The sequence below is a fragment of the Clostridium sp. AM34-11AC genome (genome assembly GCF_003435375.1).
Classification (GTDB): domain Bacteria; phylum Bacillota; class Clostridia; order Lachnospirales; family Lachnospiraceae; genus Pilosibacter; species Pilosibacter fragilis.
Genome location: NZ_QWGL01000016.1, coordinates 1 through 57,671 on the forward strand (window position 1 = coordinate 1; position 57,671 = coordinate 57,671).

53 protein-coding genes and 1 pseudogene (1 of these 54 running past the window's edge) are annotated in these 57,671 nt (G+C 49.6%); 45 read left to right on the plus strand and 9 right to left on the minus strand.

What is annotated here, in order from left to right; translation table 11 throughout:
• Positions 1 to 467: 467 nt before the first annotated feature.
• Positions 468 to 896, plus strand: coding sequence for a DMT family transporter (locus tag DW826_RS10530; protein ID WP_015553770.1), 429 nt, complete (start codon positions 468 to 470; stop codon positions 894 to 896).
• On the opposite strand, the gene DW826_RS10535 is transcribed toward DW826_RS10530, so the two are convergent.
• Positions 847 to 1,962 carry a hypothetical protein gene (locus tag DW826_RS10535; RefSeq protein ID WP_117552696.1) on the minus strand — a complete coding sequence of 372 codons (1,116 nt, stop codon included), beginning with the start codon at positions 1,960 to 1,962 and terminating at the stop codon, positions 847 to 849. The genes DW826_RS10530 and DW826_RS10535 overlap by 50 nt on opposite strands.
• 932 nt (positions 1,963 to 2,894) lie before the next feature.
• Here DW826_RS10535 and DW826_RS10540 point away from each other — a divergent pair.
• From DW826_RS10540 to bioB, 4 genes are all read left to right on the plus strand, one after another.
• On the plus strand, positions 2,895 to 3,920 hold the full coding sequence (locus tag DW826_RS10540; protein WP_021905458.1) for an ATP-binding cassette domain-containing protein: 1,026 nt from the start codon (positions 2,895 to 2,897) through the stop codon (positions 3,918 to 3,920).
• Between the two features lies 1 nt (position 3,921).
• Positions 3,922 to 4,602 (plus strand): methionine ABC transporter permease, encoded by a 681-nt coding sequence (locus tag DW826_RS10545; RefSeq protein ID WP_015553767.1) that lies wholly within the window; start codon positions 3,922 to 3,924, stop codon positions 4,600 to 4,602.
• Positions 4,603 to 4,629: 27 nt separating this feature from the next.
• Positions 4,630 to 5,505, plus strand: a complete 876-nt coding sequence (locus DW826_RS10550; protein WP_015553766.1) for a MetQ/NlpA family ABC transporter substrate-binding protein — start codon at positions 4,630 to 4,632, stop codon at positions 5,503 to 5,505.
• A 323-nt stretch (positions 5,506 to 5,828) separates the two neighbouring features.
• Positions 5,829 to 6,812, plus strand: coding sequence for a biotin synthase BioB (gene bioB, locus DW826_RS10555; RefSeq protein ID WP_117470227.1), 984 nt, complete (start codon positions 5,829 to 5,831; stop codon positions 6,810 to 6,812).
• Positions 6,813 to 7,187: 375 nt separating this feature from the next.
• On the opposite strand, the gene DW826_RS10560 is transcribed toward bioB, so the two are convergent.
• On the minus strand, positions 7,188 to 7,952 hold the full coding sequence (locus DW826_RS10560; protein ID WP_015553764.1) for a TSUP family transporter: 765 nt from the start codon (positions 7,950 to 7,952) through the stop codon (positions 7,188 to 7,190).
• A gap of 348 nt (positions 7,953 to 8,300) precedes the next feature.
• Between DW826_RS10560 and DW826_RS10565 the strand changes: the two genes are divergently transcribed.
• The 15 genes from DW826_RS10565 (at position 8,301) to DW826_RS10635 (ending at position 20,279) form a co-directional block, all read left to right on the plus strand.
• Positions 8,301 to 9,071: a helix-hairpin-helix domain-containing protein gene (locus DW826_RS10565; protein ID WP_015553763.1), complete on the plus strand. Its 771-nt coding sequence runs from the start codon at positions 8,301 to 8,303 to the stop codon at positions 9,069 to 9,071.
• 271 nt (positions 9,072 to 9,342) lie between these two features.
• On the plus strand, positions 9,343 to 10,041 hold the full coding sequence (locus tag DW826_RS10570) for a response regulator transcription factor (RefSeq protein ID WP_015553762.1): 699 nt from the start codon (positions 9,343 to 9,345) through the stop codon (positions 10,039 to 10,041).
• Positions 10,042 to 10,223: 182 nt separating this feature from the next.
• A complete protein-coding gene (locus tag DW826_RS10575) occupies positions 10,224 to 10,727 on the plus strand; it encodes a GNAT family N-acetyltransferase (RefSeq protein WP_015553761.1) in 504 nt (167 codons plus the stop codon).
• Entirely contained in the window at positions 10,724 to 11,203 is a 480-nt protein-coding gene (gene rlmH, locus DW826_RS10580; RefSeq protein ID WP_015553760.1) for a 23S rRNA (pseudouridine(1915)-N(3))-methyltransferase RlmH, read from the plus strand. The genes DW826_RS10575 and rlmH overlap by 4 nt, the downstream gene beginning before the upstream one ends.
• A 31-nt stretch (positions 11,204 to 11,234) precedes the next feature.
• Positions 11,235 to 12,482 (plus strand): DUF4272 domain-containing protein, encoded by a 1,248-nt coding sequence (locus tag DW826_RS10585; protein WP_117484414.1) that lies wholly within the window; start codon positions 11,235 to 11,237, stop codon positions 12,480 to 12,482.
• Positions 12,483 to 12,830: 348 nt separating this feature from the next.
• A complete protein-coding gene (locus DW826_RS10590) occupies positions 12,831 to 14,123 on the plus strand; it encodes a homoserine dehydrogenase (RefSeq protein WP_015553759.1) in 1,293 nt (430 codons plus the stop codon).
• A 176-nt stretch (positions 14,124 to 14,299) separates the two neighbouring features.
• Entirely contained in the window at positions 14,300 to 15,271 is a 972-nt protein-coding gene (spoIIIAA, locus tag DW826_RS10595) for a stage III sporulation protein AA (protein WP_117552697.1), read from the plus strand.
• Positions 15,272 to 15,314: 43 nt separating this feature from the next.
• Positions 15,315 to 15,851 carry a stage III sporulation protein AB gene (locus DW826_RS10600; RefSeq protein WP_117470204.1) on the plus strand — a complete coding sequence of 179 codons (537 nt, stop codon included), beginning with the start codon at positions 15,315 to 15,317 and terminating at the stop codon, positions 15,849 to 15,851.
• 10 nt (positions 15,852 to 15,861) lie between these two features.
• Positions 15,862 to 16,056: a stage III sporulation protein AC gene (spoIIIAC, locus tag DW826_RS10605; RefSeq protein ID WP_015553756.1), complete on the plus strand. Its 195-nt coding sequence runs from the start codon at positions 15,862 to 15,864 to the stop codon at positions 16,054 to 16,056.
• A gap of 14 nt (positions 16,057 to 16,070) precedes the next feature.
• Positions 16,071 to 16,457, plus strand: a complete 387-nt coding sequence (locus DW826_RS10610; RefSeq protein ID WP_015553755.1) for a SpoIIIAC/SpoIIIAD family protein — start codon at positions 16,071 to 16,073, stop codon at positions 16,455 to 16,457.
• On the plus strand, positions 16,454 to 17,719 hold the full coding sequence (locus DW826_RS10615) for a stage III sporulation protein AE (protein WP_117552698.1): 1,266 nt from the start codon (positions 16,454 to 16,456) through the stop codon (positions 17,717 to 17,719). The genes DW826_RS10610 and DW826_RS10615 overlap by 4 nt, the downstream gene beginning before the upstream one ends.
• 73 nt (positions 17,720 to 17,792) lie before the next feature.
• A complete protein-coding gene (locus DW826_RS10620; RefSeq protein ID WP_117470206.1) occupies positions 17,793 to 18,305 on the plus strand; it encodes a stage III sporulation protein AF in 513 nt (170 codons plus the stop codon).
• A complete protein-coding gene (locus DW826_RS10625) occupies positions 18,259 to 18,888 on the plus strand; it encodes a stage III sporulation protein AG (RefSeq protein WP_117552699.1) in 630 nt (209 codons plus the stop codon). The genes DW826_RS10620 and DW826_RS10625 overlap by 47 nt, the downstream gene beginning before the upstream one ends.
• Positions 18,889 to 19,018: 130 nt before the next feature.
• Complete coding sequence (locus DW826_RS10630; protein ID WP_015553751.1) at positions 19,019 to 19,747, plus strand: SpoIIIAH-like family protein; 729 nt, start codon at positions 19,019 to 19,021, stop codon at positions 19,745 to 19,747.
• A 148-nt stretch (positions 19,748 to 19,895) separates the two neighbouring features.
• Positions 19,896 to 20,279 carry an Asp23/Gls24 family envelope stress response protein gene (locus DW826_RS10635; protein WP_117470208.1) on the plus strand — a complete coding sequence of 128 codons (384 nt, stop codon included), beginning with the start codon at positions 19,896 to 19,898 and terminating at the stop codon, positions 20,277 to 20,279.
• Positions 20,280 to 20,344: 65 nt separating this feature from the next.
• Here the strand turns inward: DW826_RS10635 and DW826_RS10640 are convergent, their stop codons facing one another.
• Positions 20,345 to 21,253, minus strand: coding sequence for a hypothetical protein (locus tag DW826_RS10640; RefSeq protein WP_117552700.1), 909 nt, complete (start codon positions 21,251 to 21,253; stop codon positions 20,345 to 20,347).
• A gap of 433 nt (positions 21,254 to 21,686) precedes the next feature.
• Between DW826_RS10640 and nusB the strand changes: the two genes are divergently transcribed.
• The 10 genes from nusB to spoIVB all read left to right on the plus strand — a co-directional run bounded on the left by nusB (position 21,687) and on the right by spoIVB (position 32,361).
• The gene (gene nusB / locus DW826_RS10645) at positions 21,687 to 22,142 is read left to right on the plus strand and encodes a transcription antitermination factor NusB (RefSeq protein WP_021905440.1); all 456 of its coding nucleotides are present in this window, start codon (positions 21,687 to 21,689) and stop codon (positions 22,140 to 22,142) included.
• Positions 22,143 to 22,145: 3 nt separating this feature from the next.
• Complete coding sequence (xseA, locus tag DW826_RS10650; protein WP_117552701.1) at positions 22,146 to 23,414, plus strand: exodeoxyribonuclease VII large subunit; 1,269 nt, start codon at positions 22,146 to 22,148, stop codon at positions 23,412 to 23,414.
• 113 nt (positions 23,415 to 23,527) lie between these two features.
• Positions 23,528 to 23,761, plus strand: a complete 234-nt coding sequence (gene xseB / locus DW826_RS10655) for an exodeoxyribonuclease VII small subunit (RefSeq protein WP_015553747.1) — start codon at positions 23,528 to 23,530, stop codon at positions 23,759 to 23,761.
• Complete coding sequence (locus DW826_RS10660; protein WP_021905438.1) at positions 23,745 to 24,638, plus strand: polyprenyl synthetase family protein; 894 nt, start codon at positions 23,745 to 23,747, stop codon at positions 24,636 to 24,638. Before xseB ends, DW826_RS10660 begins: the two co-directional genes overlap by 17 nt.
• Before the next feature lie 37 nt (positions 24,639 to 24,675).
• Entirely contained in the window at positions 24,676 to 26,547 is a 1,872-nt protein-coding gene (dxs, locus tag DW826_RS10665; protein ID WP_117552702.1) for a 1-deoxy-D-xylulose-5-phosphate synthase, read from the plus strand.
• A 12-nt stretch (positions 26,548 to 26,559) separates the two neighbouring features.
• Positions 26,560 to 27,369, plus strand: coding sequence for a TlyA family RNA methyltransferase (locus tag DW826_RS10670; RefSeq protein WP_117552703.1), 810 nt, complete (start codon positions 26,560 to 26,562; stop codon positions 27,367 to 27,369).
• Between the two features lie 20 nt (positions 27,370 to 27,389).
• Positions 27,390 to 28,238, plus strand: a complete 849-nt coding sequence (locus DW826_RS10675) for an NAD(+)/NADH kinase (protein ID WP_117552704.1) — start codon at positions 27,390 to 27,392, stop codon at positions 28,236 to 28,238.
• Between the two features lie 107 nt (positions 28,239 to 28,345).
• The gene (gene argR / locus DW826_RS10680; RefSeq protein ID WP_021905435.1) at positions 28,346 to 28,798 is read left to right on the plus strand and encodes an arginine repressor; all 453 of its coding nucleotides are present in this window, start codon (positions 28,346 to 28,348) and stop codon (positions 28,796 to 28,798) included.
• A gap of 367 nt (positions 28,799 to 29,165) precedes the next feature.
• A complete protein-coding gene (recN, locus tag DW826_RS10685) occupies positions 29,166 to 30,857 on the plus strand; it encodes a DNA repair protein RecN (RefSeq protein WP_117552705.1) in 1,692 nt (563 codons plus the stop codon).
• Between the two features lie 226 nt (positions 30,858 to 31,083).
• Positions 31,084 to 32,361: a SpoIVB peptidase gene (gene spoIVB / locus DW826_RS10690; RefSeq protein WP_117552706.1), complete on the plus strand. Its 1,278-nt coding sequence runs from the start codon at positions 31,084 to 31,086 to the stop codon at positions 32,359 to 32,361.
• Between the two features lie 121 nt (positions 32,362 to 32,482).
• Here the strand turns inward: spoIVB and aroD are convergent, their stop codons facing one another.
• A complete protein-coding gene (gene aroD, locus DW826_RS10695; RefSeq protein ID WP_117552707.1) occupies positions 32,483 to 33,238 on the minus strand; it encodes a type I 3-dehydroquinate dehydratase in 756 nt (251 codons plus the stop codon).
• A gap of 531 nt (positions 33,239 to 33,769) precedes the next feature.
• Between aroD and DW826_RS10700 the strand changes: the two genes are divergently transcribed.
• The 6 genes from DW826_RS10700 to DW826_RS10725 all read left to right on the plus strand — a co-directional run bounded on the left by DW826_RS10700 (position 33,770) and on the right by DW826_RS10725 (position 41,413).
• Positions 33,770 to 34,852 (plus strand): TAXI family TRAP transporter solute-binding subunit, encoded by a 1,083-nt coding sequence (locus DW826_RS10700; RefSeq protein WP_242994086.1) that lies wholly within the window; start codon positions 33,770 to 33,772, stop codon positions 34,850 to 34,852.
• Positions 34,833 to 35,324: a DUF1850 domain-containing protein gene (locus DW826_RS10705; protein WP_015553738.1), complete on the plus strand. Its 492-nt coding sequence runs from the start codon at positions 34,833 to 34,835 to the stop codon at positions 35,322 to 35,324. The genes DW826_RS10700 and DW826_RS10705 overlap by 20 nt, the downstream gene beginning before the upstream one ends.
• A gap of 63 nt (positions 35,325 to 35,387) precedes the next feature.
• Positions 35,388 to 37,388 (plus strand): TRAP transporter permease, encoded by a 2,001-nt coding sequence (locus DW826_RS10710; protein ID WP_117513078.1) that lies wholly within the window; start codon positions 35,388 to 35,390, stop codon positions 37,386 to 37,388.
• Between the two features lie 198 nt (positions 37,389 to 37,586).
• Positions 37,587 to 39,350 carry a LytS/YhcK type 5TM receptor domain-containing protein gene (locus DW826_RS10715; RefSeq protein ID WP_117552708.1) on the plus strand — a complete coding sequence of 588 codons (1,764 nt, stop codon included), beginning with the start codon at positions 37,587 to 37,589 and terminating at the stop codon, positions 39,348 to 39,350.
• 80 nt (positions 39,351 to 39,430) lie between these two features.
• Entirely contained in the window at positions 39,431 to 40,153 is a 723-nt protein-coding gene (locus tag DW826_RS10720; protein WP_117503217.1) for a LytTR family DNA-binding domain-containing protein, read from the plus strand.
• 183 nt (positions 40,154 to 40,336) lie between these two features.
• Positions 40,337 to 41,413, plus strand: coding sequence for a DnaJ C-terminal domain-containing protein (locus DW826_RS10725; protein WP_117552709.1), 1,077 nt, complete (start codon positions 40,337 to 40,339; stop codon positions 41,411 to 41,413).
• A 77-nt stretch (positions 41,414 to 41,490) separates the two neighbouring features.
• Here DW826_RS10725 and DW826_RS10730 read toward each other — a convergent pair whose 3' ends face one another.
• Together DW826_RS10730 and DW826_RS10735 are read right to left on the minus strand one after the other, a co-directional pair.
• Positions 41,491 to 42,603, minus strand: coding sequence for an Rpn family recombination-promoting nuclease/putative transposase (locus DW826_RS10730; protein WP_242994087.1), 1,113 nt, complete (start codon positions 42,601 to 42,603; stop codon positions 41,491 to 41,493).
• Between the two features lie 34 nt (positions 42,604 to 42,637).
• Positions 42,638 to 43,663 carry a branched-chain amino acid aminotransferase gene (locus tag DW826_RS10735; protein WP_021905425.1) on the minus strand — a complete coding sequence of 342 codons (1,026 nt, stop codon included), beginning with the start codon at positions 43,661 to 43,663 and terminating at the stop codon, positions 42,638 to 42,640.
• 393 nt (positions 43,664 to 44,056) lie between these two features.
• On the opposite strand from DW826_RS10735, the gene DW826_RS10740 reads away from it, so the two are divergent.
• Positions 44,057 to 45,331: an MFS transporter gene (locus tag DW826_RS10740; protein ID WP_181968045.1), complete on the plus strand. Its 1,275-nt coding sequence runs from the start codon at positions 44,057 to 44,059 to the stop codon at positions 45,329 to 45,331.
• Here the strand turns inward: DW826_RS10740 and DW826_RS10745 are convergent.
• Positions 45,267 to 46,184, minus strand: a complete 918-nt coding sequence (locus DW826_RS10745; RefSeq protein ID WP_117552711.1) for a LysR family transcriptional regulator — start codon at positions 46,182 to 46,184, stop codon at positions 45,267 to 45,269. The two genes, DW826_RS10740 and DW826_RS10745, sit on opposite strands and share 65 nt — an antisense overlap.
• A 216-nt stretch (positions 46,185 to 46,400) precedes the next feature.
• Between DW826_RS10745 and DW826_RS10750 the strand changes: the two genes are divergently transcribed.
• The 4 genes from DW826_RS10750 to DW826_RS10765 all read left to right on the plus strand — a co-directional run bounded on the left by DW826_RS10750 (position 46,401) and on the right by DW826_RS10765 (position 51,565).
• Positions 46,401 to 47,678, plus strand: coding sequence for an L-serine ammonia-lyase, iron-sulfur-dependent, subunit alpha (locus tag DW826_RS10750; protein ID WP_117470397.1), 1,278 nt, complete (start codon positions 46,401 to 46,403; stop codon positions 47,676 to 47,678).
• Positions 47,679 to 47,938: 260 nt separating this feature from the next.
• A complete protein-coding gene (locus tag DW826_RS10755) occupies positions 47,939 to 48,883 on the plus strand; it encodes a LysR family transcriptional regulator (RefSeq protein ID WP_117515799.1) in 945 nt (314 codons plus the stop codon).
• Between the two features lie 106 nt (positions 48,884 to 48,989).
• Positions 48,990 to 49,907 carry a glutaminase A gene (gene glsA, locus DW826_RS10760; protein ID WP_015553728.1) on the plus strand — a complete coding sequence of 306 codons (918 nt, stop codon included), beginning with the start codon at positions 48,990 to 48,992 and terminating at the stop codon, positions 49,905 to 49,907.
• A gap of 239 nt (positions 49,908 to 50,146) precedes the next feature.
• Positions 50,147 to 51,565, plus strand: coding sequence for an alanine/glycine:cation symporter family protein (locus tag DW826_RS10765; RefSeq protein WP_117470339.1), 1,419 nt, complete (start codon positions 50,147 to 50,149; stop codon positions 51,563 to 51,565).
• Between the two features lie 346 nt (positions 51,566 to 51,911).
• Here the strand turns inward: DW826_RS10765 and DW826_RS10770 are convergent, their stop codons facing one another.
• The gene (locus DW826_RS10770; RefSeq protein ID WP_117552712.1) at positions 51,912 to 52,343 is read right to left on the minus strand and encodes an Rrf2 family transcriptional regulator; all 432 of its coding nucleotides are present in this window, start codon (positions 52,341 to 52,343) and stop codon (positions 51,912 to 51,914) included.
• Positions 52,344 to 52,576: 233 nt separating this feature from the next.
• Between DW826_RS10770 and cysK the strand changes: the two genes are divergently transcribed.
• The 4 genes from cysK (at position 52,577) to DW826_RS10795 (ending at position 56,644) form a co-directional block, all read left to right on the plus strand.
• Complete coding sequence (cysK, locus tag DW826_RS10775; protein WP_117552713.1) at positions 52,577 to 53,509, plus strand: cysteine synthase A; 933 nt, start codon at positions 52,577 to 52,579, stop codon at positions 53,507 to 53,509.
• A gap of 535 nt (positions 53,510 to 54,044) precedes the next feature.
• Positions 54,045 to 54,581 carry a rubrerythrin gene (rbr, locus tag DW826_RS10780; protein WP_015553723.1) on the plus strand — a complete coding sequence of 179 codons (537 nt, stop codon included), beginning with the start codon at positions 54,045 to 54,047 and terminating at the stop codon, positions 54,579 to 54,581.
• Between the two features lie 618 nt (positions 54,582 to 55,199).
• On the plus strand, positions 55,200 to 55,793 hold the full coding sequence (locus DW826_RS10790) for a hypothetical protein (RefSeq protein WP_015553720.1): 594 nt from the start codon (positions 55,200 to 55,202) through the stop codon (positions 55,791 to 55,793).
• On the plus strand, positions 55,790 to 56,644 hold the full coding sequence (locus tag DW826_RS10795) for a nucleotidyl transferase AbiEii/AbiGii toxin family protein (RefSeq protein ID WP_242990660.1): 855 nt from the start codon (positions 55,790 to 55,792) through the stop codon (positions 56,642 to 56,644). Before DW826_RS10790 ends, DW826_RS10795 begins: the two co-directional genes overlap by 4 nt.
• A gap of 131 nt (positions 56,645 to 56,775) precedes the next feature.
• On the opposite strand, the pseudogene DW826_RS10800 reads toward DW826_RS10795, so the two are convergent.
• Positions 56,776 to 57,671: pseudogene (locus tag DW826_RS10800) on the minus strand (IS1380 family transposase) (it continues 425 nt past the right edge of the window).

Below are 57,671 nucleotides of genomic sequence, written 5' to 3' on the forward strand. Positions count from 1 at the left end.
GTTACCAGTTCAGATACTGCTCCGTGAATAATTCAGGATAAAGGATTTTTCGAACAGGGTCCCCGGCGGGTATAGCCGGGGATTTTTATGTAACAGGAAATTCCGAGGAATTCCCCGTTACATAAAAAGGCACTGACGTGCCAAAGCTGCACACTCGCGCGAAGATGTAGATAGTCGCAAGCGACCGCGCGAGGTGCGAGAATGTGCCAAAGCACATTCTTATTTAGACAGATAAAGAAGGCAGAGTTATCATTTTATTTGATGAAGTCAGCCACCTCTAATTATGCATTAAGCATGATTCTTACAAGGCGTGCGGTGCTGTCAATGATGCCGCAATATTACCTTTGGGAGATAAAAAAGAAATTAAAAATATGTTCGTATTCAGAAGAAAATATGGAATAGTCAGGCCGTATAAAAACCTCCTGACTATGGAATCCTAAGGGAAACATGGTTTCAGGAGGTTTTTTATGTGGGGAATTTTGGTGGCATTGCTTTCTGGGGCGCTTATGAGCCTGCAGGGGATCTTTAATACGGAGGTGACGAAGCAGAGCAGTATCTGGGCGGCGGCAGGATGGGTGCAGCTGACGGCGTTTCTGACATGTGTGGTTCTCTATTTTTTTACCGGGCGTGGGGAGATCTGGGGGATGTTCTCCATCGACCGGAAATATATGCTTCTCGGCGGTGTCATGGGCGCGTTCATCACCTGGACCGTGATAAAAAGCATGGACGGTCTGGGACCGGCTAAGGCGACGCTGCTCATTGTTGTGACCCAGATATTAGTCTCCTATATTGCTGAGGTATTTGGGCTTTTCGGCGTCGAGAAAGCAGCATTTGAGTGGCGGAAGCTTATTGGTGCGGCGCTGGCGATTGCGGGGATCGTTGTGTTTCGGTGGTAGCGCGGCGCAGGGCGTCTTGAAAATGGGCGAAGGTATCTGTGGTGGCAGCCGTTTCTACGAGATCTATGCGCTCGTCAGAGGTGAGGTATCTAATTGTGGGTGAGGCGAGTTCTCCTGCCTTTTTGCCGAAGCGCGAGACAATGATTTTCATGAGCATTTTATAGCTAGTTTCATCATTGCCTTGGGATATACCCTGAGAGAGGCCCTGAGAGAGGCCCTGAGAGAGGCCCTGGGAGAGACCCTTTGCTTCCCTTTCTGCTAACCAAATATCTATCGCTTTGCACATATTTATCTTTCCTCCTCTTGTCTGCATCATACGGGGTTCTAGTAAAGTCGACATACTCGTATGAGTGGCAATCATTTCATATGCATCTTTATCTAACATTTGATATTCTGATGTATTCAACAACTTTTTTAGATACGTCTTATCATCAGAATACCGGATAAAATCAAATACCTGCCTGATATCCGTCTTAAAAACATCGGTATTCTGTAAATGCCGGACATCCACAAGATGAATCCGGTAATTCTGAATCAAAGGATGAAATTCTTCCGGAATCCCGGAAAAATCGATCATTCCGTGAAGGTCGACGGATCCATCCCAGGGAAGCTCGCCATAGTAGAGAACGATGATGATTGAAGGATGGAGATGACTCTCTTTGGAAAAACTGTAAAGATATTCTCCAGGATTCTGTTTGATGTCGGCATTTCGAACTGCGCGGCGTATCATTGCGGCCTGGCGCTCATATTCACCGGCTTCATAGGTCATACAGCGAAGCGGCAGTGAGTAATCGATGGTCTGCTGGTTTTCAATACCGATGACAAGAAAATTTACGCCAAAGGATGCTTTTTTAACCAGATCACGAAGCTTTACACGTCGTCGGTTCTTTGATTTGTGGATTGCCGGATCGTTCCAGATCCCGGTCTGGGTGTCCAGATCCTGCAGGTCTTCTTTTCGGACAACCGGTCTGCCTTGGCAGATGAGTCCATTGATCAGGTCAGCGTAGCGCTCATCGTCGGAAAAGAACTTTTTGTCACTGATGTCCGCACTTGGAATTGTGCTCAAGTTCATACCTCCTTTGCGCAGGAGTCAGAACATGCAAAGTGGACAACATGATCAGCCATTTTCCAATGCATCTCGGATTCTCCTGCTTTTAAATTGATTGAAAATAGGTAAAGGATATAAAAGCAATGAAGTTCCGAAATGTGAAAAGACGGATCGTAGTCCGGATAGAAACTTAGAGAATATGCTTTTATAGGATTATGTGTAACTGTTCAGCAGGTCTGCACACTTGCTGCGCTGACCATAAGAAAACATAGGCTGGAAGGCAAAAATCCCGTCAGCGAAGCTGATCTGGAATAGATTTTGCGCGTAACTATGAAGGTACTGAATAGTTTACGATTTTGTGTGGATATCGTATCACAGGATATGCGGGATAGCAAGGTAGTTTGGTATATAAAATTATAAAAATTTTCGAAACTATGAGGAATTTTGCAGCGCGGGGAAAATATATAGGCATGGGAGAAGCGTGTTGCTTCGGAATAGCAGTGATATGAAAATTTTAAAACGATCATGCAAGAAGTTTAAAAAAATTAAATATATGATTTAAAATAAATAAAATCATATTGACAAACTAGGAAATAGGGGTTATTATAGCGCCATCGGATTCGAACAGGGAGTTCAGACGATGAGGAAACATTGGACTGCAGGATAGCAGGCGGTTGGAAAGGAGATACAGGTATGGGAAATGCGGGAAGAAATAACATGAACAATATGTGTTGTTGCTGTTGTATGTGGATTTCCGGGCGTTTTTTACGGCCAGGTGCTTTGTTGTGCAGCCAGGTACCTGTATACAGAAAGTAGTTTCCTGTTAATGCCAGAAAATGCGCCCGGAAGTGTAAAAGCTTCCGGGCTTTTTATTTACGCGGAGAATCACAGAGACCGCGAAAACTTGAGAAGTCCTAAAATCGCGCTTCTCAGATGGGGAGGAAGAAACATTGATCCAGATCGAACATGTAAGCAAAACCTTTTCAGGAAAATACGGAACCGTCCACGCGTTGGACGACGTGAGTATCCATGTGGAAAAGGGTGATATCTGCGGTATCATAGGGTTTTCCGGAGCCGGAAAGTCCACACTGATCCGCCTGGTAAACGGTCTTGAGACGGCGGACAGCGGAAAAGTCACTGTCTGTGGAAAGGAGCTTTCCACATTGAAGAAGCCGGAACTTCGGGCGCTGAGAAGAAAGATCGGAATGGTATTCCAGCAGTTCAACCTGCTGGAATCCAAGACGGTGTACCACAATATTGCGCTTCCGCTGATCCTTGCAAAGACTCCGAAGGTGGAGATCGACAAGAAGGTTAAGGAAGTATTAAAGATCGTTGAGCTGGAGGACAAGAAAGACACCTACATCAGTCAGCTCTCCGGAGGACAGAAACAGCGTGTGGGAATCGCGAGAGCGCTGACCACCGACCCGGAACTTCTTCTCTGCGACGAGGCTACAAGCGCCCTGGACCCGCAGACAACGGAATCGATTTTAAAGCTTTTAAAGAAGATCAACCGTAAAATGGGTGTCACGATCCTTCTCATCACCCATCAGATGCAGGTCGTCCAGATGATCTGCAACAAGGTAGCGGTCATGGAGAGCGGAAAGATCGTGGAATCCGGCAGCGTTCTGGAGGTCTTTGGATCCCCGAAGATGCCGGTGACAAAGCGGTTCGTCCAGACGGTTATCCGGGACCAGATCCCGGACAGCATCATAAGCCTCGTGAAGGAACAGAAAGAAAACTTCCGTGTGGACCGTCTGAAATTTATCGGTTCCAGCGTGAAGCGCCCGGTAATCTCCGATATCTGCAAGACAAAGGGTGTCGTGGTCAACATCCTCGGCGCGGCGGTACAGGAGCTGGAGGACAGCGTCATGTGCGTCTTCATCTTACAGCTCATCGGCGATGATGAGAGCATCGATAAGGCGGAAGCGGAGATCGACAAGAACGGCGTCTTAAGAGAACGACTGGAGGTGGAGTAAGATGGAAGAACTCATGAAAACAAAGATCTTTAAGGTCACGGTGGAGCGTCTGCTGTTGAACGGCGGACAGACTCTTTACATGGTTGGATGGTCACTTCTCATCGGAACGATCATCGGAATGATCCTGGCACTGATCCTGGTGCTTTGCAGAAAAGGCGGATTGGTGGAGAACCGACCGTTATATATGATCGTCAGCGTCTACATCAACGTGGTGCGCAGTATCCCCTTTGTTATTCTTCTTGTAACGATCATGCCGATCACCCGTGCTATTGTCGGAACGACCATCGGAAGTACGGCAGCGTTGGTGCCGTTAGTAGTTTATATAAGTCCGTACCTTGCGAGGCTGATGGAGAACAGCCTGCTTGAGATCGATCCGGGAATCCTGGAGGCGGCAGAGGCCATGGGCGCGACAACATGGCAGGTCATCCGATATTTCCTGGTTCCAGAGACATTAGGTTCCATGGTGCTTGCACTGACAACGGGAACCATCGGACTTCTTGGAGCGTCTGCAATGGCCGGATATGTCGGTGGCGGCGGAGTCGGAGATCTGGCATTGACATACGGTTATGAAAAGATGAACACACCGCTCATGATCCTCACAGTTGTGATCCTGGTGGTTCTGGTACAGCTTTTACAGATTCTCGGAAATACGATTTCTGGTAAATTAAGACAGCATAAATAAATTTTAAATAAGAGGAGAGAAAAAATTATGAGAAAAGCAATTGCGGGAGTACTTATGGGAGCAGCAGTGTTAAGCCTTGCGGCATGCGGAAAGAGCGACACCGCGCAGACAACAGCGGCGCAGGCTGCAGAGAGTGCAGACAGCACAGCGGCAGCGGTTGATACGGAGGACAAGAAAGAGATCGTTTACGGAAAATCCCAGGGGCCGTACACAGAGCTCTTTGAGGCTGCCATCGTTCCGATTCTTGAAAAAGAGGGATACACCGTAAAGGGCGTGGACTTCTCTGATCTTCAGACAGCTGACATCGGATTAAACGACGGCGATGTTGATGTCAACGTGGAGCAGCACGCCGCATACGCTGAGAACTTCAACGCAAACTACAATGCGGATCTTGTGCCGATCAGCCCGATCCCGACTGTACCGGCTGGCGTATATTCTGCAAAATACACATCTGTTGATGAGATCCCGGACGGTGCGAAGGTTGCAGTTCCGAACGATGCCTCCAACACCGCAAGATGCTATCTGATGCTTCAGAAGATCGGCTGGATCAAGCTTGCCGATGATGTGGATCCGTCCGCAGTTACCCAGGATGACATTGTTGAAAATCCGCATAACATCGAGTTCACAGAGATGAAGAGCTTAACGATCCCGGCAGCGATCCAGGACTTTGACTATGTGGCAATTACCGGCAGCGTTGTATACAACGCAGGCATCGACCCGTCCACAGCCCTCGCAACAGAGGATATCCAGGATCACCTGGTACTTCAGGTCGTTGTGAAGGAAGAGAACAAGGACGCAGAGTGGGCAAAGGCAATTGTGGACGCTTATCATTCTGACGAGTTCAAGCAGTACATGGAAGAGAACAACGACGGATTATGGTGGATCCCGGACGAGTTAAAATAAGATTGGAAGCTTATTGAACGATCAGGAAAATAGTGGATGAAAAAGGTTCTTCGGCACTGGAATATAAATTCCGGTATCGAAGGACCTTTTTTGGTAGTGGTATTAAAATTATAAAACCTTGAAAGTTAACTGATAAACGGAAAACGGTTGACTTTCACGGCGTTTTTTTATATAATTGTGAACTATAACGTAGAGCAAAAGTTTACAATCGTAACATGATAATTCAGAGAAAAAATCCGGAAGACGGACCAGGACCAGAGATCAAAGCCCGGATGACGAAAACGGCGATTGCACATAAAAATCAGAAAAATAAGGAGAATACTATGGACGCACTGACACTGGCACAGGAAATTATCGACGGAAGAAGAATTACAAGAGAGGATGACTTAAATTTCTTTCTGACATGCGATCTGAAGGAACTCTGCGAGGGCGCAGACCGGATCCGCAAGGCATGTGTGGGAGATAAGGTTGATCTCTGTTCCATCATCAACGGACGGAGTGGACGATGTCCAGAGGACTGCAAGTACTGCGCGCAGTCTGCACACCACCACACAAGCTGCGAGATCTATGATTTCCTTCCGGAAGAAGAGATCGTAAAGATGTGTCACGTCCATGAGGAAGAGGGCGTTGACCGTTTCTCCATCGTTACATCAGGAAGAGCATTGACGGGGGAGGAGTTCGATAAAGCGATCCACGCCTACGAGACTATGAAAAAGGAATGCAAGATCGACCTCTGCGCGTCCATGGGCTTTGTGACCGCGGAACAGCTTCACCGTCTCCATGAAGCAGGTGTCACAAGCTACCACCACAACATCGAGACATCCAGAAGAAACTTCCCGAACATCTGCACGACTCATACATACGACATGAAGATCAACACCCTAAAGATGATCAAGGCAGAGGGTATGTGCGCATGTTCCGGCGGCATCATCGGAATGGGTGAGACATGGGAGGACCGTCTCGATATGGCAGTGAGCCTTGCGGAGCTTGGAATCGATTCCATTCCGTTAAACGCCCTGATGCCGATTCCGGGAACTCCTCTGGAACATCTGGAGAGAATCTCTGAGGACGATATTCTCCGCACCATCGCATTCTTCCGCTATATCAATCCGGAGGCAAACATCCGCCTCGGCGCAGGCCGCGCGCTGCTGACAAACGATGGTGAGACCGCATTCTGCTCCGGAGCATCCGCAACAATTACCGGCAATATGCTGACAACGGTTGCATGCGCAACGATCCGCAGTGATAAGAAAATGCTGAAAGGCCTTGGAAGAGATGTGACACCGGAGTATATGAAGGAAAACTAAGAGAAAGAACAAGGGTAACTGTTCAGTAGGTCTGCGCACTTGCTGCGCTGACCGTAAGAAAACATAGGCTGGAAGGCAAAAATCCCATCAGCGAAGCTGATCTGGAATGGATTTTTGCACGTAACTATGAAGGTACTGAATAGTTACGAACAAGGTTATATATAGAAAAGACAGAAATGTGAGGTTTCATTTCTGTCTTTTTTCGTACCATTCTTTAAACCCATCCACTGTGAGCCGGTCGCTGAGGTCCTGGATGGTCCTCGACGCGGACTCCATGATCTGTTCCGGAGTCTTTCTTTTTCGAAGCATTTCGTAAGTGGGGCCCAGCGGATCTCCGTATTTTCGTTCTGCCGGATCAGATTTTGCAGATATGTATCAGGCACCGAGAATCTCGCTCAATGTCTTTATAAAGAAGATCACCAGAACCACCATCATCAAGGGTTTTACAAACTTTGCGCCGCCCTTGTCGAAACAGCGTGTTCCGAGATAATTTCCGGCGATGCTGAAGATACCGGCAATAAGGCCAAGAAGGAAAATTACTTTTCCGTTCATGAGGTAGACCGCCAGGGCTGTCAGGTTCGTTGTCAGGTTGATGGCTTTTGTGATCCCGTTGGCTTCCTTCAGTCCCATGTGGGCAATTCCAGTGAGGAGAAGCAGCAGAAATGTTCCGGTTCCGGGACCGTAAAAGCCGTCGTAGATGCCGATGATGAAGGCGATCAGAGCGCTGAAAAGAATCATCTTGCGGACCGGGAAAGACTCTTTTTCTCCCACGAACGGTTTTCCAAATGTGAGATAGAGGGCGGTACAGGGCAGGATCACGAGAATCAGGCGCTTAAAATAATAATCGTCTAACTGCAGAGCAAGTTTTGCGCCGAGAGAGGAACCGATGAGAGCTGTAACGATACAGAGAAGCGCGTTCTTCCAGGCAATATAACCGTTTTTCGCAAAGCGAGCTGTTGCCAGTGTGGTTCCCATTCCGGAGCTTAATTTGTTTGTTCCGATGGCAAAATGGACTGGAAGACCGGCGATCATGTAAGCCGGGAGTGAGATCAGTCCTCCGCCTCCGGCAACCGCGTCGACGAAACCGGCGAGAAATACCAGCGGGCAGACGATCAGAAAGTGCATCAGATGTAATTCCATAGCAGTAATTCCCCTTAAGTATGATTAAATTGAACGTGCTGTTTTCGCTGCCGGAGCGGATGAAACGGTCTTTGCACGCTTTTTGCCAAATATAGCATAATTTTAAAGAAATTGCAATGAAAGCAGGTGGGCGGAGCGTGAAATATCTGGCGGGAGAAAGCCAGAGAACGGTTGATTTGGCATCGAGTATGCTCGGTGCGAGAAGGAGAATGCGAGGCTTGAGAAAAAATCGGACTGAGGTTATAATGGAGAGCGTACATAACAAAAATGCCCTTGTTTTTACAGGACTGATTCGGTAAAATAGAGACAGGCAGAACGATCCCCCTGAAAATGTTCAGGAGGGAATGTATGAAAGAAGATAAGAAAAAAATTTTGACGGCCGCGGCTTTCTTGATCGCAGCCGGACTTGTGTTTGGGATGACAAGAAGCCGGAGTGGAATCCAGAAGCTGGATGAATCCGGAGCGGTCGTTATGAGCGGATCACTGGATGCGGATGGGAACATCAGCTGGGAGAAAAACGGCTCTGCAAAAAGCGACGGTCTGCCGCAGGGGGATTCTGGAAGCAGTACCGAGAAACAGGAGATTCAGGAACCATTCAGGGATGAAAATGGCAGTGTACAGGGAGAAAGTACCGTGGAGACGCAGGAATATGTGGAAAACTCTGAAAAATCCGGAGTTTATGTGTATATCTGCGGAGAGGTGGCAGCCCCAGGTGTGTATGAGCTTTCGGAGGACAGCCGGATCTACGAGGCAGTGGATGCCGCCGGGGGATTTACGGAGAACGCGGCGAGGGAGAGTGTAAATCTCGCCTCAAAAGTTTCTGATGGCATGCAGATCACGATCTACAATAAGGAAGAGGCCGCGTCGCTTCCGGCGGGCAGCGGGTCTGCAGTAGGAAACACCGGTCAGGGCGGAACCTCCGGTTCCGGGCTTGTGAACCTGAACACGGCGACAAAAGAGGAGCTGATGACCTTAAAGGGCATCGGGGAGGCGAAAGCCGAGGATATTATCCGCTACCGCGAAAAGAGCGGTGGCTTTAAGAAAATCGAGGATATCATGAAGATATCCGGTATCAAAGAGGCCGGGTTTCAGAAGATAAAGGATAATATTACGGTGTGAAAAGATGAAAAAACGGTAACTATTCAGTGCCTTCATAGTTACGTGCAAAAATCCATTCCAGATCAGCTTCGCTGATGGGATTTTTGCCTTCCAGCCTATGTTTTCTTACGGTCAGCGCAGCAAGTGCGCAGACCTACTGAACAGTTAAAAAAAACGTATAATTCATGCTGATTGTGACATTTAAAAACACAGGAGGCGGAAATCAGGTCATAGACATTAGAAAAGCAGCAGGAGAGGACCTGCGCATTACAGCATAACGTGGAGGAGAGAAATGGCAAGAGTTCTGGTAGTTGATGATGAAAAACTGATCGTGAAGGGAATCCGCTTCAGTCTGGAACAGGATGGATATGAGGTGGACTGTGCTTACGACGGTGATGAGGCGATCGAGAGGGCAAAAGAACGGGAGTATGACGTGGTTCTTTTGGATGTCATGCTTCCGGGACACGATGGATTTGAGGTCTGCCAGACGATCCGTGAGTTTTCCGAGATGCCGATCATCATGCTGACGGCAAAAGGCGATGATATGGATAAGATCCTGGGACTGGAGTACGGCGCTGACGATTATATCACGAAACCGTTCAATATCCTGGAAGTAAAAGCGCGGATCAAGGCGATCATCCGCAGAAACAATAAGAAGAGCGGCGCCGCGAAACGCCAGAAATCCAGCGTAGTCACAGAGGGCGACTTAAAGCTTGACAGGGAGAGCCGCAGAGTCTTCATTAAAGATAAGGAGATCAACCTGACCGCGAAGGAATTCGACCTGCTGGAACTTCTTGTCACAAATCCGAATAAGGTCTACAGCCGTGAGTCCCTGCTTGAGTATGTATGGGGAAACAAGGCCATGGTAAGCGGGGATGTCCGCACGGTGGATGTGCATGTGAGAAGACTGCGTGAAAAAATTGAGCCTAGCCCGAGTGATCCGAAGTATGTACACACAAAATGGGGCGTAGGCTACTTCTTCCGCGCATAGCGATGAGCAGTGCAAGATCAACAGACTGACTTTCGGCGTTGTGCTTGCACATAAGCCGAAAGTCGGACAGTTGATCTTATAGGGCGAATGCCCGCGAGCCCTGAGTTGGGGCCTGCACCAATTCAGGGCTCCACTGCGGACTAACCAACAAAATTAATTAAAACTTAAAGGAGAAAAATTTTATGACATACACAATTCGCCCAGTCCGCCCGACGGACCTTGCGGCAGTTACCGAGGTGGAAGCAATCTGCTTCCCGGCGGCGGAAGCCGCAGCAGAGGAATCATTTAAGGCCCGCATCGCGGCATTTCCGGAGTGCTTTTTTGTTGCGGAAGCGGACGGAAAGATCATAGGCTTCATCAATGGCTGCGCCACAGATTCCAAAACGATTTATGACGAGATGTACGAAAATTCCGCCTGCCATAGGCCGGACGGCGCATACCAGTCTATTTTCGGACTGGATGTGATCCCGGACTACCGCTGCCAGGGAATCGCGGCGGCGCTCATGGATCACATGATCGAAGACGCGAAAAATAAGGGAAGAAAGGGCCTGATCCTCACCTGCAAGGACCGTCTGATCCACTATTACGCGAAATTTGGATACAAAAACATGGGCATTTCCAAGTCTGTCCACGGCGGGGCAGTCTGGTACGACATGATCCTGGAATTCGGGGATCAGAAATCATGAAGGTCACATTGATCACAGTCGGAAAGATCAAGGAAAAGTTCTTTCAGGACGCCATCGCGGAATATTCCAAGCGCCTGAGCCGGTACTGTAAGCTGGAGATCGTCCAGGTGGCGGACGAAAAGACGCCGGATGGGGCCAGCGAAGCGGTGGAGACGCAGATCAAGGAGAAAGAGGGCGAGCGGATTCTGTCTAACATCAAGGATGGTAGCTTTGTCGTTGCCCTTGCGATCAACGGAAACATGCTGGATTCTGAGGAACTTGCGGCAAAAATAGAAAAATGGGGTGTGTCGGGGATCAGCCAGATCGTGTTTATCATCGGCGGATCTTTAGGACTTTCCAACCAGGTCCTGGCACGGGCCGACTATAAACTGAGCTTTTCAAAGATGACATTCCCGCACCAGCTCATGCGGGTCATTCTTCTGGAACAGATCTACCGGAGTTACCGGATCATCCAGGGAGAACCATATCATAAGTAAAAAATGGGGACTTGGCAAGGAGGCAAAACGAGTGACAGAGGAACAGAAAGCGGGGAAGATCTTTCTTTTCTGCAAGGAATCTTCACAGGAGCGGATCATGAAGTGCCTGCGGGACGCCTTTGACGTTCCGGGCAGCGCACATGATACAGGATTGGAACTTCACAATGGGAATCTGAATGTGACGCTCAGGATCTACTGCGAGAGCGCGGGTGACGAGGAGCAGGAGCTGGTCCGAAGCTGGTCTGACCGGGCAAGAGGCCACTTTTCCAGGGTCGAGACCGCGGTGGTGGATGTGAAAACGAATCTTCTCTATCAGCTGGAAGGAACCGAGAGTATCGTTTCGGTGGACTATGTGTTCGAGGGGGAAGAGTCCGAATTCCTGACAGAGGCAGAGGAGGCCGCGAAGAGAAATATGGAGCAGACACTGTTTCGTGTTCTTTCCGATCTTCGTGCAGTCATGGCGTTCAGGGGAGAAAAAAGGGGATTTTACTGCCTGGATGCGTCCGGCATGGAGAAGCTGATCCTGGACGGAAACGGAAACAGTGAGATGGAGCGGTTTCTGCCATATCAAGCGGTGGGCTATGTTCCGGGAAATGAGATCGAGACGGAACAGTTGAACCGCAGGGAGAAGAACCGGAGAGAGTTTGAGGCGCGGGGCGTGTATGTTCCGGTATTTTACCCGCTTTTGGAGACGGAGGCGGAGGCAGACTGCCGGACACCATATGAGATCGCGGCGAGAGCGGTGGCGCTCATGCTGGTGGCGGTATTTTCTGAGGCCATGCTGGCGAAAAAGATGAGCCAGAAAGAGGCATTGGAATTTATCCAGAAGCGGATCAACGAGTTCGGGGCGGATGATTTCTTCTCCCTGAAGGAGTGGAATTACCTGCACAACGAGGATCCGAAAGAATCAGAGAAGATATCCTATTCCTGGCAGTACGAGAATCTGTATGTGATGGAGTGGGCGCTGGGACTGATCGACGGGCCGTTAGATTTCCCGGATCACTTCTGCGCAGTGGCGGAGGCGGCGCAGCTTCTGACAGCCTTTCACTCCATGAGGGAGATCCTGGAGGCGGCGAAGCCGAGGAGCGCGAAGGAACTTCTCGATGCCTGCGATATGATCTTCTGTCTGGACTGGGCATGCACCGATACGAGGATGCGGGATCTTCCCGCGCCTGCGGGAATGGACGGAGGTGTGGTCTTTGAGCGCCATAAAGCGTTAAACTGGCTCGTGGGAGCCGGGGAGAAGGCAGACTGGGACCATGTGCCGGTGGATACGTGAGGAGATAAAGCACAGTAACAAAACACATCATGGAGAGATCTATGGTGTGTTTTTTAATTGCATTTATAACTGTTCAGCAGGTCTGCGCACTTGCTGCGCTGACCGTAAGATAACATAAGCGGGAAGGCAAAAATCCCATCGGCGCAGCCGATCCGGAATGGATTTTTGCAAGTAACTATGAAGGTACTGAATAGTTACTTGCATTTTTTAACGTAGTGTAGTATAATTACGTCACTTTGAAAAAAGACAAATGTCCACGACTCACGGTCATGGAAGAATAAAAGAGAAGACTGACGGATGTCTGCAGTTACTAATGCGGCTATTCCGGGGATAGAGGAGATACGAACCATGGGAGAGAGAAATGTGATCAAGGCGGCGCTTCTCGGCGCTGGAACGGTTGGAAGCGGCGTGTATGCCCTCGCCGAGATGTTAAAGGATGAGATGTTCCAGAAGACCGGTGCCAGCCTGGAAATTAAGAAGGTCCTGGTACGGAACACAAAGAAGGACCGCCCGGGGATCCCGAAGGAGATCATGACGGACAACTGGCAGGAGATCCTGGAAGATGAGGAGATCCAGCTTGTGATCGAGCTCATGGGCGGCGTGGAACCGGCGAGAACCTATATCGTGCAGGCCCTGGAAGCCGGAAAACAGGTGGTTACCGCCAACAAGGACGTGCTCGCGGAGCATGGACAGGAGATCCTGTCACTGGCGGAAAACAGCGGCTGCGATATCCAGTTTGAGGCGGCAGTCGCAGGCGCGATCCCGATCATCCGTCCCTTAAAGCAGAGCCTCGCGGGCAGCATGCTGACGGAGATCATGGGAATCGTTAACGGAACCACGAACTACATTCTGACAAAGATGTCGGAAGAGGGGATGGATTACAAGGAAGCGCTGGCAAAGGCCACAGAGCTTGGATATGCGGAGGCGGATCCGACGGCGGACGTGGAAGGCTACGACGCGGGACGAAAGATCGCGATCATGTCCTCCCTGGCGTTCAACTCCAAGGTGACCTTCAGCGATGTCTATATGGAAGGGATCACGAAGATCACCTCCAATGATATCCGCTACGCGAAGGAATTTGGCTATGTGATCAAGCTTCTCGGCGTTACAAAGCTGGTGGACGGAAAGATCGAGGTCAAGGTCCACCCGATGCTGATCCCGGAGCAGCATCCGCTTGCGACGGTCCGCGACTCCTTCAACGCGGTGTTTGTACACGGCGAGGCCTGCGATGACGCGATGTTCATGGGACGCGGTGCGGGAAAGATGCCGACGGCCAGCGCCGTTATGGGTGATATCATCATCGTCATGAGAAATATCGTTCATGACAACTGTGGCTGGAATGGCGGCGTGGCGTACAAGAATTATCCGGTGAAGCCGATCGAGGAGACGAGATCGAGATATTTCCTCCGTCTTCAGGTCGCGGATAAGCCGGGCGCCCTCGCAAATATTGCGGGCGTTCTCGGAAACAACGATGTCAGCATCGCCCAGGTCGTTCAGAAACGCGCGAGGGACGGTGTTGCAGAGCTTGTTGTGATCACGGATTCCGTTCTGGAGCGCCATTTCAACGACGCGCTGATGATCGTGAAGGGCATGTCCGTGCTTCGTGAGGTGTCCGGAATTATCAGGGTTTACGGGGATTAACAGCCGGTATTTGAAATAATGGAATTAGAAAGCATATCTGTCTGGTCAGGTGAAACTGACTGGGTGGATGTGCTTTTTTATTTTCCGAGAAATATCATAAAAATCCGGGGTGTTCATATATTGTATCAATTCCGGGAAAGGCGGACAGGCAGAACACGGGGAGAAAGGAGCGCGGGATGAATACGGAAACTTTTGAAAGACTGCTGAAACAGGCGGTTCCAGACGGGAAAACGATTCGGGAGATCAGAATCCGGACGGAAAAACCGGTGATGATACTGCTGGAAAGCGGGGAAAACCTCCTTTTTTCGGATGGGACCTGTGGAAAGACGGAAAGTTATGGAAAGAAAAAGATGGGGTCGCTGGAGATAAGAGAAGACCGGAGCGTAGTTCTTGCAGACCAAGAGCTGATCCGCGGGATTCTGGAGACCTGTTCCAGGCATTCGCTGTACGCCTACGAGCGGGAGATCAGTCAGGGATTCCTCACGATCCGCGGGGGGCACCGTGTGGGAATCGCAGGGAAAGCGGTGGTGGAGGACGGACATGTGAGGACGGTCCGGGATCTCTCATCTTTAAATATCCGTGTTGCCCATGAGGTAAAGGGCTGCGCAAAAAACGTGCTGCCGTACCTGATGGATGGGGAAACATTTCTGGACACGCTTTTGATCTCCCCGCCGGGAGCAGGAAAGACAACACTTTTGAGGGATCTGATCCGGGAACTTTCATGCGGGGGAACATGGGGAGCGGGGAAGAATGTGTCCGTGGTGGACGAGCGTTCGGAGATCGCAGCGTGTTTTGGAGGAGTTGCCCAGTGTGACCTGGGGCCCAGGACCGACGTGATGGACGGGTGCCCTAAGTCTGAGGGAATGCTCATGATGCTGCGCTCCATGGCACCCCAGGTGCTGGCGGTGGACGAGGCAGGAGGGGAAGGCGAGATCCTGGCGATGAAGTATGGGATGAACTGCGGGTGCAGGATCCTGGCGACGGTCCATGGTGCAGATGTTGGGGATATCATGAAGCGGCCGGCGTGGCGGGAACTGGCGGAAGCGAAGGTGTTTTCCCGGTATGTGGTTCTTTCCGGAGTTCCGGGACCGGGAACGATAGTGGGAATTTATGATGTGAATTTTCAGCGAATGGATAAAAGAAATTAAGGTTTAAACAAGACATAGATCGTGAGTGGACGGGGGATGAGACATGAAATATTTAGGACTCTTGTGCATGGCGGCAGCGGCGGTAGCTGGAGGTTTTCTGCTGGCGGGGGAGTGGGAGATGCGGGTAAAGATGCTTGGAATCTTCCGACAGATGGCGGTCTATCTGAAGGCGCGGATCCTGTACTCCAACGAGACGCTGCCGGAGGCGCTAAAGGAGATCGGCAGCCGGTTTTCAGACGGGAATTCCGGGATGGCGGCGGAGGCAGGACTCTTTTTTCTACGGGTGGAAAAGCGGATGGAGGAAGAAGCTGGGAAGCCGTTTGCCGAGATATGGAAGGAAGAGATGGAAAAATTCCCGGACGACCTTCCTTTAAGAAAACAGGATCTTGAAGCACTCCAGGCACTGGGGGAAAATCTCGGTTACGCGGACAAAAAGACCCAGGAGCGGACGATCCTGTTCTATCTGGAACAGGCGGATGACTCCCTGGCGTTCTTAAAGAAGGAGATGGAGAGCCGGACGAAGCTTTACCGGTCTCTCGGAATGGCGGCAGGACTTTTTATTCTGGTACTCTTTGCGTAAGGGGGAGACTATGGGGGTAAATCTGATATTTAAGATCGCGGCGGTGGGGATCCTGGTGTCGGTGATGTGTCAGGTGTTGAAGCACAGCGGGCGCGAGGACCAGGCGTTTCTCACGAGTCTCGCAGGATTGATCCTGGTGCTGTTTTGGATCGTGCCGTATATCTATGATCTGTTTGAGACAATTAAAAATCTGTTTTCGCTGTGAAAGGAGGGAGAGTTATGGCGGTAGTTCAGGCGGCACTTCTGGGGCTTACGGCAGTTTTGCTTGCGGCGCAGTTAAAACCGCTGAAGCCAGAGTACGCGGTGTACCTGGTTCTGGCGGCATCCATCGGAGTCGGATTTCTTGGTCTGGCAAGACTGGGTGTGCTTTTGGACACCCTGCGGGAGATAGGAAACGGGATCAGGATCCGGCATGTGTATCTGGCGGCGTTATTCAAGATGGCGGGAATCACATATATCGCAGAGTTCACATCGGGGATCTGCAAGGATGCCGGATACTCTGCAGTGGGGACCCAGGTGGAGATGGTTGGGAAGCTGGCGATCCTCGCGGTGAGCGCGCCGGTGGTGCTGTCGCTGGTGGAGACATTGAAGGTGTTTATGGAATGAGATGGAAGAGAAATGTATTTCTGATGCTGGGGCTTGTTATGGGGATATTCTGGGGAATCAGACAGAGTGAGGTTACAGCTTTTGCCGCAGAGCAGACCGGTTTCAGACAGAAAACAGGGCGGCAGGCTGGATTGTGGACAATTCCGATACCAACAGCGGAAACAGTGGATTTCGGGCAGAGAGCGGAACCGCAGCAGGATGATGAGATAGCAGATATTGACGTTACAGAAATCCAGGAGTATTTAGACCAGATCGGCGGTGATGATACAGCGGGACTTACATTCCGGGACTTAATGGACATGATCCGGAAAGGTGATGCGGAGAACGTCTTCTTATATGGAAAGGACAGGATCGTCTCCGCACTGTTCTCGGAGATCCGGACGAACACCTCGTTTTTAGCGGAAATCCTGATCCTGTCCCTGTGCGGGGCGGCATGTTCCGGCTTTTTCGGAATTTTCGGTTCCAGCCAGCTGTCGGAGACGGGGGCCTACGTGATCTGTATCTGCGTGCAGACATTCCTGGCGGCGAGCTTTTTTGCCAGTATTCGCATTGCAGAGGAGACCACAGGGGATATCTTAGGGTTCATGAAGGTTCTGCTCCCGGCATATTTCCTTGCAGTGACTATGGCGGGTGGGGCGGTGACGTCGGCATCGGTCTGCGGATTCACGCTGGGGGCCATTGGCGTGATCCAGGCGGTGGTTTCGGGATTCCTTTTGCCGATCATGAAGCTCTACATGGTGCTCTCCCTGGTGGGAAATCTGTTCCGGGAAGAAATGTTCTCGGTGATGACGGAGTTCCTGGGAAAAGTCGTGGGGTGGACCGTGAAGACCATGTTCGGTATCGTTGTGGGATTTCACCTGATCCAGGGGCTGGTTCTGCCCCAGGCGGATGCCATGAAAAACGCGGCGGTCGTGCGGACCATCGAGGCGGTTCCGGGAATCGGCGCAGGGGCCGGGGCGATGTCAAATCTTCTGATGGGATCGGCGGTTCTCATAAAGAACACGGCGGGTGCCGCGGCGGTGGCGGTCCTGATCTTTCTGGCGTCGGTACCTATGGTGAAGCTGGCGGTGCTCATGGCGCTCTACTATCTGGCAGCGGCTGTGATGCAGCCTGTATGTGATAAGCGGCTGGCTGCATGCATGGCACAGAATGCCGTGGGGCATGGGATGTTACTCGAAATCGTCGGGTATTCGCTGGCGTTGTTTGCGGTGACCATCGCAGTGATCAGTTATTCTACGAATGCGGTGTACTATGCGGGATGAGTTGTTGTCACACTGCATATTATCAAGGTGGCTGTGCAAAATGCGGACAGTGGCGGAGAAGTGGGGGAGCGGCATGAAAGCGATTGAAAACTGGGTAAAAGACATCGTTTTTTACATGATCTTCGTGACCATGGTCATGAATCTTCTGCCGGATCCGAAATACGAAAAGTACTTGCGGCTGTTTGCCGGGGCGGTTATGATCCTGCTGGCTTTTGGGCCGCTTGCACGGATCACGGGGATGGAGACAGCGATAGCGGGCATGTTTGAGAAGATCATCTTTGAGGACGATGTGCGGACGCTGAAGGAGGAACTTGGAGCCGTGGATGAGAGGCGGATCGCAGGATTTTATGAGCGGTACCGGGCGGCGGTGGAGTCTGATATCCGGACTATGGCAGAGAGTGATGGTCTGGAATGCGTGAGCGTATCGGCCCGGGTGGCGGATGCCGGAAATCTCAGCCATGTGAAGTTAGTGGTCCGGGGAGAGCAGAATCAGGCAGGAGCGGAGATCGCTTCGGTCAGAAGGAAGATAGGTGCTTATTATGGAGTGGAAGAACGGGACATTGAGGTCGATGTTGAAAGGGAATAAGGAGAAGGTGATTTTTCTATTCTGTTCCGGGCTGCTGCTGTTTGTGATCTCACTGCCGAATGGGAAGACAACGGATTCCGGATTGAGAGCTGGAACGGTGGAGGTGATTGCGGATGTCAGCGGGGACGATGAGAGCACTGCGTTGGAAGATACCGGGGAGGAAGCTGCAGCGAAGGAGGAGAGTGGTTCTTACGAGGAGAAGTTGGAGCAGCGGATCCGGGAACTATTAAAGAGTGTGGATGGCGTCGGGGAGGCGGATGTGATGGTGGTGTTGAAATCTTCGGAGGAGAGGATCTGGCATGTGGATAAGAGCAGCACGTCCTCAGTGACGGAGGAGAGTGGGAGCAGCTCCGGGAGTTCACGGGTCATAAGGGAGGAGAACCAGTCAGAGAGCACGGTGCTTGACGGGAAGAGCCAGTCACCGGTGATGGAGAAGGAAGTGAAACCGGAGATCTCCGGTGTAGTCATCAGCGCGGACGGCGGCGGAAGTGCGGTGATCCGGGCGGAGATCTCGGAGGCGATGGAGGCGCTTTTAGGACTTCCGGCGAATAAGATCAAGGTGATGAAGCGGGCGGTGAAATAAAGGCAGTGGATTGCAGAGTATCGGCAAAAATGGGTTCTGTTTTTTACAGAGGAGAGAATTACAGCGGTATATTTCAATCCTGGAATCATAGAATGGAAGTATGAAAGTATGGGAAAGAAGGAGTTTTGCGATGAAACGGATCTTCAGAAGAAATCAGATCATTATCACGACGCTGGCGGTCATGATCGCGGCAGCGGGATACCTGAATTACTCGTCGAAGAAGGAAGTGGCGGGGGCAGAGGTGTACGAGGCGGGGATGATGGATATTTCCGATTCGGACATTCTGGCGGAGAATCAGGCGAAGAATGGGGTGGATGATGGAAAGCTCAAGGAAATTGCGAGTCTTGACGGGGATGGAGAGGAACTTCTGCCCGATGGAAATGAGGTGGCGGCGATGCCTGAGAGTGCGGAATCTGCTGGTGCAGAAGTTTCCGGGCAGGAGACAGCGGCTGCGGGAATTGAGAATCCGGGTGAGGCGGTGCTCACCGGCGGAACAGGGATCTCCGAGTACATAGCTGGCGTCCAACTTGGCAGGGAGCAGATCCGGGCAAAGAATAAGGAAACTCTGATGCAGATCATCAACAGTGACCAGATCTCGGAGGAGGAGAAGCAGACGGCGATCCAGAACCTCATCGGGATGACGGAGATCTCGGAAAAGGAGAACGCGGCGGAGACGCTTTTAAAGGCAAAAGGCTTTGTGGACCCGGTGGTCAGCATCACGGACGGGAAGGTGGACGTCGTGGTGAACGCGGCATCGCTCTCGGACCAGGAGCGGGCGCAGATCGAGGATATCGTGAAGAGGAAGACGGAGATCGGGGCGGACGGGATCGTGATCACGCTGCTGGATGTGGATGAGTGATAAGGACGATGGTGACGGAATATTGGCGTAAAGTGGTATGGTTCCCGGTATCTCTGGCGGCAGGCGCAAAGTGTGATAAAAAGAACTATGCAAAGAGAGGAGAAAATGGTATAATAACTGTATCTTTGATATACAGGAGGTAATTGTTGTGGCAGCGGAAACAGAGAGAAGCAGTCATAAGGTTTATGAAAAGGACAAAATTGGAGAAGTCCAGATTGCGGATGAAGTCGTGGCAATTATTGCCGGCCTGGCAGCAACTGAAGTTGACGGCGTGGACTCCATGGCGGGAAATATTACGAACGAGCTGGTTGGAAAGCTTGGAATGAAGAACCTTTCCAAAGGCGTTAAGGTGGAAGTTACGGAGGAGCATGTAAGCGTGAATATGGCTCTGAATCTGAAATATGGATATAGTATTCCGGACGTCTGCGAGAAGGTGCAGGAGAAGGTTAAGAACGCGATCGAGAACATGACGGGGCTTACGGTGCTTGATGTGAATATTAAGATTGCCGGGGTCAGCCTGGAAGAAAAGTAAAGATTGTGACTGCGTAAGGGCAGGATTCCCGGGAGACACTGGGAGTCCTGCCCTTTTTGGCAAACTTATTTTATCTCGATTGTGTAGTTATAGCTGTAGGTATGGACGTAAAGTGTATTATCCTGGTATACGAGGAGATCAGGCTGCTTTTTTAGTTTCAGGCGGGAGAGGACTTCTCCGGTGTGAAGATTAAGCTGGTAGAGGTAGTCGTCCTCGGAGGTGAAGCCGTATCCGCAGATGATCACATCGTCTTTTACGATAAAGTTCATGGAGTTACAGGTCTGGTCGGCGCTTCTCCAGAGGAGTTTGTCGTTTTCCAGATCGTAGGCGAACATGAAGCAGGTATCCGGCTGGGCGTAGCCGTTTGTCACGCTGGCTCCGTAGAAAATACCGTCCTTCAGACAGGCATTATTTCCGTTGATGTACCATTTGTCGGTGGGATAGGTTAAGACATACAGGCAGTTTCCGGTACCGTTCTCAAAAATATAAAGCTCTTCGCCGGACCAGAGGTACTGGTAGTTGTCATCATAAAAGCTGTTCCAGTCGGTGCCGATCATTGGGAGGGATAATCCTTTCCTGTCGTACCATTCGGTTGCAAAATCGATACCGTTTTCTTCTTCGGATACGATCCTTAAATCAAAAGGAGCGGCGGCATCACCGGTGGGATGTGTCTCCTTGGCTGTGGACAGGTCGATGGTAATGTATTTTGTCCCGGGAGTATTATTTACGGTGTCCTCATTGGCGACAGGGCTGGTTTCTGTTTTCATATCGGTTTCAGAGCTGTCTTCTGCCACTGTTTTCGTGTCAGATCCAGAAGTGCTTTCTGACTCTGTTTCCACTGCCGTTTTTAATTCGACTTCGGAAGTATGTACGGCTGTTTCTGTGGAGACTTCCTCCGAAATATTATTTTTATTGCCGCATCCGGTTAATAGCATGCACAGGATGATGAGCGGCAGGTATTTTACTTTGTTCATTGTATTATTTTCCTTTCTGAGGTAAGTTTGGAATTCTGAAGGGATCAGAAAGAGTATACCATACCACAAGGATAAAAGAAACATCTCTCACATAAGGACTTGTGAAAATATACATTTTCATGTATAATCGTAACTGTTCAGTAGGTCTGCGCACTTGCTGCGCTGACCGTAAGAAAACATAGGCTGGAAGGCAAAAATCCCATCAGCGAAGCTGATCTGGAATGGATTTTTGCACGTAACTATGAAGGTACTGAATAGTTACGTATAATCCTAAATTAGGAGTACTCTGTTCTGCGCTCACATCTGCAGAAGCTGCAAAAGGCAGCTTTTTCGGAAGCATGGCTGCAAAAGAGCAGTTCAGAGATTGATAATCAGAGCAGCACGGACTGACGGAAAAGCCCGTCGGCCCGTTCAGATAAACGGAGGTAGAAAAGTGACCAGAAGGGAAGCCAGAGAACATTGTTTTAAGATGCTGTTCTGCCAGGATTTTTACCCGGCAGAGGAGAAGGAAGAGCAGTTAGAGAGATATTTTGAAGCGCCGAAGGAGGATGTGACCGGCGAAGACGGAAAAGATGAGATCCTTCATGATCCGTTTGAGAAAGAAGAGGACCGCGCATATCTCGAAAAACGCGTCGAGAAGATCATGGAACTGATCCCGGAGATCGATGAAAAGATCAACGAGATCGCGGAAGGCTGGAGAACAAGACGTATGGGTAAAGTTGAGCTTACGATTTTACGTCTTGCAGTGTTCGAGATGAAATATGATGAGGAGATCCCGGAGAAGGTTGCCATCAACGAAGCGGTTGAACTCGCAAAGAAATTCGGCGGAGATGAAGCCCCGGCATTTGTAAACGGTATCCTTGCAAAACTGATCCAGAAAGGCAATTAAACGATGGCAGGTGTTTACTCTGTTGCACAGGTAAATTCATACATCAAAAATATGTTTGCACAGGACTTCCTTCTTCGCCGCCTGTCGGTGAAGGGGGAAGTTTCCAACTGTAAGTATCACAGTTCCGGACATATCTATTTCACACTGAAAGACGGCGGCGGAACACTTCAGGCTGTCATGTTCGCAAGCCAGCGCCGCGGCCTCAACTTTAAGCTCGCCGAGGGACAGCAGGTTGTTGTAAAAGGAACTGTGGATGTCTACGAGCGGGACGGAAAATACCAGCTCTACGCGTCAGAAATCGAACTTTCCGGGCGCGGGGACCTGTATCTGAGATTTGAAAAACTCTTAAAAGAGCTGGAAGAGATGGGGATGTTTGACCCGCAGTATAAGCGGCCGATCCCGCGGTTCGCAAAGACCGTGGGAATCGTCACAGCGCCCACGGGAGCTGCGATCCGGGATATCATGAATATCTCCCACAGACGGAATCCATATGTCCAGCTGATCCTCTACCCGGCCCTGGTTCAGGGAGACGGCGCAAAGGACAGCATCGTAAAAGGAATCCGGACGCTTGATGCGATGGGACTGGATGTCCTGATCGTCGGGCGCGGCGGCGGTTCGATCGAAGACCTTTGGGCCTTCAACGAGGAGGAAGTCGCCAGAGCGATCTTCGCATGCAATACGCCGGTGATCTCCGCAGTTGGTCATGAGACCGATATGACGATCGCGGATTACGCGGCAGATCTTCGGGCACCGACTCCGTCAGCAGCGGCAGAGCTTGCGGTATTTGATTATTTCCAGTTCCGGATGGATCTGAATGCGAGAAAACAGCGCCTGATGAAGGAGATGGGAACATGTCTTGAGCGGGCTAAAAGCAGGTTAAAGCATGATGAGCTGACATTGCGGTTTTATGACCCGAAGAGCCAGTTGAATGAGAAGAAAAAACGGCTGGCGGACGCGGAAGATACACTTTTACGTCTGATCGCAGAGCGGCAGCAGGAGACGAGACGTGATCTGCAGAATGCAGAGACACTGCTCAGAAGATCCATGGCGGACCGGCTTGCGGCTGATAAGAGAAATCTTGCGGTGAAGAGTGAACGTCTGTGGGGACTGTCCCCGTTAAAGAAGATCAGCGGAGGATTCGGATTTATCACGGACGGGGATGGAAAACGTCTGGAGACTGTGGAACAGGCGGAAGCCGGAAAACGGATCACGGTCCGGGTGAAGGACGGTCGAATCGGGGCTGTTGTAGATCATGTTGAGAAGTATCGGTAGGAATCCACCACAGAATATTATCTATCGCACCAATTTTCACGAATAATTAAATAATAATTCAAGTAGGAAAATAGAACGATACGGCAGGATATGCTGCCACAGTGAGGAATCATATGGATGACGAGACAAGAAAACAGATGAATGTCGAGGAGACATTTGCGGCTCTCGACCGGATCATCGGAAAGCTGGAAAAGGGAGACGGATCTCTGGAGGACGCTTTCGCTGATTATGAAGAGGGCATGAAGCTTGTAAAGAGCTGTAACGAAAAAATTGAGACGATCGAAAAAAAGATCCTTGTTTTGAGTGGAGATCAAACGGAGGAAAAGGAAAATGGCGGACAATTTTAAGGAAAGGTTCAGTCAGGCGGTCAAGGAGACTGAGACAGTCGTATATTCATATTTGCCGGAGGAGACCGGACACCAGAAGACGATCTTTGAGGCAATGAATTATAGTGTAAAAGCAGGTGGAAAGCGCTTAAGACCGCTTCTCATGCGGGAAGTGTACCGGCTGTTCGGCGGAAACGGTCCGGAGATCGAGCCGTTCATGGCGGCCATGGAGATGATCCACACCTCGTCCCTGATCCATGACGATCTGCCGTGCATGGATAACGACGAATACCGCCGCGGAAAACTCACCACCTGGAAAGCCTACGGCTATGATATGGCAGTACTGGCGGGTGACGCGCTGATGATCTACGCGTTCGAGACTGCGTCAAAGGCCTTTTCCATGGGCGCTGATCCGGCAAAAGTCGGCCGCGCCATCGGGATCCTCGCAGAAAAGACCGGAATCTATGGCATGATCGGCGGACAGACCGTCGATGTGGAGCTCACCGGAAAGGCGGTTCCGAGAGAAAAACTTGATTTCATCTACCGGTTAAAGACCGGTGCTCTCCTCGAGGCCTCCATGATGATCGGTGCAGTCCTTGCGGGCGCGACCGTGGAAGAGATCAAAGAGGTGGAAACGATGGCCTCCGAGGTCGGTCTCGCGTTCCAGATTCAGGACGATATCCTCGATGTGACGAGCACTCAGGAAGAGCTTGGAAAGCCGGTTCTGAGCGATGAAAAGAACGAAAAGACCACTTATGTGACCTTAGAAGGCCTTGAAAAGGCAAAACGGGATGTAAAGGAAATTTCTGACCGGGCAGCAGGAAGACTTGCGGGGCTGCCGGGAAAAAATGAATTTCTGTACAATATTATTGAAATGCTCGTGAATAGGAGAAACTAATCACTATATAAAATATGTAAGGGAGTAGTCTGGAAACATGCTGCTTGATCATATAAAACAGTCTTCGGACATCAAAAAACTGAAAGAAGACCAGTATCCGGAGCTTGCGCGGGAGATCCGCCAGTTCCTGATCGAAAAAATAAGTAAAACAGGCGGTCATCTCGCTTCAAACCTCGGGGTTGTGGAACTTACGATGGCGCTGCATCTGGCGTTCGACCTTCCAAAGGATAAAATCGTCTGGGATGTGGGCCATCAGGCCTACACCCACAAGCTTTTAAGCGGAAGAAAAGCCGGTTTTGATGACCTGCGCCAGTTTGGCGGAATGAGCGGATTCCCGAAGAGAAAGGAAAGCCCTTACGATGCCTTCGACACAGGACACAGCTCCACCTCCATCTCTGCGGGTCTCGGTCTCGCCCAGGCGAGAGAGATCACAGAGGAAGATTATTCGGTGATTTCGGTCATCGGAGACGGTGCCCTGACCGGCGGAATGGCATATGAGGCATTGAACAACGCGGCCCAGATCAGAAAAAATTTTATTATTGTTCTGAATGACAATGAGATGTCCATTTCCAGGAACGTGGGCGGAATGTCGAAATATCTCAGCAGTGTCCGCACAAAAGAAGGATATGCGGAGCTAAAGCTCCGAGTGGAACGGACACTTTCCGCGATCCCTGTGATCGGAAGACCGCTGGCATACGGTCTGTACCAGTTAAAGAACGGGATCAAACAGTTCCTTGTTCCGGGAATGTTATTTGAGGACATGGGGATCACGTATCTGGGGCCTGTGGACGGCCATAACGTTCAGGAAATGATCCGTGTATTTAAGGAGGCGAAGCGCGTCCAGCATGCGGTCTTAGTCCATGTTATCACGAAAAAGGGAAAAGGCTACAAGCCGGCGGAAGAAAATCCGGCGAGATTCCACGGTGTGGAACCATTCGATATCAAGACCGGAAATCCTTTAAAGAAAAAGGAGTTTCCGAGCTACACGGATGTATTCTCAGAGAAGATCTGCGAACTTGCCGGAAAGAATAAAAGAATCGTGGCTCTGACAGCAGCCATGCCGGACGGAACAGGACTCACGAAGTTTGCGAAGGAATTCCCAAAACGGTTCTTTGATGTGGGAATCGCGGAGGCCCATGAGGTGACATCGGCGGCAGGTATGGCGGCAGCGGGACTGAAGCCCGTAGTTGCGGTGTATTCTTCTTTTTTACAGCGCGGCTATGATCAGGTGCTTCACGATGTCTGTATTCAGGGGCTTCCAGTGCTGTTTGCCATCGACCGGGCTGGTCTTGTCGGAAGCGACGGGGAGACACATCAGGGGATTTTTGATATTTCCTTCTTAAGTCTTGTGCCCGGAATGAACATCATGGCACCGAAAAACTGCTGGGAGCTTCAGGACATGCTGGAGTTCGGCGTGAATTTTGACGCGCCCCTCGCCATCCGTTATCCGAGAGGACAGGCGTACCGCGGACTGGAAGAATTTCGCACTCCTGTCGAATATGGAAAGGCGGAGATGCTCTACGAGGAGTCGGAAATCGCACTTTTTGCCCTCGGAAGCATGGTGAGTACCGGCGAACACGTCCGGGAAAAATTAAAGGAAAAAGGACAGCCCTGTACCTTAGTGAACGCAAGATTTGTAAAGCCGCTCGATACGGATATGATCGATCGTCTCTGCAAGACGCATAAACTGATCGTCACCATGGAAGAGAATGTTCTCCGCGGCGGCATGGGCATGTATGTCACAAAATATATCCATGAAAAACACCCGGAGATCCGCGTGATCCAGATCGCGCTTCCGGATGCCTATGTAGAACACGGAAATGTTTCTGTGCTCAGGGAGATGCTTGGAATTAACAGCGATTCTGTGATCAGACGCATTGAGAAGGAATTTTTAAACGAGAAGAGATAAGGAGCAAAGCCAATGAAAGAACGGTTGGATGTTCTGCTGGTAAAGAGAAATCTGGCGGAGTCCAGAGAGAAGGCGAAGGCGGTCATCATGTCCGGCATCGTCTATGTGGATGGACAGAAGGAAGACAAGGCGGGATCCATGTTCGACGAGACAGCGAACGTGGAGGTGCGCGGAACCACATTAAAATATGTGAGCCGCGGCGGCCTGAAACTGGAGAAGGCCATGACACATTTCGGCGTGACATTAGAGGGAAAGATCTGTATGGACGTTGGAGCGTCCACGGGCGGATTTACGGACTGCATGCTTCAGAATGGGGCAGTGAAGGTTTATTCTGTGGATGTGGGACATGGACAGCTGGCGTGGAAGCTCAGAAATGATGAGCGCGTGGTCTGCATGGAAAAGACAAATATCCGTTATGTGACTCCGGAGGAGATCCCGGACAGGATCCAGTTTGTATCCATTGACGTCTCCTTTATTTCTTTGACGAAGGTTCTGGGGCCGGCGAAGGCGCTCATGGAGCCGGACGGAGAGGTCGTATGTCTGATCAAGCCGCAGTTTGAGGCAGGGCGTGAGAAGGTCGGAAAGAAGGGCGTTGTCCGTGAAAAATCCGTGCATCTTGAGGTGATCGAGATGGTCGCGTCCTTTGCGGGCAGCATCGGTTTTGAGGCGTTGCACCTGGAATTCTCCCCGATCAAGGGGCCGGAGGGAAATATCGAATATCTGCTCCATTTAAGAAACTGCACGGATGGAAGTACATTTGCGAACGACACCATCGGCGCTTCCGAGATCGTTGAAAAGGCACACGAGACACTGGATAAATAAGGCATAACAGGCATAATTTTATGAAGAAATTTTACATCGTTGCAAATCCTGACAAAGAGAATACGAAGAATATGCAGGCGGCTATTGAAAAGTACCTGAAGACTCACGGCGCGGGAGTTTCCTTGGGGAAAAGTGTGTCCGGACATGGAAATCCGTATACGGATCCGGAGGAGGTACCTGCGGATACCGAATGTGTCATCACGCTGGGCGGGGACGGAACCCTGATCCAGGCGGCAAGGGATCTTGCAGGGAGAAATCTTCCGATGATCGGTATCAATCTCGGCGGCCTCGGCTATCTTACCCAGATCGGCCGGGAAGGCGATGTAAAGGAGCTTCTGGATGCGCTTTTGGAGGACTGCTATGAACTTCAGGAACGCATGATGTTGAAGGGCTGTGTTTACCGGAACGCAAGGCCGGTGAAAGAGAGCATTGCGCTCAATGATATCGTCCTGACAAGGGACGGAGATCCACGGGTATTAAAACTAAAGCTTTACGTGGACGGACAGTTCTTAAATGAATTCAGCGCTGACGGTATGATCGTTGCGACTCCTACGGGATCCACGGCGTACAATCTGTCGGCGGGGGGACCGATCGCCCAGCCGGACGGACAGCTGATGATCCTTACACCGATCTGCCCGCATACGCTGACATCGAGAACGATCGTTTTCGGAGCGGATAGCCGGATCAGGATCGAGATCCCGGCAACAAACCGGGGCAGTCAGGTGGCGGCTTTTGACGGCGACACGTTAGTGCGGCTGGAAAATGGGGATTATATTGAGATCACAAAGGCAGAGACGGTGACAAGAGTTGTGAAGCTTGATCACCGGTCATTCCTTGATATTTTAAAGATGAAGATGTACGACGCGTGAATTTACAGCGGAATAGCGCTGCAGGACACGCAGGACGGTGTGCGGATTTCTTCAAAAGAAGTGAAACGGACACTGATACAGGACGAGATCAGAAAGGGGCAGCAGACATGAAGGTTGACAGACACAGTAAGATCGTGGAGCTGATTGGAAAATATCAGATCGAGACGCAGGAGGAGCTTGCGGAGTATCTGAAAAAGGCCGGATATCATGTGACACAGGCGACAGTATCGAGGGATATCCGTGAACTGAAGCTCACGAAAGCTCCTGGAAAAAATGGCCGCCAGTGCTATGCAGTCATGCAGCATCAGAAAGATTTTGGCGAGAAATATATCCGTATTTTCAGGGACTGCTATGTGTCCATGGACATGGCACAGAATATTCTTGTGATCAAGACGGTTTCCGGTATGGCGATGGCAGTCGCTGAGGCACTGGATGTGATCGGTTTTCATGAGATCGTCGGATGTGTGGCCGGAGACAATACGATCATGTGCGCGGTGCGGACCGTGGATGACACGATCATTCTGATGGATAAGCTGAAGAAGATCATTGAAGGAAAGTAACTGTTCAGTAGGTCTGCGCATTTACTGCGCTGACCGTAAGAAAACTTAGAATAGAAGGCAAAAATCCTATCGGCACAGCCGATTTGGAATGGATTTTTGCGCGTAACTGTTTACTGAACAGTTACGGAGGAAAATAGGCTTTGGACTTTTTTGTTTAAGGCAGAATATTGCAGAAATATTGAGCCCTGCGGAGCAGAAACGGGATAATTACCTGGTTTTGCTGTGCAGGGATTTTTTTAGGAAACAGAACGGAAAAAAGAGAACAACTGTTCGAAAAACACTGGACAATCGAACGTATGTGTGCTATACTCGTTTTACCAAATCGAACAAATGTTTTATTTTCATAGAGGGAAAGCGAGGGAACAGGATGCTTGTTGGTTTACATGTAAAAAATCTTGCTCTGATTGAGCAGGCGGACGTGGAGTTTGGAAACGGTTTAAATATCCTGACCGGTGAGACCGGAGCCGGAAAGTCGATTATCATTGGCTCTGTTGCCCTGGCGCTGGGCGCGAAAGCGTCAAGGGATATGATCAGATGTGGGGAAGAGTATGCGTATATTGAGCTTATTTTTTCGGTTGATGACGAGAAAAAACGGGAAGAATTAAAGAAAATGGATGTGTATCCGGATGAAGATGGTCTTTTGATCATCTCAAAAAAGATCACCCAGACGAGAAGCATCAGCCGGATCAATGACGAGACAGTGACGACGGCGCGCTTAAAAGCCGTGACCGGAAAGCTTCTCGATATCCATGGACAGCATGAACACCAGTCATTGCTTCATAAACAGAAGCATCTGGAGATCCTTGATGAATATTCCTGGAGAGAGACGGGAAGCTTAAAAAGAAATGTGGCAGAGAGTTACCGGAGATATCTGGAATTAAAAGGAAAGCTTGACGGATTCTCTCTGGATGAGGAAAGCCGGAAGCGAGAACTTGATTTTGTGAGATTCGAGATCGATGAGATTGAGAATTCTGCATTAAAACCGGGCGAAGAGGAAGAACTTGCGGCGAAATTCCGCAAATTTTCCCACAGTCAAAAGATTATGGAAAGCTTACAGGGAGCTTATCAGGCGGTAGATGGAGATGCGATCGGCCGTGCGTACCGTGAGATGGAAAGTGTGGCAGCCTACGATGAAAGACTGTCCGGGATCGCTGCTGGTCTTTCTGACGCGGAAAGTATTTTATCGGATATCTGCAGGTCGATCTCAGACTATATGGATGAGATGGAGTTTTCAGGGGAAGATTTTAAAAAGACGGAAGAACGTCTGGATCTTGTCCGTGGAATTATGGCAAAATACGGAAACAGCGAGGAAGCTGTCTTAAAATGTCTGGAAGAGAAGAAAAAACGCCTTGAGGAACTGGAAAACTATGCGGAACTGGCGTTTGCCGCAAAAGCCGAGTTTGAGGAGCAGAAGCGGGTTCTGGGACTTCTCTGCGGACGGCTCTCGAAGGAGAGAGAAAAAGCAGCAAAGATTCTGGAGAACCGGATCACGGAGGAGCTTGAGGACCTGAACTTCCTTCATGTGGAATTTCGGGTGGATGTACGCCGGACTGATCACTTTACGGCAGCCGGCTCCGACGAGGTAGAATTTTTGATCTCTACAAATCCGGGAAGTATTCCGCCAAGGCCGCTGGGGGAAGTTGCTTCCGGCGGTGAGCTTTCAAGAATTATGCTGGCGATCAAGACGGTCCTTGCGGACACGGACGATATTCCAACTCTGATCTTCGATGAGATCGATACCGGTATCAGTGGACGGACTGCCCAGAAGGTATCGGAGCGCCTGTCCTATATCGGAAAAAAGCACCAGGTACTCTGTATTACCCACCTTCCGCAGATCGCGGCAATGGCGGATACGCACTTTGAAATAAAAAAATCTGTGGAGAATGGTGTGACTGCGACGAAAATCAGAAAACTAACAGAGAAGGATGAGGTGGATGAACTCGCAAGACTCTTAGGCGGAGCTGAGATTACGGAAAAAGTACGGGAAAATGCCGAGGAGATGAAACGTCTGGCCGAGGAGACGAAGAATCACAGAGCTGTACTTCAAACAGCGGGATGAATCGGCAGAATGAGAAAAAACTGACAGGGTGAAAATAAGAAAGCATCACATAATAGGAGAGGAGCAAAAAAGCTGCCTCTCCTTTTTTTATAACGGTTTCTGTGACGGATGGGAATGACTGTCTGATAAAGTGGAAACGATAAAAGGGAAGCGGCAGCTTCGGAAAACTGCAGTGCAGGCGCGACAGCGGCGTTGCAGATAAAGAATGAATAAAGGAGGAGCTGCCATGATGAAAAAAGAATCGTTTCGACGGATCCTGATCCGGATATTCTGGATTTCTCTCGTCTTTACAATCGGATTTTCCTGGGTCTATATCCGGTATGCAGTGCCGGATCGGCTGAATCTGGTGGTCAATGAGGAAGAAGTCTTTCATTTCGCTCTTCCTCCCGGAGTGACCTTTGAGAGTGACAGCGAGGAGGTTGTCCTGAAGAATGCTTCAGAAATCCCGCAAGGAATGATCCGGATCGAACGCCCGGATTCAGTCTCTATGTATGGGAAAAATGAGGGAAGCTACCGGGTTGGAATGAAGTTCCTGGGACTTATCCGGATGAAAGACATTCAGGTGGAGGTAGTGGATGGATCTTATGCGATCCCCTGTGGAACGCCGGTGGGAATCTATTTAAAATCAAAGGGCGTTATGGTGATTGGGACGGGGCAGATCACAAATGATACGGGAAACGTTGTGGAACCTGCTTACGGGCTTTTAAAGTCCGGAGACTATATCCAGACGGTGGACGGAGAAGATCTGGAAGATAAAAATGATCTGGTGGACGCGGTGAGCGCGTCAGACGGAAAGACGCTGGCGCTCGGAATCCGGCGTGATGGTCGCAGGATCGAGGTTGATATGACACCGGTTCTTGCGGAAGACGGAAGCTATAAGCTTGGTGCCTGGGTCAGGGATGATACTCAGGGAATCGGAACCATGACTTATGTGGATATGAACGGAAATTTTGGTGCTCTTGGGCATGGAATCAGTGACAGTGATACCGGGGAACTGGTGGATATTGAAGGTGGGGAACTCTACGAGACCCAGATCCTCGGGATCGAAAAAGGCCAGACCGGAAAGCCGGGAGTCATGTCGGGAGTGATCTATTACGGAAAAGGAACAAAACTGGGGGAAGTGAAGGAGAATACGGCAGAGGGAATCTACGGAACCGTAAACCAGCATTTTCTGGATTCAATAAAAACCGATGCGATTCCCGTCGGCTTCCGACAGGATACTCACAAGGGAACTGCGTACATCCGAAGCAATGTGTCCGGGGAAGTAAAAGATTATGAGATCGAAATTCAGAAGGTGGATTACGGCAGCATTCAGAAAAATAAAGGCCTGGTTCTCCGTGTTGTGGATGAGGAACTTTTAAATTTGACAAGCGGCATTGTTCAAGGTATGAGCGGTTCACCAATTATCCAGGACGGAAAACTTATCGGGGCTGTGACCCATGTGTTTATCAACGATCCGACGAGGGGGTATGGGATCTTTGCGGAGAATATGATCTCGCATTGAGCGGGTACAATTTATGGTAAAGGTATTTAGAGCTTATAGGGGTTTAACAGAAAGTGAGCAGAGGGGAGCTGGACACAGGGGGTATTGTTGTGAAGGAGCTCATATCCGTGTGAACAGTCATTTATGCCAGCGTTTGCAGGAACGTGCTTAACAGGTTCGCCGGGATCTGCCCTGGCGCAGATGCCTTTCCTGCGGTTCCGAAGGTCACGCAGGAGCCGACGAGCTGACCGCAGATACGGCTGATGACGCCGGTGGGGCTCATGGACATGGTGATCACCGGGGTATCACTGTGCTCCTCCTTCATGGTCAACGTTGCGTCAAGCAGAGTCAGGACATCCCGCTCACACTGCGGCATCACCGCGAATTTCACGATATCAGCGCCCAGGGACTGCATCAGGCAGAGATTGCTTATGATGATGTTCTTATCCGGCGTTGCGGTAAAGTCGTGGCGGGAAGCGACGACTTTCACGCCAACCCTGTGGGCTGCCGCAATGATCGTTTTCATCGTCTCTTCCCCACGGGAGAGTTCCACGTCAACGAGGTCGATGAGACCGCTGTCGATCACGGCAAGGATCGTCTTCGTGTAGGTCTCCGTATCGATCTCCATCATTCCGCCTTCCACTCTGGTACGGATCGTGAAGAGCACCGGAATATTTCCTAAAGCATTCCGGAATAAGGTCATTGCCTTGGTCCGGACTTCGGGATCTTCCATACCGGTGTAGAAGTCCGCGCGCCATTCGATCAGGTCGAACGGAGTATTCCGGATCAGATTTACAGATTTTTTCAGGTCATCGAGATTTGTATCCGTAACCGGAATGCAGATCTTCGGCATTCCGTCTCCCAATTTTACATTTCTTACTTTTACAATTGCTCCCATAAGCGGTTACTCCCCTGTTTCTATATGATTGATGTAATATCCGGTCATGCGTTATATAACGCACATCTCGCAGAAAGAATGCCGGTGCTTTGTATTCCAAATCGGCAAAGCCTGCGAGGCGTGATCCGCTATGTCCATAGTATAAAGACAGGAGAGAGAAAAGTCAACACTTACGCGCGTTAAAGTTTAAAAAATTAAAGCAATATATTAACGGGAACGATCAATTCCTACTTATCAAGCGAACTCATCGATCGATCGCAAAGGTGTGCAAAGAATTGTTAAAATAATATCATATAGATTTACAGGAAAGCAGTCTTATTCCTGCATTTCACACATCAATTTTTACCATTCACACACGATTTTGTGCAGTTTGCACGAACCCCATTGTATCAGAGCTACGTTTACGTTAAAATTTAGACATGAAATGTGAAATATTTATAAAGAATATGAAGCATTTGAAAAGTGGGTATGTAATGATCCGGGTGGGACCGGACAATTACGGGTAAACAAAAAGAAGGAGAGGTAAACAGTATGAGATTAGTGAAGAGAATCACAGCAGCAGCTATGGCACTCACAATGACAGCAGCTCTTGCAGGATGCGGCAGCAGTTCCGGCAATACATCTACAACAGCAGCAGCTGACACAACAGCGGCAGCCGTAACTGAGAAAGCGGCGGATGGTTCCAGCGCGGAGGCAGGCAGCACGCCCGTGAGCATTGACAGGGCGAAAGAGTTTGTCACAGTCGCAACCGGTCCTACGAGTGGTATCTACTACCCGATCGGCGGCGCATTTGCAACCGCATTAGGAAATGCAGGATATAAGACATCCGCACAGGCAACCGGCGCTTCCGTTGAGAACATCAACCTGATCTTAAACGGTGAGGCAGAGCTTGCGATCGCAATGCAGGACTCCGTCGTACAGGCTTATGAGGGCTTTGGTGCGTTTGAGAAGGCAGAGCCGGATCTGAGAGCCATGATGAGACTCTGGCCGAACTACGTACAGCTCGTAACCGTGGCAAGCACAGGCATCAAGAGCGTTGAGGACTTAAAGGGCAAGAGAGTCGGTATCGGTGCTCCGAACTCCGGTGTTGAGTTAAATGCGAGAATGATCTATGAAGCATACGGCATGACATATGAGGATAGTGATGTTGACTACTTATCCTACGGCGAAGCGATCGACCAGATGAAGAACGGTCAGTGCGACGCGGCATTCGTTACCTCCGGTCTTCCGAACGCAACCGTCAGCGAGCTGGCATTCAGCTACGATATGGTGATCGTTCCGATCGACGGCGAAGGCAGAGATAACCTGATCGAGAAGTATCCGTTCTTCTCCGCAAGCACGATCCCGGCCAATACATACAACAACAAAGAGGACGTGGAGAGCGTATTCGTTTACAATATCATGCTTGTAAATAAGGACGTATCCGATGACATGGTTTACGATATGCTTGACTGCATCTTCTCCGACGATGGAATCGCTACCATCAAGGCATCCCACAACACAGCAGACAAGAACATCGATGTTTCCTTCGGTGTTGACGATGTAAAGATCCCGCTTCATGACGGTGCTGCGAAGTGGTGGCAGGATCACGGTTATGAGACTCCTGAGAACTAAATTAAAAATCCTGATTCCGGTTCTTCTGGTAATCACAGCAATCTCTGCTGCCGTATTTATACGGCAGCAGAAAAAAATTCTGGTGATCGAAGAGCTTGAAACCGGAAATGTCTACCGGGAGATTCCGGTAAAGACCGGTGACGAGCTTTCCTTCCAGTGGGAACATTCCTTTGAGCATATTCCATGGTACGAGTATTACGAAATACAGAAAGACGGAAGCTTCATTCTCCACACCATCGCGGTCGCGGGCTTCGGTGCCGGAATTCCGGCAGAGATGGACTGCAAATACCGCTACGAAGACGGACTCGTCTACATGGATGAGATCGAAAGCGTCTTTCCGCAGTTCAACTGGATCAATTCCCAGACAGCCCTGAAGAACATCAAGGTGAATGGCGAGCTCCTGATTCAGGGTTCTGACATGCCGCATCACGTAAAAATGGTGCTGAGGATCCGGAATGGTTTTGAAAAATAAGAAAAGGAAACTGCTGAAGAAACATCGACAACAACTCTGACAACGAAGGGAAGGGAAATCTGTATGAGCGAAAAAGAAAAAAACATCGTCCCCAGTACAGCGGAAGCAGAGATGAGCGAGGAAGAAAAACAGAAACTCCTCGAGCAGTTTGATAAAGAGAGCAAGACGAGAAAGTTCGGGTCCCCGGTATTAAAGAAAGCTTACCGGGTATTCGCGATCATCGTTACCTTATATCATCTGGTTTTCGCATCCGGTCTTTACATGCCGGAAACATTAAAGCATCGTTCCATCCATGTCGGCATGATCCTGATTCTTGCCTTCATGCTTTATCCGGCTACGAAAAAAGCGAGCCGCAAAGTGATCGCATGGTATGATTATGTATTTATCGCATTGTCAGCCGCAGTTCCGATTTATATGTGCGTAGATTATGTAAACATCATCAATCGTGCCGGAAAGCCGGACATGATGGATGTCGTAATCGGTACCCTGTTAACCCTGGTCGTTCTGGAGGCAACGAGACGTGTCTGCGGCATGGCTCTCCCGATCATCTCCATTATCTTTATGATCTACAGCTTAATGGGCACGAAGCAGGGACTCATCCCGATCGATGTCCCGGGCATCTTCCTCCACAGAGGATATACATGGCAGAAGTTAATGAGCCATTTCTTCTCGAACACGGAAGGTATTTACGGATCATCGGTCAACGTCGCGTCCACCTACATCTTCCTCTTCATTGCCTTCGGTGAAGTCATGAACAAGTGTGGCATGGGTCAGTTCTTCAACGACTTCGCAAACGCCATCGCGGGCGGCACAAAGGGCGGCCCGGCAAAGGTAGCAGTCGTTGCTTCCGGACTTCTCGGAATGATCAACGGTGCGGCCGTAGCCGTCGTTGTTACGACCGGTTCCTTCACGATCCCGCTTATGAAAAAATCCGGCTATGACGACGAGTTCGCAGGCGCCGTTGTTGCGACCGGTTCTGTCGGCGGACAGCTGATGCCGCCGGTTATGGGTGCTGCCGCATTTATCATGGCAGATACTCTTGGCATGAAGTACAACGAACTTCTTTTATCCGCGATCATCCCGGCAGTTATCTACTACATGGGCATCCTGTTCCAGATCCAGATGAGGGCTGAGAAGATGGGAATGCAGGGAACCCCGAAGGATCAGCTTCCGAAGATGTCCCAGGTCATGAAGGAGTACGGTCATCTGGCACTTCCGATCATTTTCCTCGTTTACATGCTGTTCTTCTCCGGAAAGACGGTTATCATGGCTGCGTTCTATACGATCGTATTCACGATCATCGTGGCGCAGTGCAGAAAGAATACGAGAATGACCTTCCAGGATATTCTTGATGCGATGGTAGCGAGCGCGAAGTCTACCGTATCCGTAGCGATCGCCTGCGCCTGCGTTGGTATCATCGTTGGTTCCTGCTCTATCACAGGTTTCGCCCTGAATATGGCAAATACCATCATCAGCATCGGAGGAAAGAGCCTGATGTTCACATTGGTATTCACAATGATCACCTGCATGATCTTAGGTATGGGTCTTCCGAGTATCCCGTCCTATATCATTACATCCACGATCGCAGCTCCGGCTCTGGTACAGCTTGGTATCCCGGCCCTGGTTGCCCACATGTTCTGTTTCTACTTCGCAATGTTCGCAAACCTGACACCGCCGGTTGCCCTTGCAGCCTTTGCGGCAGCAGGTATCGCAGGCGGAAGTCCGATGAAGACAGGATGGGCATCCGTAAAGCTTGCACTTGCAGGATTCATTCTTCCGTACATGTTTGTATACAATACAGACCTTCTGCTGCTTGATACTCCGCTTGCAAAAGCGATTCAGGTTGCAGTAACTGCTGCAGTTGGTGTATTCTTAATCAGTACAGCAGTCGAAGGTTTCCTGTTCACAAAGGTCAACATCGTATTGAGAATTGCCAGCCTCATTGGCGCTTATCTCCTGATCGACAGTGGTCTTGTGACAGATATCGCAGGTATCGTGATCTGCGCAGTTGTATTCGTATTCCAGAAAGCAGCTGCAAAGAAGAGTGCACCGGCGGCAGCGTAGACCTTCATAGATAACCAGTGAATGCACAGGGACTGCTGCAGAAAATTTACTGCGGCGGTCCCTGTTTTTCTATATGTGTCTGTTAGAACACACCGGGTCAGGCGTCGGACAGTTGTGATCCATGCTGCGCGCAGATTGCAATAACCACTGCGGACAGATATAGAAAAACAGGGATCGTCAGAGACAGGAGGAAACAACATGCTGCTTGATGTTATTTACAGTATCTGCTTTAACATCTGCCTATTGGTAGTGCTCGCCTTCATGATGACGAAGATGGACTTTGTCCAGAGACTTCTATTAAATGAAGAGGGCGGAAGTGAGGAAGGAAGAGGAGAGAGCGTCTGGCAGAGGCTCTGGGAAAAGGTGCTTCTCGGTGTAATCTTCGGCGTCTTCTGCATCATCTCTGATTACATTGGGATTCAGGTGACAGGGGCGCTGCCGAATGCCCGGGTGATCGGTGTCCTGTCCGCCGGATTTCTGGGCGGTCCTGTCTCCGGCTTTATCACGACAGCGATTGCGGCGGCTCACCGGTATCTGATCTTCCCGGAGCGGATCTCCACGGTGGCCTGTGTGCTCTCCGCGGTCATCCATGGGATCATCGGTTCCTTTATCGGCTGGAAGAAGAAGGAAAACCGCCAGTACTCGAATACATTTCTGCTTGGAGTCACGTTCATTTCCGAGATGATCCATATTGTTCTGATCCTGCTGCTCACCCGACCGTTTGATGCGGCCGTTGATATCGTAAAGATCGTGATCGTTCCGATGGTGATCATCAATTCCGTCGGCATGGTGATCTTCTTTAATGTTTTTAAATCGATCTTCAACACGGAGGACTTGAAGGTTGCGTCCAAGGTCTCCCTCGCAATGAGAACCGCCGAGCGGTGTACCCCGTATCTTGGCTCTGTGGAGAAGGACCGGAAGACGGCGGGAAAGATCATCGACATTATTATGGAAGAGTACCACTGTCAGGGCGCGGCACTGATCGATGACATGAAATTTCTGGCAAGGAGCGGGGCATTTTCCAGTATCGTTCTCACAGAGAACAATTATCCGAGACTTTTATCTGCAACAAAGACCTTCAAGACAACGAGGATCAGCCGCGTGCCTTTACCGGAGGACGGATTTTATCCTCTTTATAAGGAGAATGTGATCATCTCCGCACCGATCCTCCTCGATGAGGGAAAGGTTCTGGCGCTTGTGATGCTGGTGAAGAAAAATGCCTATTCCTATCGGGCGGATATTGAATTTGTCACGGGACTGGCGAATCACTTCGCGATGCAGATCAAGCTCTCGGAGATGGAGAAACAGAAGGAAGAGCTGAGAAAAGCGGAGCTTCGGACCCTGCAGTCCCAGATCAATCCGCACTTCCTGTTCAATTCATTAAATACGATCTCCTACTTCTGCCGGGAAAAGCCGGAGAAGGCGAGAGAGCTCTTGCTGGCACTGAGCTCCTATTTCCGCAGCATGCTGGAGGATACCGATTATATGGTAACTCTTGACACGGAACTTGAGCATGTAAAAGCCTATACGATGCTTGAGGAGGCGCGGTTTGAAAAACGTCTCTCGATCGAGATCAATGCGGATCCGGAGGCGCTGCGAAGCTGCGTGCCGAACCTGATCTTACAGCCCATCGTGGAGAATGCGGTCCATCACGGGGCAATGCAGAGGGAAAAAGGAGTCGGAAAGGTCATCGTAAACGTAAAACGGGAGGAACGGTCCACGAGGATCGACGTGATCGACAACGGACCGGGAATGGACTACCGGATCGTCCAGAGCCTGTACGGCGGGGAAAAAGTGGAACACACAGGAATCGGAATGATGAACGTGCAGCAGAGACTGATCTCCTTATACGGAAAGTCCTACGGACTCCAGATCGTGACAAGTGAAGAAGGGACGGACGTGCGGATGAACATTCCGGACAGCGCGGCTGGAAGCGCGCAGCAGGAGAAAACGCCAGGCTGACGATCTTCTGAAAGAACAGATGACAGCAGCCTGCTGTTTGGAACAGCGGCGTTTTTGACAGAACATGGGAGGCATGAGGTATGAGAATAGCAGTAGTTGACGATGAGCGCCCGGCAAGAAGCGAACTTAAATATCTGGTGGAACAGTGTGAGCCGGAGGCGGAGATCGCGGAGGCCGACGGAAGCGAAGAATTTCTTGCAATGCTGGAAAATGAGACCTTTGATGTGTGTTTTGTGGATATTAATCTGGGTGGAATGAACGGCACTACGCTGGCATCCATGATAAAGAGAAAGCAGCCGGACACGCTGATCATCTTTGCCACTGCGTTCCAGGAATACGCGGTAAAGGCCTTTGAGATCGGGGCGGTGGATTATCTCTTAAAACCCTTTGACTATGAGCGCGTCAAACGGGCGATGGAGCGGGTCCATGAACACATAAAGGAAAAGGCCGCCGGTCCCGGATATGAAATCGGGAAGATCATGGTGAACGTGGGCTCCAGCTTTCAGGTTGTTGACGTGGCGGATATCGTGTTCATCGAGACGGAAAAGCGTTCCTGCAAGATCCATATGAAGGACGGATCCTTCTATCTGCAGAACGAGTCATTGAACAATTATGAGACCCACCTGAAAAAGAGCCGGTTCTTCCGGATCCACAAGAGCTACCTGATCAATCTGGATTATGTGAAGGAGATGCAGGTGAGCTACAATAACGGATATTGTGTGAAGATGAAGTACTATGATGCTGAGGCATTGCCCATCGGTCGGACCCAGGTAAAGGAATTCCGGCAGATTTTTGAAAAGTAGGAATAATCAGAACAGTAAAGCAAATATTGAAAAATAAAGATCCCGCCAAAAGCCAGGACGTACAGATATTGTACAGAGGAAGGTTTCGGCGGGATCTTTAAATATCACAAAAAATTCACATACCTCCCTTGACATTGAATATTTGATATGTTACATTACATATAGAACAGTGAGGTGGTGAATATGTCATCGACAAAGAGAGATTATTATGATGTGCTGGGCATCTCGAGAGACGCGGATGCTGCGGCAATTAAACGTGCATATAGAAAATTGGCAAAGAAGTATCATCCGGACTCCAATCCTGGCGATAAGACGGCGGAGCAGATGTTTAAGGATGTAAATGAGGCTTACGACGTTTTGAGTGATCCAAAGAAGAAGAAGCTTTACGACCAGTTCGGACATGCTGCTTTTGATGAGACGGCAGGTTACGGACAGGGCGCCGGAGCAGGTGCCGGTGGTTTTGGCGGTTTCGGCGGCTTCGGAAACGGTGCCGGCGGAGCATACCGGTCTGGATCCTTCCGCTCCGGAGATGGAACATATCATGAATTCCATTTTGAGGGCGGTGACGGGGATGATATCTTCGGTGATCTGTTTGGAAATATGTTTGGCGGCAAAGGAAGAGCTGGCAGCGCTGGCTTTGGCGGTTCCGGCTTCCATGGCTTTGGCGGCGGAAATGGATTTTCCGGTTCTGGATTTTCTGACCGCGGCAACGACTTAAATGCGGAGGTCCAGATAACCTTCGATGAGGCCGTTCATGGCTGCGAAAAGACCATCACGATCCAGAACCCGAACCAGCCTGGCAGCAGACCGCAGACCCTGAAGGTAAAGATCCCGGCAGGCATCGAGACCGGAAAGAGCATCCGGCTTGCAGGTAAAGGAATGCCGGGAACCGGCGGTGGTGCCGCGGGCGACCTGCTTCTCAAGATCGCAGTCGGTGAGAAGCCGGGCTGGACGAGAAAGGGCATGGATGTCTACAGCGATGTGGAAGTTCCGTTCACCACGGCCGTCTTCGGCGGTGAGACTCTTGTCCACACGTTATATGGAGATGTGGTCTGCAAAATCAAAGCCGGAACCCGCTCCGGTACAAAGATCCGTCTCCGCGGCAAAGGTATCGTCTCCTTAAAAGACCCGTCACTCCACGGTGACCAGTACGCCGTCGTAAGAATACAGGTTCCGGATGACTTAAGTCCGGAGGCAAAGCAGAAGCTTAAGGAGTTTGAGGAGATCTGCAGGCGGGATGGAAGATTCCATGCGGCATAAATAAAGAAAAATTAAAGAGATCCGGGATCCCATCATGTATGGATGGTCTCCCGGATCTTTTTGATGAATATGGATAATTATTTCCCAAAAGAATCAATGTATTCTTTCGCAGTGATCTGATCCAGATCAAAATTTTTACATATTTGTTCCAGAATAGTATCATCGCTTAAATGGAATTCTCTTCCCATGCGAATCATTGCTAATATTCCTTTTTTCTGTCCAATTTCGATTCCCTTCTTCTCACCAATTTCAATTCCAGTAGATAAAATACTCATACGTGCGACCTCCCATTCTTCATTTTGCTTAACCTCAGCTACTATCGCATCGAGTGTTTTCAATCGTTCGTCCAATATCGTGATCTCCGGATTATCAAGCGTAGAATTCTTACAGTACTGAAGAAAACTCACAAGCTCATCCCGTCCATTCTTGCTGGTCATATTTAAAAATATTTTCTTAGTTCCATCTTCTAACTCCATCTCGGGAAACTCATGACACCGCTCAGTAAACGTATACATTGCGCGGTCTTTCCCGAAAATATCCTTCTGAGTGATAAATGTCACGATCGTTGAAGGCAGATGGCGGTATTTTGTTTTCCTTCCGGACTTCAGTATCGGACTGTCCAAAAGTCCCTGATAAAACCTTGATCGCTTTCGCACATCATCGATGTCTGAGTCATTCTGCATTTCCGTCGCAAAATGCCGGGAATCCTCAGATACCGCCCATGCATCCAGCCGGATGCCCCGTTCTCCTTTTGCGTTAAGTACAACTTCCTCCACATGAACCTGATTCAGCTTTAGATCAGGCTCCCCTAAAATAATACTCAGCACGCATTCATGTGCCTTTTTGCGCTTCATGACCGCCAGAAATAAGGCAAAATCACTGAGATTTACTTTCGAAGGATCAATGATATCCGCATACTCCGCCGGAATATCATAAGCATAATGATTCTGTTGTTTCATACCAGACCTTCCTTTCCTGAGATTAGGCAGGAAAGTGCTTCTTTCGACTCCCTGCCGGTTATTTTGGTGTTTTAGCAAAGAGTCTTCAGATGCCGAATCCGGCTTAGATGATATTAGATAATAGAATTCATTAGAAACCTTGCTTAAATGTATCTTAACATGGTGCTTTTGGAAAAGCAAGGGAGTCCGGTATAAAAGAATTATAAAGAAAAAAGAGCAGGACTCCCCCAAAGGAATCCTGCTCTGATACAATTCACACGGTTAATTATTTGATCACATGGATCCAGCCTTCCGGTGCCTCGATATGGCCCATCTGGATGCCTGTTAATGTGTCGTAGAGCTTCTGGATCACCGGACCCATCTTCTCCATTCCGCTCGGGAAGCAGATCTCGTTGCCGTGGTCTACGATCTTGCCGACCGGGGAGATAACAGCAGCGGTACCGCAGAGACCGCACTCAGCGAAATCTTTTACTTCTGTAAACGGAACCGGACGCTCCTCTGTCTTTAAGCCGAGGTAATGCTCAGCAACGTAGAGGATGGAGCGGCGTGTGATGGACGGAAGGATAGAGTCGGACTTCGGTGTTACGACTGTGCCGTCTTTTGTAACGAAGATGAAGTTTGCTCCGCCTGTCTCCTCAACATAGGTTCTTGTAGCAGCGTCGAGATACATGTTCTCATCATAGCCCTGTTTGTGAGCATCAACGATGGCATGTAAGCTCATTGCGTAGTTTAAGCCGGCCTTTACGTGGCCTGTTCCGTGAGGTGCTGCGCGGTCGAAGTCTGTGACACGGATTGTGATCGGCTTAGCGCCGCCCTTGAAGTACGGGCCGACCGGTGTACAGAAAGCACGGAACTGGTACTCGGATGCCGGTTTCACACCGATTACCGGGTTTGTACCGAACATATACGGACGGATGTAAAGAGTTGCGCCGGAACCGTACGGCGGAACGAAATCAGCGTTTGCCGCAACCAGCTTTGTGATCGCGTCAATGAAGCGCTCCTTCGGGAACTGCGGCATCTCAAGTCTTGCTGCAGAGTTCATCATACGCTCAGCGTTTAAGTCCGGGCGGAAGGTTACGATGTGGCCGTCCTCCGTTGTGTATGCCTTTAAGCCCTCGAAGCAGGTCTGTGCATACTGGAATACACATGCACACTCGTTTAAGGTGATCATATCATCAGTTGTAAGAGTCCCTTCATCCCAGGAACCATCTTTGAAGTTGGATACATATCTGTAATCAGTTTTGATGTAACCGAATCCGATATTGGACCAGTCGATCTCTTTCTTTGCCATTGGAAATTCCTCCATTCTGCCGTCTGACCGGCATTGTATTTTTTGCCGCCGGGGTCGGGCGGTAATGTCTTTTTACTGCGGTACTGTTTCGATGTAATGAACAGTTACCGTGTTTTCTATTATAAGTACTTAAGATTTATCCTGCAAGTTCTTTATGGCAAAAAGATGAAAAAAATATGGGAAAATGGGAGAAAAAATGCTACAATATAACCTTAAGGAATAAAGAATATTCCGCGGATTTATTCAGCATGCCCGCAGAGGCCAGGCGCCTGCCATAAGAGTGAGTGACGGAGATGGAACCGGGTGGATATGTGGCCGGAAGTTTTCGGGGCGGACAGCCGGATACCGGCGATATGCGGAAAAGAAAAAAGCTGGGGAAAGGCAGAAATAACAATGGAACAAAAGAAAAACAGACTGCACTATGCCTGGTTCATCCTTGCGGGCTGCTGCATCCTGCAGGGGGCGACTCTGGGACTCATCAACAACTGTGCCGGTGTCTTTTATTCCCCAATCTGCAAAGAACTGGGGTTTGAGCTGGGAAAACTTACGATGTACCGGATGCTCTACTGCATCAGTTCTGCTTTGGCGCTGCCATTTGTGGCGACAAGCTTTCGGAAACATGATGTGCGGATCGTGATCAGCATTGCAGCTGTCATATACGGAGGCTGCGCGACCCTCATGGGTACCTTCCATGAACTGTGGCAGTGGCATTTGACAGGCATCATTCAGGGAATTGCCTCGTCCTTCGTCTGCATGATCCCGGCGCCGATCATTCTTGGAAACTGGTTTAAGAAAAAGACCGGAATGGCGGTGGGAATCTCCGCGGCGTTCTCCGGTCTCGTCGGCATGATCGGCAGCAGCTTTCTTGGAATGGCGATCCCGGTATTCGGATGGAGGGTGAGCTATGTGGCGGTTGGAATCGTCAGTACCGCGCTGGTCCTCCCGATCTCCCTGTTCATTCTCCGCTATAAGCCGGAAGAGATGGGACTTCTGCCGTACGGGGCAGAGAATGTGGAGCAAAGGGCTGTATCAGGCACATCAGCGCCTGCATCCGTGGAAAACGGGACCCCGATAAAAGAATTGCTGCGTCAGCCGGAATTTTATATTGCCGTGGGTGCATACTGGACCAGTGTGTCATGCGCGTACCTGAATTCCTTCCTGACGCCCTGTGGGATCGCAGCCGGCCTGACGCTGCAGGCAGCGGCCATGATGACGAGCATCTCCCTTCTCGGAAACATGTCCAGCAAGCTGATCCTCGGAAAGATCAGCGACAGCCTTGGGATCATCAGGACCTTTGAAGTTTCGATTGCGCTGGCGTTTCTTGGACATGTACTGCTGTTTGTCGGTTCTCCGGAGACGGTGATGGCGGGCTCCCTGTTTTATGGTGTGACACTTCCCCTATCATCCGTCATGATGCCGCTGTTCTGCAGGATCTTCTGGAATGGTGAGACCTACAGTACAGCATATGCCTATTCCACCATGGTGGGAACGCTTCTGGGAGCGCCCTTCAACATGTGGTTTGGAACCTTTTATGATATAACGGGAGATTACAGGCTGACCATTGGAGTGAGCGCGGCGATGCTTATTATGTTGACCTTCCTCATCATTCTTGAGGGTGTTCGTCTGAAACGGGCGAAGTCCGGAAAGTCTCCTTCGCAAGCTCGATAAAGGCGTCCATCTCACCGGTGTGCCATTTGTCTTTGTGATAGAGGACCTGACGGTAGAGCTCCATGTGAAAATCCTTTACCGGCAGGATCGAGAGAATACCGGATTCCACTTCATGCCTTACGGCAAACTCCGGGAGAAATGAGATCCCGGCGTTCTGCTTCAACATATTGATAATGAATTCAGTGTTTCCAATTTCCAGGAAAGGCTTGATCTCCTTTCCGAGAGATGCCAGATATCGGTCAAGAACGAACCGGTAGCTGGCATTTTTTTCGGTCAGGAGGAACGGGTGGCTGATGACCGAGGCAAGGTCTGTGGGATCATTTTTTGCCAGCGTGTGGACGGAGGAAGAGACAAAGGAGATATTTTCCGGCGCTTCCAGAACTTTTATAAAACGCTTGTCGTCAATGGGCTGGTCGAGGAGATAGACCAGATCGATAGAGTTCTTGTTCATGCGGTCCAAAAGAACATCCGGGGAGTCCAGAACGATGCTCACGGAGACGTTCGGGTAAAGCTGATGGAATTTCTTTAAAAGATCCGGAAAGATGGATTCACAGATGGATTCAATGGTTCCGATGGTGAGGTCACCGGAGAGCTCAGTGGAGGCGGAAACCGCGTTTTTCGCGTCGGCGACGGTGCCAAGGATCGTCACGGCATAGCGGTAAAAGATCTCCCCGTGATGGGTCAGGACCGTCTTTTTTCCGAGACGGTCAAAGAGATGGATGCCGAGTTCCTCCTCTAACTGTTTGATCTGGACCGTGACGGCGGCCTGGGAATAGCCTAACGCCTCGGCGGCTTTTGAAAAACTTTGCTTTTGCGCGATCTGTAGAAACGTGCGGATCTCTCGAAGTTCCATGGCGGATTCCTTTCTTCTCTATAAAAATTTATAAACGATCTGTTTAAAACGTTCAATTTTACTTTTAGCACTTCTTATGATACGCTAAGAATATAGAAATTGCAAGAAAATAGCAGGATAGAATGCGAATTTTCAGGATGTGAGACTCGGAGTCATGAATGGCAGGCGGAAAAAGTGATCCGATCGGCAGAAAAGAACGGAGAAAGGACGGATACAATGGAGAAAAGCGATATCAGATATCAGGCATATGTGAGTATTCTGGAAGAGGAACTGAAGCCGGCGATGGGATGTACGGAGCCGATCGCCATCGCTTACTGCGCGGCAGTCGCGAGAGAAGTGCTCGGCGGACTCCCGGAGAAGGTGAAGGTAGGAGCCAGCGGCAGCATGATCAAGAACGTAAAATCCGTGATCGTCCCGAATACGGATCATTTAAAGGGAATTCCGGCGGCGGCGGCGGCAGGAATCGTTGCAGGTGATCCGAAAAAGGAACTTGAGGTCATAGCGTCTGTTACAAAAGAGCAGATCACGGCGATGAAGGAATTCCTTCAGACGACCCCGGTGGAAGTGGAACATATTGATAACGGCATCACCTTTGATATTATTGTGACACTGACACGCGGAACAGATACCAGCATGGTCCGCATCGCAAATTATCACACGAATGTGGTACATATTGAAAAGAACGGAGAAGTCATTAGGGATATCCCGGTGAATGGTGAGGAGGAGGAAGGTCTTACGGATCGCTCACTGCTCGATATGGAGCATATCTGGGACTTTATCCATACAGTGGATGTGAACGATATCAGAGAGGTTCTGGAGCGCCAGAAAACTTACAATATGGCAATCGCCAGAGAGGGAATGCGTGGGCAGTATGGATCCAACATCGGCGCACTTCTTCTCGATATGAACGGAAATGATGTCCGTACACGGGCGAGAGCCATGGCGGCAGCCGGATCCGACGCACGAATGAACGGATGTGAGCTTCCGGTTATCATCAACTCCGGCAGTGGAAATCAGGGAATCACGGCTTCTGTTCCGGTCATCGTATACGCAACGGAGCTGGGAGTCGATGAAGATACCATGTACCGGGCGATGGCACTCTCAGATCTCACGACGATCCACCAGAAGACGCCCATCGGAAGACTATCCGCTTACTGCGGCGCAGTCAGCGCGGGCGCGGGTTCCGGAGCAGGGATCGCGTATCTCTCCGGAGCGTCCTATGATGAGGTGGTCCACACCGTGATCAATGCGGTCGCCATTATCTCCGGTATGGTCTGTGATGGCGCGAAAGCGTCCTGCGCGGCAAAGATCGCTGAGGCGGTGGACGCGGGGATCATCGGCTATTATATGGCAAAGCGTGGTCAGAACTTTGATGACGGCGACGGAATCGTGACGGCCGGGATCGAGGCGACGATCCGCAACGTGGGACGTCTCGCAAAAGAGGGAATGAAGGAGACGAATGATGAGATCATCAGCATTATGATCGGGAGCTGAGGTCTGGAATCTTGTGTGAATTAAGATATGAAAGTATGGTTTCGGAGTGTTGTCCAGGTGACGGCACTCCGCTTTTGATGTATAAGGTTTTTTCTGTGAGAAATAACCTTAGTTTGATAAAGAATAACAAAGAAGTAGAAAGATATGGCAAAAAATGATACATTATATACAAGAAAAGTCGCAGGAATGTGCGGCTTTCAGAAACTCTTTTCAGCAGCGATGCGCGGGAAGAGAGATAGAAAAATGAGGGAGGGAAGAACATGAGCTATGATATCAATCTGAAACATCTGGAATACTTCATCAAGGTGGCGAGACTTGGTTCCATCAACAAGGCAGCCCAGATGCTCTATGTTTCCCAATCCCATCTTGGAAAGATCATTCATGATCTGGAGGAGACCGTTGGGGCGCCGCTCTTAAACAGGAGCCGTCAGGGCGTGACGCTGACTCCCGAGGGAAATGAGTTTTTGGAGCGGTCAGTGCGGATCTTAAAGGAAATGGAAGGAATGCATCTGCGGCCATTAAAGGAGATGGAGAAGACAGAGCCCCTGGCGGTGTCCATGACAAAGTTCTCCCATGTGATGGAGAGCTTTATCACTATCGTGCGACGGTACCAGGATCAGCCGGAATTCACCCACCGCCTGTATGAGGGGCAGTTGGAGGATGTTATCGAGGATGTAGTCTCCGGGCGGGCCGACATCGGAATTTTCCATTTCGACAGTCAGAGGCATGAGGAGATCCAGATGATGGCGGCGGCGAAAGGCCTTACATACCGGTTCCTCTCCTATGTGGAACCGCAGATCGTGATCTCAAAGGATCATCCGCTCGTCCGGGAGAAGAAGCCGATGACGAGGGAGAATCTTGCGAATTACGGATTTATCCGCTATATGGGGCTGTATGACGATATTCTCTCCAATATCCTCGGACCAAATGAGGATGGGGGAAGTACGGGAAAGAAGAAGGAGATTTATGTGACAGGGCGTGCGACGCTCATGAACCTGATCTCACAGACGGATTTTTACAGCATCGGGATCCATGACTTCGACAAGCAGCTGTCGGATTTCCGGGCAGTTTCTGTGCCGATTCCGGGGTGCGAGGTGAAGCTGGAATTCGGGTATGTGACACTTGCGGATGTGCCGATCTCCGGGATCGGGGAAGAGTTTTTGAAGGAAGTAAGAGAGCGGCTTGAGAGGGGACAGGACGTTTAAAATAAGAAAAAAGCACGGAAAATGTGCTGACAGGAGTTTCCTGCGAAGTATGGAAAGTGCGGCAGCAGGAGTGAAAGGTCATAGAGGAAAGGAGTAAACAAAAGTTATGTTTCAGGATCTGATCAATGAGGCACTGGAAACGGGACGCCCATACATCAAAGAGGGAGAGGTTGCGACCTATATTCCGGAGCTTGGAAGAGCGGACAAGAATAAGCTTGGAATCAGTATTTTCTGCCGGGATGGAAGCCGGTTCTCCTGCGGGGATACGAAGGACCGGTTCAGCATCCAGAGTATTTCGAAGGTTATCAGCCTTGCGGTAGCCCTTGAGGTCTGCGGGTTTGACATGGTGTTTGAGAATGTGGGGATGGAACCGTCGGGGGACGCCTTCAACTCCCTGATCAAGCTTGAGGGATCTAACAGCCATCCATACAATCCGATGATCAATTCTGGAGCAATCGCAGTGGCGAGCTTTATTGAGCCGAAGGTATCGTTTGAGGAGATGCTGAAGCTGGCGAGATGTTTCTGTCAGGATGACGGGATCGTTCTGGATGAGAAAGTCTACGGTTCAGAGATGTCAACGGTGGCGAGAAACCGCGCCATCGCCTATCTTTTAGAGAGCAAGGGCGTGATCAATGGAAATGTGGAGGAAGCGCTGGATTTCTATGTGAAAATGTGCTCGCTGAGCGTCACGGCGGAAAGCCTTGCGGGATTGGGACTTCTGCTTGCAAACGATGGAGTGGATCCGTCCGGAAAGCGGCTGCTGAATTCCGATACCGTGAGAGTCGTGAAGACGATCATGCTGACCTGCGGCATGTATGACGGGTCCGGGGAATTTGCGGTCCGCGTGGGAATTCCTTCTAAGAGCGGTGTCGGTGGCGGACTGCTGTCTGTTGTTGACGGGAAGATGGGAATCGGAATCTATGGTCCGTCCCTGGACGCAAAGGGAAACAGCATTGCTGGGAGAAAAATCCTGCAGTTCCTTTCCTCACAGATGAAATTGCATATTTTTGCGAAGAAGGACTGAGCATTTTTTTTGATGAAGGGTAACAGTTCATCAGGTTACGATGAAAGTATGAAAGTGGTACGGGAACCCAGAGAAAAATGGGCAGACGGAAACTTTCTTCTTTAGAGAAAAATTAGGAAAGGGAGGTATAATGGAAGGTGCAGTTCTGGCAGAATTTTCTGGAAAAATGATTGTAAATACGGGTAACTTACAGTAAAATTTTGGGGTAACAAAAAAAGAAAAAAGAGGGGTAACAACACATGTACGATTTGTATGGGGCACTGATCGGGAATCTCAGTAATTATCTTTACACATACATCCTGATCATCTTACTTGTTGCAGGCGGAATCTACTTTACGGTTCGCACAAAGTTTGTTCAGTTCCGCTATTTAAAGGAATCTTTGCGGGTCGTTCTCGCACCGAGTGAGGATGACAAGGCGATCTCGTCCTTTCAGGCACTCATGGTTTCGACGGCATCCCGTGTGGGAACCGGAAACATCGCAGGCGTATCCACAGCAATCTGTCTCGGCGGACTCGGATCATTATTCTGGATGTGGCTCACAGCGCTTCTGGGAATGTCTACTGCTTTCGTGGAGGGAACTCTGGCTCAGATCTATAAGCGCCGTTCCGATGACGGCGGCTGCTACGGCGGTCCGTCCTACTACATCGATCAGGCAACCGGAAAACACTGGCTCGGAATCCTGTTTGCAGTGTTCATGATCCTGACCTACATGGTCGGCTTCAATCTGGTTGCATCCTTCAATATCGCAGATGCATTCCGTGTCATTCCGGCATACTCCCAGAATGAAAACCTTGCAAAATGGATCATCGGCGGCGTGCTTGCAGTGTTATTCTTCGTCTGCATCAGCGGCGGTGGAAAACAGATCGCAGGGATCACGGAAAAGATCGTTCCGTTCATGGGATTCTTTTACATTGCGGTTGCCGTGTTCGTGATCGTGACCCATATCACACTTCTTCCAGGAGTGTTCGCAGAGATCTTCCGCAACGCGTTTGATGTGAAAGCAATTTTCGGCGGATTTACGGGGTCTGCGGTCATGCTTGGTATCAAGAGAGGTCTTTTCTCTAACGAAGCCGGTGTCGGCGCTGCTGCGTGTGCGGCTGGTTCCGCGGGTGTTTCCCATCCGGTAAAGCAGGGACTTGTTCAGGTGCTTTCTGTATTCCTTGATACCTGTATGATCTGTACAGCAACTGCGATGCTGCTGCTCTGCTCCGGTGTGGAGCCGGATGCGGATATGGCCGGAATGGCCTATGTGCAGGCGGCTATGAACAACACACTCGGCAAGTTTGGTGTTGTGTTTATTACAGTTTCCCTGTTCCTGTTTGCATTTACGACTCTGCTTGGAAACTTCTATTATGCGGAGACAGGGCTTGCGTATCTTTGCGGCATGACTCCATCTAATGGGGCAAAGTGGTGCATGAGGATTGTTGCTGCGGTGGTTGTGTGCGTCGGCGCTACGATGAAGCTTGGTATTGTCTGGGATACAGCGGATGTGCTGATGGGCTTCATGGCGCTGATCAATGTGCCGGTGATCGTTATTCTCCTGAAGCCGGTACTGCGGTGTCTTGAGGATTATACAGAGCAGAAAAAGGCCGGAAAGAATCCGGTGTTTAAGGCGGAGCATATTGGACTGAAGGAGAAGGTGGACTTCTGGAATTAGGGACGATATTTCCGGGAATGGAATTGGATATGGAAATAGGTGAAGGGCAGCCGCAAGGCTGTCCTTTTTTTTGGGGGGGGGGGACGGGAGCGACGATTTTGGCGAGAGTACGCTGCCGGTCAGCGTTCAGCCTCAGACGCTTGGATTTTCCGGGCGGTTCCTCTAAGCTTGCGAAAGAATGCTAAGGACGGGGAAAAGTCGGCACAACTCGCCTTCGGCTCAAACAAGTGCCGCCTGTCCCCCAACGCATTCTCCCGCGAGCTAAGAGGAAACCATGCCTGGAAAATATGCGTCTGTGTCTGAATGCTGACCGGCGGCTGGTTGTGGCTGTGCGAAGGAAAAGTTCTTATATTACATAATCATCCCCGGGCTGACCATTCTGCACGAGATCGGCGATGGTGATGCCGTCTAAGTATTCGTTGACGACTTTGTCGAGACCCTGCCAGAGAGGGAGAGTTTTACAGCTTCCCATTCTGGGACAGTTGGTGCTGCCGGGATCTAAGCAGGCTACCGGAGCCATGGAGTTTTCAGTGAGGCGAAGGATGCTGCCGACTGTGTACTGTTCCGGTGCTTTTGTGAGACGATATCCGCCGCCTTTACCGCGGACCCCCTCTAAGAGTTTTGCCTTTACGAGGATTTTGATGATGCCCTCGAGGTATTTTTCAGAGATTTCCTGTCTCGCTGCTGTATCTTTTAATGGAATATAGCCGTCGGTCTGGTGCTCCGCAAGATCGATCAGGACGCGGAGAGCGTAGCGGCCTTTTGTTGAAACCATCATAATCTGTATCCTCCCATGCTGCTGCGAGTTGCTGAATATTTTTGATCGTAATGTAAGTTTAACATTATTCCTATTATAATACAAGGTTTAAGGGAAATAAAGACAGTGAAAAGGATAAAGGTGTTGTGATATATGATAGAAATTTTCTAACATGATATCCGGAATGAGACTTGACAAACAGATGATATCGCCATATAATCCTATTAACATATATGAAAGGTAGGTAATAACTTATGGCAAACATATATACATCCGCAGACCAGCTGATCGGAAAGACTCCGCTCTTAGAGCTTACACAGATTGAAAAATCCGAGGGACTTAACGCGAAGATCCTTGCGAAGCTGGAATATTTCAATCCGGCCGGATCGGTAAAGGACAGGATCGCGAAGGCGATGATCGATGACGCTGAGGCGAAGGGAATCTTAAAGACTGGTTCTACGATTATCGAGCCGACTTCCGGAAACACAGGAATCGGTCTTGCGTCGGTTTCGGCTGCCCGCGGTTACCGGATCATTATCGTTATGCCTGAGACCATGAGCGTGGAGAGACGCCAGCTTATGAAAGCCTACGGCGCAGAGCTTGTGCTCACGGAGGGCGCAAAGGGAATGAAGGGCGCGATCGCAAAGGCGGAGGAGCTCGCAAAGGAGATTCCGGGAAGCTTTATTCCGGGACAGTTTGTAAACCCTGCGAATCCGGAAGTTCATGAGAGAACAACCGGGCCGGAGATCTGGGAAGATACGGACGGCAAGGTTGATGTTTTTGTCGCTGGTGTCGGCACCGGCGGAACCATCACCGGAACCGGAAGATATTTAAAGAAGCAGAATCCGAATGTGAAGGTCGTTGCGGTGGAACCGGCAAGCTCCCCGGTACTGGGCCAGGGCAAGGCAGGATCCCACAAGATCCAGGGAATCGGAGCCGGATTTGTTCCGGATGTTCTCGACACGAAGATCTATGATGAGATCATCGCTGTGGAGAATGATGATGCGTTTGCGGCAGGAAAGTTAGTTGGAAAGAAGGAAGGAGTCCTCGTGGGAATTTCCTCCGGTGCGGCGATCTGGGCAGCGATCGAACTTGCGAAGAGACCGGAAAACGCAGGAAAGACGATCGTGGCACTGCTTCCGGATACCGGCGACAGATACCTTTCCACACCGTTATTCGCGGACTAAGGGAAGAAAAAACAGATAAAAATATATGAGAAAGACTGCGGGTTCATATCGGTTGATATGTGGATCGGCAGTCTTTTTATGCAGCAGGAAATGCCGGGGAATTCCCTGCTACATAAAAGGCATTAACGTGCTAAAGATGCTCACTTGCGCGAAGATGTAAATTGCCGCACGCGACCGCGCGAGGCGCAAGAATGTGCCAGGCACATTCTTTTTCTACAATGGAAGCTCCAAATGTGCCGGGCGTATTTTTGGCGTTTTTGACAGAAGGTCGTGAAAAACTGTTTGGAGCAAAAGTAAATAAATCCTGAAAAACAATAATAATTACTATTATTGACATTTAAAACAAAGTATGTTAGAATACAACCATAAACAAGACGATACGCAACAGACAAGACGATACGCAACAGACAAGACGATATACAACAAAAAAGACGACCGTCAGACAGAAACGGTAAATTACAGGAACAGAAAGAATCATTTTGCAAAAAGAAGGGAAAACAATAAGAAAACAAGAATCAGAAAGGAGTTCAACACTATGAGCAGATACGCAGGAACAAAAACAGAAAAGAACCTCGAGGCAGCATTCTCCGGTGAATCCCAGGCAAGAAATAAATATACCTACTTTGCATCCGTAGCAAAGAAGGAGGGATACGAGCAGATCGCAGCTTTATTCTTAAAGACAGCTGACAACGAGAAAGAGCACGCGAAGATGTGGTTCAAGGAGTTAGATGGAATCAGCGATACCGCTGCAAACCTTGCGGCAGCCGCAGCAGGGGAAAACTACGAGTGGACCGATATGTACGAGGATTTTGCGAAGACCGCCGATGAGGAAGGTTTCCATGCTCTCGCAGCAAAATTCCGTATGGTAGGCGAGATCGAGAAGCACCATGAGGAGCGCTACCGTGCCCTTCTTAAAAATGTGGAGACAGCTTCTGTATTCGAAAAGAGTGAAGTAAAGGTATGGGAGTGCCGCAACTGCGGGCATATCGTGATCGGAACAAAGGCACCGCAGGTATGTCCGGTCTGCAGCCATCCGCAGAGCTACTTTGAAGTTCGCGAAGAAAATTATTAAGTCATATGCTTACGTTATGGCACTGTTCTATTTCATTGCCTGCTGAATGAAAAGCATCGAAAAGAAGGGGCTGTCGCATTAGCAAATATTTTTTGCTGGGCGGCAGCCCTGCTTTATGCCCAAATGGGGGCGAAATCGGTTGTGATTTCGCCCTCATCCCTTATAAACACAGTTCATTCCCAGACATCCCTTTCGGTATGCCTGAGTTCAGAAAGGTCCATTTCCTCCACAAAGGCACTTACCAGACGAACTGGATCATCAGATGGAATAGAAATCTCTAAATCCAGCGGAAGTTTGATTTGATAATCCAGCGAAAATGAGGTATAATCCCTCTGTATTATTTTGTTTAGTCGCATAAACTGATTATACCACGGACGCCGGGCTTTTCGAAGCTCGGCGTTTTGTGTTGGATATATAAAAGGAGCTGCCGCACGTTAGTGCGACAGCCCCTCTGTTGTTGTTCGATTTTTGGTGTATGGTAAATGTCTTGCTTTAGATTGCCGTTTACTTCAGTCGTAATTTAATTGTAAATATTTTTCGAATGTTTCCAACAAGATATTGACTTTAATCGTAATTATAAGTATAATATTATTGAGTTATTATAATCGAGGTGAGTGTATGGATTACATGACTGAACTCACCGCTATTGCAAAAACGCATGGCGGAATTATTGAAACGAAAATAGCAGCGCAACGCGGCATCTCCAAGGCGATGCTTTATAAGTTGTGCAAAGAAGATAAAATCCATCGTATTGTAAAAGGCCAGTACATTCTTCCCGATGATATGCAGGATGAATTATTGGCAATCAGTAACCGTTCAGAAAGAATCATTTTTTCTCACGAAACAGCTCTTTACCTTCACGGAATTTCTGACCGTACTCCATTTGAGCATACGGTTACTGCACCGTCTGGTTGTATTCCTTCTGCGGCAATTAAATCTGAATGCAAAGTGTATTATATCAAGCCTGAATTGTTTGAACTTGGCAAAACAACGCTGAGAACACCTGCTGGAAATGATGTTCCTGCATACGATCTTGAACGCACCATTTGTGATGTAATTCGCAGCCGTAACAAATTGGGAACTGAAACATTTTTAGCGGCACTTAAAATGTACGCCGCAAGCCCGAAGAAAAACCTAAACCAACTGAATACATATGCAAAACAGATGCGTGTTGAAAAAGTGTTGCGTCAATATTTGGAGGTGCTTCTGTGAGTAAAGCAATGAGTTTGAAGGCGAAAATTCGCAATATCGCAAAACAGAAGAATATCCCTGCACAGGTCATTCTGCAGAACTATATGTTTGAGCGTCTGCTTGTCCGCCTTTCCGCTTCCGAATACAAAGAGAAGTTTGTATTAAAGGGCGGTATGTTGGTAGCCGCCATTGTCGGACTCGACAACCGCGCAACCATGGATATGGACACCACTCTTAAAAATCTGCCCCTTACACCGGAAGCAATTCGCAGTGCGTTGGAAGATGTTTGTGACATCGCATTCGATGACGGCGTTGTATTCGAGATTGGCACAATTTCGCCCATCCGTGAAGATGATATTTACGGCGGATACCGTGTCATGCTGAACGCCAAGTTTGATACTCTGCTGACTCCACTTAGCATTGATGTGTCCACCGGTGATGCTATTACACCCCATGCGGTGCAGTACAACTTCTCTGAAATTTTCGATGATGAGAAATCTTATGAGCTGTGGGCATACAACATTGAAACCGTCATGGCCGAAAAGGTTGAAACTATTTTACGCCGTGGCGTGTTCAATACTCGTCCCAGAGATTTTTACGATACCTATATACTGACCACAACGCAGAAATTCGATAATGCGGTATTTGCTGATGCGTTAAGTGCAACTGCCAAGCATCGTGGCACTACAGAACAGATTGCAGATGTTCCTTCTATTCTTTACAACATCGAAGAAAGCCCGGAACTCAAAACAATGTGGGACAAGTATCGCAAGCAGTTTTCTTATGCGAAAGATATTACTTACGAACAAATTATGGATTCCATAAAGACTTTGCTCAAACCTGAATTATTCACGGAGCAATTTCTAACCTAAACCTTGCACCATGAATTGAAAAAATGATCCATGCAGCCATAACTTCTCTCAATTTGTCAGAAAAAAGGGCATAAAATCCCTATGACGAGTTTTTGAGCAATTATCAGGCTGTCAAGGTTCGTTGACAGTTGCTATTCCAGCTGTACATCCAGCTTACCTATTGCAGAAAGGGTGTCATAAAACTCTTCTTTATATGGACAACTGCTGCACAGCTTGAATGTGATATATCTTGCTGAACGGACTACTTTTGCAGCAATCTTCAGCAGTTTTAAACGAACGGTATCAATGCGTTGTTTCTGCATTTCTGCTGATAATACCAATCGTCTAAACCAATTAAATATGTTGTAGGCAAGAGCATGTACCTGGACTCTGTTTGCATTTACGATTCTGTTGTGACTGCTCACCGCAGAAAAATCAAAACCAGATTTGCTTTCTTTGATGAAGTTTTCCATCAGACCTCTTTTGCAGTAAAATTTGATAAGGTATTCCGGTGAGGAATCCATGTTTGTGACGATAAAGGTATACATGTAAACCATTTGGTTTTCTGGCTTCTCAACCTTGCACACAACGCGTCTTTCATAAGGCCATGGACCAGCTTTGTACATGGATTCACCGTAAACCACAGCGTAGTCTACCTTGTTATTTTGAGTCCGACTGGTAAGTGCATCTGCAAGAAACGACGCTTTTTCACGGAGAACCTTGTTTCAGCCGGATGACATAGCTTGTTCCGTTTTCCTCACACTGTTTATAGAGATCAGGAGTTGCAAAACCACTATCGCCGCGAAGCAGGAGATGGATGGTTGGATAATCATTCAGGTACTCGTCGAGAATCGGCTGCAGGAAATCGGTTACACCGGTACAGGAATAAGCCGCTCCATCACGGAGTTGGATTTTTATCAGATCACCAGTGATTCCGTCATAACAGACGAGCGGATGGTAGCCATTACTCTGATAATGGAAGTTAAATGCCCTGCCTTCCTGTTTGCCGTATGCTGCGAGGAGCGTGGAATCCAGATCCAGGATCACG

Excerpts from the sequence above, each read along its gene's own strand:
- DW826_RS10530 (WP_015553770.1), top strand. The coding sequence starts at position 468 with ATGTGGGGAATTTTGGTGGCATTGCTTTCTGGGGCGCTTATGAGCCTG.
- DW826_RS10545 (WP_015553767.1), top strand. The coding sequence starts at position 3,922 with ATGGAAGAACTCATGAAAACAAAGATCTTTAAGGTCACGGTGGAGCGT.
- DW826_RS10550 (WP_015553766.1), top strand. The coding sequence starts at position 4,630 with ATGAGAAAAGCAATTGCGGGAGTACTTATGGGAGCAGCAGTGTTAAGC.
- bioB (WP_117470227.1), top strand. The coding sequence starts at position 5,829 with ATGGACGCACTGACACTGGCACAGGAAATTATCGACGGAAGAAGAATT.
- DW826_RS10560 (WP_015553764.1), bottom strand. The coding sequence starts at position 7,952 with ATGGAATTACATCTGATGCACTTTCTGATCGTCTGCCCGCTGGTATTT.
- DW826_RS10565 (WP_015553763.1), top strand. The coding sequence starts at position 8,301 with ATGAAAGAAGATAAGAAAAAAATTTTGACGGCCGCGGCTTTCTTGATC.
- DW826_RS10570 (WP_015553762.1), top strand. The coding sequence starts at position 9,343 with ATGGCAAGAGTTCTGGTAGTTGATGATGAAAAACTGATCGTGAAGGGA.
- DW826_RS10575 (WP_015553761.1), top strand. The coding sequence starts at position 10,224 with ATGACATACACAATTCGCCCAGTCCGCCCGACGGACCTTGCGGCAGTT.
- rlmH (WP_015553760.1), top strand. The coding sequence starts at position 10,724 with ATGAAGGTCACATTGATCACAGTCGGAAAGATCAAGGAAAAGTTCTTT.
- DW826_RS10590 (WP_015553759.1), top strand. The coding sequence starts at position 12,831 with ATGGGAGAGAGAAATGTGATCAAGGCGGCGCTTCTCGGCGCTGGAACG.
- spoIIIAA (WP_117552697.1), top strand. The coding sequence starts at position 14,300 with ATGAATACGGAAACTTTTGAAAGACTGCTGAAACAGGCGGTTCCAGAC.
- DW826_RS10600 (WP_117470204.1), top strand. The coding sequence starts at position 15,315 with ATGAAATATTTAGGACTCTTGTGCATGGCGGCAGCGGCGGTAGCTGGA.
- spoIIIAC (WP_015553756.1), top strand. The coding sequence starts at position 15,862 with ATGGGGGTAAATCTGATATTTAAGATCGCGGCGGTGGGGATCCTGGTG.
- DW826_RS10610 (WP_015553755.1), top strand. The coding sequence starts at position 16,071 with ATGGCGGTAGTTCAGGCGGCACTTCTGGGGCTTACGGCAGTTTTGCTT.
- DW826_RS10615 (WP_117552698.1), top strand. The coding sequence starts at position 16,454 with ATGAGATGGAAGAGAAATGTATTTCTGATGCTGGGGCTTGTTATGGGG.
- DW826_RS10620 (WP_117470206.1), top strand. The coding sequence starts at position 17,793 with ATGAAAGCGATTGAAAACTGGGTAAAAGACATCGTTTTTTACATGATC.
- DW826_RS10625 (WP_117552699.1), top strand. The coding sequence starts at position 18,259 with ATGGAGTGGAAGAACGGGACATTGAGGTCGATGTTGAAAGGGAATAAG.
- DW826_RS10630 (WP_015553751.1), top strand. The coding sequence starts at position 19,019 with ATGAAACGGATCTTCAGAAGAAATCAGATCATTATCACGACGCTGGCG.
- DW826_RS10640 (WP_117552700.1), bottom strand. The coding sequence starts at position 21,253 with ATGAACAAAGTAAAATACCTGCCGCTCATCATCCTGTGCATGCTATTA.
- xseA (WP_117552701.1), top strand. The coding sequence starts at position 22,146 with ATGGCAGGTGTTTACTCTGTTGCACAGGTAAATTCATACATCAAAAAT.
- xseB (WP_015553747.1), top strand. The coding sequence starts at position 23,528 with ATGGATGACGAGACAAGAAAACAGATGAATGTCGAGGAGACATTTGCG.
- DW826_RS10660 (WP_021905438.1), top strand. The coding sequence starts at position 23,745 with ATGGCGGACAATTTTAAGGAAAGGTTCAGTCAGGCGGTCAAGGAGACT.
- dxs (WP_117552702.1), top strand. The coding sequence starts at position 24,676 with ATGCTGCTTGATCATATAAAACAGTCTTCGGACATCAAAAAACTGAAA.
- DW826_RS10670 (WP_117552703.1), top strand. The coding sequence starts at position 26,560 with ATGAAAGAACGGTTGGATGTTCTGCTGGTAAAGAGAAATCTGGCGGAG.
- DW826_RS10675 (WP_117552704.1), top strand. The coding sequence starts at position 27,390 with ATGAAGAAATTTTACATCGTTGCAAATCCTGACAAAGAGAATACGAAG.
- argR (WP_021905435.1), top strand. The coding sequence starts at position 28,346 with ATGAAGGTTGACAGACACAGTAAGATCGTGGAGCTGATTGGAAAATAT.
- recN (WP_117552705.1), top strand. The coding sequence starts at position 29,166 with ATGCTTGTTGGTTTACATGTAAAAAATCTTGCTCTGATTGAGCAGGCG.
- spoIVB (WP_117552706.1), top strand. The coding sequence starts at position 31,084 with ATGATGAAAAAAGAATCGTTTCGACGGATCCTGATCCGGATATTCTGG.
- aroD (WP_117552707.1), bottom strand. The coding sequence starts at position 33,238 with ATGGGAGCAATTGTAAAAGTAAGAAATGTAAAATTGGGAGACGGAATG.
- DW826_RS10700 (WP_242994086.1), top strand. The coding sequence starts at position 33,770 with ATGAGATTAGTGAAGAGAATCACAGCAGCAGCTATGGCACTCACAATG.
- DW826_RS10705 (WP_015553738.1), top strand. The coding sequence starts at position 34,833 with ATGAGACTCCTGAGAACTAAATTAAAAATCCTGATTCCGGTTCTTCTG.
- DW826_RS10710 (WP_117513078.1), top strand. The coding sequence starts at position 35,388 with ATGAGCGAAAAAGAAAAAAACATCGTCCCCAGTACAGCGGAAGCAGAG.
- DW826_RS10715 (WP_117552708.1), top strand. The coding sequence starts at position 37,587 with ATGCTGCTTGATGTTATTTACAGTATCTGCTTTAACATCTGCCTATTG.
- DW826_RS10720 (WP_117503217.1), top strand. The coding sequence starts at position 39,431 with ATGAGAATAGCAGTAGTTGACGATGAGCGCCCGGCAAGAAGCGAACTT.
- DW826_RS10725 (WP_117552709.1), top strand. The coding sequence starts at position 40,337 with ATGTCATCGACAAAGAGAGATTATTATGATGTGCTGGGCATCTCGAGA.
- DW826_RS10735 (WP_021905425.1), bottom strand. The coding sequence starts at position 43,663 with ATGGCAAAGAAAGAGATCGACTGGTCCAATATCGGATTCGGTTACATC.
- DW826_RS10740 (WP_181968045.1), top strand. The coding sequence starts at position 44,057 with ATGGAACAAAAGAAAAACAGACTGCACTATGCCTGGTTCATCCTTGCG.
- DW826_RS10745 (WP_117552711.1), bottom strand. The coding sequence starts at position 46,184 with ATGGAACTTCGAGAGATCCGCACGTTTCTACAGATCGCGCAAAAGCAA.
- DW826_RS10750 (WP_117470397.1), top strand. The coding sequence starts at position 46,401 with ATGGAGAAAAGCGATATCAGATATCAGGCATATGTGAGTATTCTGGAA.
- DW826_RS10755 (WP_117515799.1), top strand. The coding sequence starts at position 47,939 with ATGAGCTATGATATCAATCTGAAACATCTGGAATACTTCATCAAGGTG.
- glsA (WP_015553728.1), top strand. The coding sequence starts at position 48,990 with ATGTTTCAGGATCTGATCAATGAGGCACTGGAAACGGGACGCCCATAC.
- DW826_RS10765 (WP_117470339.1), top strand. The coding sequence starts at position 50,147 with ATGTACGATTTGTATGGGGCACTGATCGGGAATCTCAGTAATTATCTT.
- DW826_RS10770 (WP_117552712.1), bottom strand. The coding sequence starts at position 52,343 with ATGATGGTTTCAACAAAAGGCCGCTACGCTCTCCGCGTCCTGATCGAT.
- cysK (WP_117552713.1), top strand. The coding sequence starts at position 52,577 with ATGGCAAACATATATACATCCGCAGACCAGCTGATCGGAAAGACTCCG.
- rbr (WP_015553723.1), top strand. The coding sequence starts at position 54,045 with ATGAGCAGATACGCAGGAACAAAAACAGAAAAGAACCTCGAGGCAGCA.
- DW826_RS10790 (WP_015553720.1), top strand. The coding sequence starts at position 55,200 with ATGGATTACATGACTGAACTCACCGCTATTGCAAAAACGCATGGCGGA.